Origin of the sequence: Aminobacter sp. BE322 (genome assembly GCF_050433525.1) — a bacterium.
In the GTDB taxonomy this organism is placed as follows: Bacteria; Pseudomonadota; Alphaproteobacteria; order Rhizobiales; family Rhizobiaceae; genus Aminobacter.
On sequence record NZ_JBNPXB010000006.1, the window covers coordinates 1 to 56,201 of the forward strand.

Below are 56,201 nucleotides of genomic sequence, written 5' to 3' on the forward strand. Positions count from 1 at the left end.
TCCCACCCCCTCTGCCCTGCCGGCGTTCGTCGTTCGAAAAGCCAAGCAATTGGCTTTTCGTCGCCTTCGGCGACCACTCCTCACCCCCCACAAGGGGGGAGATCAGGCCGCCATCGACGTCCCGGCCAATCACCGACCTGCAAACCGCTGATCACGGCTAACCCACTCGCCCGGCAATCACTTTTGGCGAGCGGTCGCAGGATAGGCGCCGCCGGCGACGCGACTGATCTCCCCCCTTGTGGGGGAGATGGGCGGCAGCCCAGAAGGGGGTGGGAAGAAACGAGACTTTGAAATGGATGACCCTCAGGCAGGGACAAGGCGAAGGACCGCACAGATGGAAAAATCCCCGGCCCCGTGGAAAAGGTCTGCACACATGAGGACCAGGTCACGGCATGGATCCTAGGGTCTTCGCGACGGCGCTCACGCGCCTGCTTCGCCCTAGGATGACGACCCCGCGTCTGCGCGTTCGGCCAACCTGCGAGGCCGCAAGGATAAGCAGCTTGCGCCGGCGATTTGGCTTTGGCGCAGATGACGGCCGCAAGGCTGCACCCATGTCGAAGGTCGAGCATGATCGCAGAGCCGCCGATTGCATTGGACAGCTTGCGCTGCCGCCCTGGCGGCGTCCCCCAATGAACGGACGACGAGGTCTCGACCGCCAAGACCTAGCTGGCAGCCCCGGCCGCGACAGCTCTAGCTCGGCCTAGACCTAGTGGATCAGGGTGGGCCGCTCGACGAACCTGACATCGGCGCAGCCCCGGCCACAAAAGCCGCCTCCCCGGGGACCCGATGGATCCGGACGGGCCGCCCGCCGAACATCGGCGCAGCCCCAGCGACGACAGCCGCTGCCTCTGTCTAGACCTGATGATGGCTCGGGGCGGGGGTCGCTCGATGAACCTGACATCGGCGCAGCCCCGGCCACGACGGCCAATTCCTCGGCTTGGACCTGATGGCTCACGGCGGGCCGCTCGACGAACATGACGTCGACAGCGTCCTGGTCCGTCAAGAAATCTACGCCGTCGCGATCAGAACGGGATTTCGTCGTCGAGGTCGCGCGAGCCGCCGCCACCGCCCATGCCACCGCGGCCGCCGCCACCACCGCCGCCTCGGCCGTAGCCCTCGGTCGGGCTCGACTGGCCGAAATCGGAACCACGGCCGCCGCCATAGCCACCGCCCTGCCCGCCGCCATAACCGACCTGGCCTCCGCCACCGCTATAGCCGGAGTCGCCGCCCTGGCCGCGCGCGTCGAGCATCTGCAGCTCGCCACGGAATTTCTGCAGCACGATTTCCGTGGTGTAGCGCTCGATGCCGTCCTTCTCCCACTTGCGGGTCTGGAGCTGGCCTTCGATGTAAACCTTCATGCCCTTCTTGAGGTACTGCTCGGCGACCTTGGCGAGGTTGTCATTGAAAATGACGACCTGATGCCACTCGGTCTTCTCCTTGCGCTCGCCGGAATTCTTGTCGCGCCAGCTTTCCGAGGTGGCGATACGCAGGTTGACGACCGGCTCGCCGGAATTGAGCCGGCGGATTTCAGGATCGGCGCCCAGATTACCGACCAGAATGACCTTGTTGACGCTACCTGCCATGACACCGCTCCGCGCTCGTCCGAAACCAGATCCAAATTGTGAGGGCGCACATTAGCCCAATGCGCCATCCGCCCGCGCCCCCTGCGGGTGGAAAAGGACATGCCGTCCACAAATCATTTTCGTTCTTATTTTGTTCTATATCAGATCCATAACCATTGGCAAGAGCCGGCAGCATTGTCCGCATTTGGCCATCACGCCAAGCTGGTGCGCAGATTGACAGCTGCGAATGCCAAGGGCATCGTTGGCGTGCTTCATGGGGCGCATCGGCAGACGGCCGAAAGGGCAATGCCCACCTGGGAAACACCCAACCGCAAGCGCGCCCATGCCGAGCCTCGAAAACCTCAAAAAGCAAGCCAAGCAATATCTCCGCTGGCATCGCCAGGGCTATTATCCGGTGGCCGCCGAACTGAGAGCCGGCCTGCCCCGGTTCGCCGGCCTCGACGACGGCCAGATCATGCAGGCGAACTTCAAGCTCAGCGACGCGCAGGAGCTGGTCGCGCGGCAACAGGGCTTCGACGGCTGGCAGGCGCTCAAATCGGGAGCCGATGACATGAGCCGACAAGACGTGCCGGCGCAGCCGCCCATCCTTGCCGCGATTTCGGCGCAGCTGTTCGTTGCCGACATGGCCGTGTCCTGCGCGTTTTTCACCGAAAGGCTCGGTTTTGCCGTCGATTTCGCTTATGGCGAACCGCCCTTCTACGCCCAGATCGTTCGCGACCATGCGCGCATCGCACTGAGACTGGTCTGCGAACCGGTTTTCGTGGGCGACATCCGTCGGCGCGAGCACCTGCTTTCAGCCTCGATCACCGTCGCAACCGCAAGCGAGATCAAGGAGCTGTTTGCGGAATTCCACGCCGCAGGGGTGGCGTTTCACCAGACGCTGCGAAAAGAGCCCTGGGGCGCCCGAAACTTCATCGTGCTCGACCCCGATGGCAACCTGATCCTGTTTGCCGGACCGGCGGGCTAAGCAAGCGGCGCGCCGTCGGGAAAGCAGCGGTCGCTAGCCTTCCAGCCGACCGGTTCGGTCTTGCGCGAGGGCAAGCTCGACCGCCGCCTCGGCATGAAGCTCGACCATGTCATAGGCTGGCATCGGGTAGTGTTCAATGGCGAGCAGCAGCGGCAACTCGGTGCAGGCGACGACGATGCATTCCGCCCCCCGTTCCGCCAGCCCCTTAGCCAGTCGCAACAGCAGCGCCTTCGAGTCCGGCCTCACCACGCCGAACGTCAGTTCCTCGATGATGACGCGATGCAAGGCGGCCCGCTCGTCCTCCGGCGGCACCAGCGCTTCGATGCCGAACTGCTTCTCCAGCCTTTCGCCGAGAAAGCCGAGCTCCATCGTGTAGCGCGTGCCCAACAGCCCTGCCCGTCTGTGCCCGGCGGCCTCGAGCGCCCTGCCGGTCGGATCGGCGATGTGCAGCAACGGGATATCGATGGCCGCAGCGATCTTGTCGGCGACGAAGTGCGGCGTCACCGCCGTCAGCATGGCGAAGGCCGCGCCGCCGGCCTCGAGATGCCGCCCGGCAATGGAAACCACGGCGGCGACCCGCTCCCAGTCGCCCCTGGCGGCGAGATCGTTCAGTTCGTCGAAGTCGAGCGTGAACATCAGCGAGCGTGCATTGTGATGCCCGCCCAGCCGCCGATGCGCCGCCTGGTTGACGAGACGATAGTAGAGCGCGCTGGATTCCCAGCTCATGCCCCCGATCAAGCCGATGAGCTGCGTCTGGCGTTCGGCCATGGTTCTCCCCTCGCTCGGTCGGGCCTGGCGGATCAGGTCGGAATGCCTTGCCGGGAAGACAAGCGCCGCCGCCCGAGAAATACCGCCGCAAAGAATGCGCCGTGAGACTATCGACGCAAGATATGGGGCGCAAAAATATGGCCCCGCCGCTCCTTGGAGCGCACGGGGCCTTTTGTCGGGTTCTACCCTTGATTGCCGGGAGCGGTTTACCGGCTTTGCTCTCTCGGATGCTCGTGGCTCACGGCCACCGATCCGACTACGGTTTCTGATTGTATGGGGGACAGCAGGTCACGGTCTGCGGGGCTGTTCACTCAGGAACGGCCAGGCACCTGCGCCTGCCGCGGCTCCGTCTCTCTAGCGGAACCTTTCGGGACTGTCCGGTGGAGTCATGCCTAGCTCCTACGTCAGTTGCGCCAAATGTACGCCTTCCGCTCAACTCGCGTGTCTGCGGCGTCTCGCAGACCGTCCGTAGCATGGTGAGGAGCCATTGAACGGGCTCGGCATCGGGCGACAAGGGCAGTCTGCATCCCTGATTCGGCCACGTCAACAGCAACATTGTTAGACGGGAAAGATGTGAACGGCGCCGCCGTTCCGCCGGGTCTCCGCCTCCCCCGCTCCTGCCATAGCGTTGTCAGGATGTCGTTCGGCCTTTGTTCTTTTCGCTTGCCCGCCGGCGCCAAAGGCGCTTAAACGCTTGCCGGTGTGCGCGGCGCCGCTCTCGACCGGGCGTCGAAAATACCTACATAGGGGGATGGCCGGGCTCGCCCGCCACTCCGAGACATCCAGATTTGAGGCGGCGGCGCGGCAATGGCCGATCACAAGTACATTTCCATTCGCGGTGCGCGCGAGCACAATCTCAAGAACGTCGATCTCGACCTGCCGCGCGACAGGCTCATCGTCATGACCGGCCTTTCGGGCTCGGGAAAGTCGTCGCTCGCCTTCGACACCATCTATGCCGAGGGCCAGCGCCGCTACGTCGAGAGCCTGTCGGCCTATGCCCGCCAGTTCCTGGAGATGATGCAGAAGCCGGACGTCGACCAGATCGACGGCCTGTCGCCGGCGATCTCGATCGAGCAGAAGACGACCTCGCGCAACCCGCGCTCGACGGTCGGCACCGTCACCGAGATCTACGACTACATGCGCCTGCTGTTCGCGCGCGTCGGGGTGCCCTATTCGCCGGCCACCGGCCTGCCGATCGAGAGCCAGACCGTGTCGCAGATGGTCGACCGGGTGCTGGCGCTGGACGAAGGCACCCGCCTCTACATCCTCGCGCCCATCGTGCGGGGCCGCAAGGGCGAGTACAAGAAGGAACTGGCCGAGCTGCAGAAGAAGGGTTTCCAGCGCGTCAAGATCGACGGCGCCTTCTACGAGATCGGCGACGCGCCGGCGCTAGACAAGAAGTACAAGCACGACATCGACGTGGTGGTCGACCGCATCGTCGTGCGTCCCGACCTCGCCACGCGCCTGGCGGATTCGATGGAAACGGCGCTGAAGCTCGCCGAGGGCCTGGCCGTCGCCGAATTCGCCGACCGGCCGCTGGACGCCAGCCTGACCGGCGAAGACTCGGTCAACAAGTCTGCGAACGAAACCCACGAACGCATTCTTTTCTCTGAAAAATTCGCATGTCCGGTGTCGGGCTTCACCATCCCCGAGATCGAGCCCCGGCTGTTCTCGTTCAACAACCCCTTCGGCGCCTGCCCGGCCTGCGACGGCCTGGGCTCGCAGCGCGCCATCGACCAGGCGCTGGTGGTGCCCGAGGACCATGTCTCGCTGCGCGAGGGCGCCGTCGCCCCTTGGGCCAAGTCGACCTCTCCCTATTACGCCCAGACGCTGGAGGCACTCGGCAAGGTCTACGGCTTCAAGCTCGGCGACCGCTGGCGCGAGCTGTCGGCGGAGGCGCAAGATGCCATCCTGCACGGCACCGGCACGAAGGAAATCACCTTCAACTATGACGACGGCCTGCGCTCCTACAAGACGACCAAGACTTTCGAGGGCGTGATCCCCAATCTCGAGCGCCGCTGGAAGGAGACCGAATCCGCCTGGATGCGCGAGGAGATCGAGCGCTTCATGTCGGCGACCCCCTGCCCGACCTGCGCCGGCTACCGCCTCAAGCCCGAGTCGCTGGCCGTCAAGATCGGCGGCAGGCACATCGGCGAGGTCACCGAGCAGTCGATCCGCAAGGCCAATGCCTGGTTCGAGGCACTGCCGGCCCAACTCAACGACAAGCAGAACGAGATCGCCGTCCGCATCCTCAAGGAGATCCGCGAGCGGCTGCGCTTCCTCAACGACGTCGGCCTCGACTATCTCACCTTGTCGCGCAACTCCGGCACGCTGTCGGGCGGCGAGAGCCAGCGCATCCGGCTGGCCTCGCAGATCGGCTCGGGGCTGACCGGCGTGCTCTATGTGCTCGACGAGCCGTCGATCGGCCTGCACCAGCGCGACAATTCCCGCCTGCTGGACACGCTGCGCCACCTGCGTGACATCGGCAACACGGTCATCGTCGTCGAGCATGACGAGGACGCGATCCTGACCGCCGACTATGTCGTCGACATCGGCCCGGCCGCCGGCATCCATGGCGGCAGCATCATCGCCGAGGGCACGCCGCAGCAGGTGATGGCCAACCCCAATTCGATCACCGGCAAGTACCTGTCGGGCGAACTGGAGATCGCCACGCCGCCGAGCCGGCGCGAGCTCAAGAAGAACCGCCGCATCAAGGTCGTCGGGGCGCGCGGCAACAACCTCAAGAACGTCACCGCCGAGATCCCGCTCGGCACCTTCACCGCCGTCACCGGCGTGTCGGGCGGCGGCAAGTCGACCTTCCTGATCGAGACGCTGTTCAAGGCGGCCTCGCGCCGCATCATGGGCTCGCGCGAGCACCCGGCCGAGCACGACCGCATCGAGGGACTGGAGTTCCTCGACAAGGTCATCGACATCGACCAGTCGCCCATCGGCCGCACGCCGCGCTCGAATCCTGCCACCTACACCGGCGCCTTCACGCCGATCCGCGACTGGTTCGCCGGCCTGCCGGAGGCCAAGGCGCGCGGCTACCAGCCGGGCCGCTTCTCCTTCAACGTCAAGGGCGGCCGCTGCGAGGCCTGCCAGGGCGACGGGGTCATCAAGATCGAGATGCACTTCCTGCCCGACGTCTACGTCACCTGCGACGTCTGCCACGGCAAGCGCTACAACCGCGAGACGCTGGAGGTGCTGTTCAAGGGCAAGTCGATCGCCGACGTGCTCGACATGACGGTCGAGGAAGGCGTCGAGTTCTTCTCGGCGGTGCCCGCCGTGCGCGACAAGCTCAGGACGCTCGACCAGGTCGGCCTCGGCTACATCCATATCGGCCAGCAGGCCAACACGCTGTCGGGCGGCGAGGCGCAGCGCATCAAGCTCGCCAAGGAGCTGTCGCGCAGGGCCACCGGCAAGACGCTCTACATCCTCGACGAGCCGACCACGGGCCTGCATTTCCACGACGTCGCCAAGCTGCTCGAGGTGCTGCACGAACTCGTCGACCAGGGCAACACGGTCGTCGTCATCGAGCACAACCTCGAGGTCATCAAGACCGCCGACTGGGTGCTCGACCTCGGCCCCGAAGGCGGCGACGGCGGCGGCGAACTGGTGGCGGCCGGCCGCCCGGAGGACATCGTCGCCGAGCCGCGCAGCTACACCGGCCAGTTCCTCAAGGAGTTGCTGGAACGGCGGCCGGGAGCGCGGAAGCGGGAAGCGGCGGAGTAGGTAGCGGCTACCAGATGGTCGTTATGCCGAAGTGGGGGGAATGCCTGTCGTCCGTGGCCAGAGCCAGGCCTTCCAACTCGGCCTGAGCGGCCAGCATCCGGTCGAACGGATCGCGATGCTCGGCAGCGTAAAGCGCGGCGCGCGTCGCGTGCCTGGCGGTGATCGCGAGCAGCGAAAAGCCTTGCCCGACCACTATTTCCTCGAAGGCCGACACGAGCGGTCCGACCTCCGGCCACTTTCCAAGGCGATGCTTCAGGGTCGCTTCATAGGCCGAGACGGCACTTACGAAAACCTGATGATCGGTATCGCCGAGGAGCTCAGCCAGGCGTCGCGAAAGCCTGGGGCTGTCTTCGAGCCACCAAGCCAAGGCATGGGTATCGAGAAGCAGCCTCATTTGTCGCGAGGAGAGACGCGCTTGCCTTCCCAGGCGTCGAGTTCGTCATCCGGCAGCGGATCGAAGAAACTGTCGGGCAGGCTCATCAATCCCCTGAGAGCGCCGGGCACGCGCCGCTTCTTCTCGATGGGCGCAACCTTCGCGACAGGCTTTCCGTCCTGCATGATCGTATATTCCTTGCCGGCCTCCACGGCCTCGCGCAGCCCTTTCAGGTCGAACTCGGCCTGCTTGTCCTCGGCGAAGCCGCCCCGCTGCCGCATGTCGTCCCATTCGCCGGGACGATTCCTGTAGTAGGCGGCGACGTCTTCCGTGGGCGGCTTCTTGTCAGGAGCGCTCACTGGCACAAGCTTCACCGCTGGCTTGTTGCGGCGGGCAATGACAATCTCCTCCCCGGCCTCGGCGCGCGCGACGAGGTCCGACAGTCCGGTCTTCGCCTGATGCATGTTGATGATCGGCATCACCCGAAATATAGCTAACAAGCTAGCTAACTTCAACCGGAGGTCGCAATGACCGCTTCAGGAAAGATCCGCGCCGGCATGGGCGGCTGGACCTTCGAACCCTGGGAGGGCACGTTCTATCCGGACAAGCTGTCCAAGGCGAAGCAGCTGACGTTCGCCAGCGGCCAGGTCCCGGCGATCGAGGTCAACGGCACCTATTATTCCGGGTTCAAGGAGCCGACCTTCCTCAAATGGGCCAGCGAGTCGCCGGACGGCTTCGTGTTCACGCTCAAGGGCAACCGTTTCGTCACCAACCGCCGCGTGCTGGCGGAGGCCGGGGAGTCGGTCACGCGCTTCGTCACGCAAGGGATCACCGCGCTGGGCGACAAGCTCGGGCCGATCCTGTGGCAGATGGCTCCGACCAAGAAGTTCGACCATGACGACTTCGAGGCGTTCCTGAAGCTGTTGCCGGAGAAGCAGGACGGCATCACGCTGCGCCACGCCGTCGAGGTCCGCCATGCGAGCTTCGTCGTGCCCGAATTCGTGGCGCTGGCGCGCAAGCACAACGTGGCAATCGTCTATGCCGACCACGCCACCTACCCGGCGATCGCCGACGTGACCGGCGACTTCGTCTATGCCCGCCTGCAGACCGGCAGCGACGACAACCCCGACTGCTACGCGCCGAAGGCGCTGGACGAATGGGCCGGGCGGGCGAAAGCCTGGGCGCAAGGCGGCGTGCCGGCCGACCTGCCCCGCGCCGACCCGTCGACGGAAGCGCCCGTCAAGCCGCGCGACGTCTTCGTCTTCTTCATCACCGAGGGCAAGGTGCGCGCCCCGCATGGCGCGATCGCGCTGATGAAGCGGGTGAACGGCGGCTGAGCCGGACGCCGTCGTGGAGCCGTCGTCACGGAGCAGAACAGAGGTCTCATGCCTTCCCACCCCCGGAGGCTTGCGGGACAGCACCCCCCTCTGTCCTGCCGTCGTTTGTCGTTCGAAAAGCCAAGCAGTTGGCTTTTCGTCGCCTTCGGCGACCGCTCCTCACCCCCCTTAGGCCGTCATCACCCTCCCCGCCAACCACCAGCGATGCATTTGGGATTTTCCAAGAGCCCTTTCATCACCGAGGGCAAGGTGCGCGCCCCGCATCGCGCGATCGCGCTGATGAAGCGGTGAACGGAGGCTGAGCCGGACGCCGGTGTGGGGCCGTCCTGGGCGGAGCAGGCGCGACAGCGCCTCATGCCTTCCCACCCCCCTCTGTCCTGCCGGACATCTCCCCCGCAAGGGGGGAGATTGGGCCGTCATCAACCTCCCCGCTAACCACCAGCGATGCATTGGGATTTTCCAAGAGCCTATAAGAAAGTGGCGCGGACGTCCGAGCTGCTGATCTCCCCCCTTGTGGGGGAGATGTCCGGCAGGACAGAGGGGGGTGGGAAGGAATGAGACGTTGCGCATTTCCAGCACCCCTCATCCGCCTTCACTTCGTTCAGGCACCTTCTCCCACAAGGGGAGAAGGAAAGACGGCCCGCCCCTCACCCGCTCAACGCCGCGATGACCTCGCGCAGTGCGAGCGGAAGATCCTCGGCGATCAGGCCGGGGCCGAAGCGGCGGGCGGCATCGGCATGCATCCAGACCGCGGCGCAGGCCGCCTCGAAATGCGGCATGCCCTGGGCCACGAGTGCCGCGACGATCCCCGACAGCACGTCGCCGGAGCCGGCGGTGGCAAGCAGCGGCGTGCCGTTGGCGTTGATCGCCGCCCGCCCGTCGGGCGCCGCGATCACCGTGTCGGGCCCCTTGTAGACGATCGTGGCGTCCGCCCTGGCGGCGGCCGCCCGCGCCCGTTCGAGCTTGGACAGCGCGGCATCCGCGGCGAGGTCGGGGAACAGGCGGCCGAACTCGCCGTGATGCGGCGTCAGCACCAGAGCCGGGCGGCCCTGCCGCCGGCGCGCCTCCAGGAAGCCCGCGCGCTTGTGCGACAGCGAGGTGATGCCGTCGGCGTCGAGCACGAGCGTGGCGAAGCGCCCATGTCCTTGCGTCATCAACTCGAGCGCAAAGCGGCCGACCTCCGGCTCCGGGCCCAGCCCCGGGCCGTAGACCAGCGCCGCGGGCCGGCGCGCATCGAGGAAGGCGAGAGTGTCGTCGACCCCGTCGCAGCGCCTGAGGATGATGGAGGTGAGATGCGCGGCATTCGCGGCCAGTGCGGACCCCGGCGACAGCACCGTTACCGCCCCTGCCCCGGCCCGTGCCGCGGCCATCGCCGACAGCCGCGCCGCGCCGGTGGCCGCGACCCCGCCGGAGAAGACGCCGACATGGCCGCGGCTGTATTTGTGGGCATCGTTGGCCGGCGATGGAAACCGGCTGCGCCACCATGCGGGATCGTTTTCCAGGCAGCGCGTGCCAGTGGCGGCGATCGTCGCGTCGGAAATGCCGATGTCGGCAACGACGACCTCGCCGCAATGCTGACGCCCCGGTTCCAGCAGGTGGCCGGGCTTCTTGCGCGCGAAGGTGACGGTCACGGCCGCCTGGAACGCGGCGCCAAGCGCCGCGCCGGTCTGGCCCGACATGCCGGACGGCAGGTCGACGGCGACGACGGTCACGCCCGAGGCGTTCGTCCGCGCGACCGCCGCCAGGACCTCGCCACCCAGCGGCTTCGACAGCCCGGCGCCATAGAGCGCATCGACGACTACACAGCCGGGCTCCGGCAAGAAGCGCGAAAGCGGTTCCGGTGGCACCGGGCACTCCGCCGCAGCCAGTGCCGCGTCGCTGCCCGCCCGCGGCGCGCCGTCGGCGAAAAGCCTGACCGGCAACCCGCTTTGGCGCAGCAGGCGGGCCACCACATAACCGTCGCCGCCATTGTTGCCCGGACCGCACAGAACATGCACGGGGTATGCGCCCGGATAGCGCGCCAGGACCAGATCGGCGATGGCGCCCCCTGCCCGGCGCATCAGGCCGATGCCGTCGATCGGCCCTGCGGCGATGGTCGCCCTGTCGGCTTCCGCCATCTCGTTCGGGGTCAGCAGTTCGAAGGCCATGGCGATGTCCGTGCGCTCGTCGCCATGATGGTTATCACAGTGCAGGCTCGGTTCGAAATACACCGGCCGCAGCCCAAATCATCGGCAATCTGATGCATTTTTAGGCAGACATCGAGCGCATTTCGCGATGAAATTTTGTGCGCCCTCTGGTCATCGGGACGGAATCCACCGCAATATCCGGCTTCTGCGGCCGACGAGCAGGCAAACCGCTCAAATATGTCGCAGGCGGTGCAACTGGCATGTTTCGTGCTTCGATGAGCGCGAGCGGGTGCATCACCCCAAATGAATTCGGCAAGTGGAGGCCAGTATTCGCATGAAAAAGATCGAAGCGATCATCAAGCCGTTCAAGCTCGACGAGGTGAAGGAAGCCCTCCAGGAAGCAGGCCTTCAGGGCATCACCGTCACCGAGGCCAAAGGCTTCGGCCGACAGAAGGGCCACACCGAGCTCTACCGCGGCGCCGAATATGTCGTCGACTTCCTGCCCAAGGTGAAGATCGAGGTCGTGCTCGGCGACGAGGCCGTCGAGGCGGCCATCGAGGCCATCCGCAAGGCCGCCCAGACCGGCCGCATCGGCGACGGCAAGATCTTCGTCTCCAATATCGAGGAAGTGGTGCGCATCCGCACCGGCGAAACCGGCATCGACGCCATCTGACCTCTTCTTCAATCCATCCATCCGATCCAACGTCATCAGACAGGGAAACATCATATGACGACAGCCAGCGACATCATGAAGCAGATCAAGGACAACGACGTGAAGTTCGTTGACCTGCGCTTCACCGACCCGAAGGGCAAGCTCCAGCACGTCACCATGGACATCGCCGAAGTCGAGGAGGAAATGTTCTCCGACGGCGTCATGTTCGACGGCTCGTCGATTGCCGGCTGGAAGGCCATCAACGAGTCCGACATGGTGCTGATGCCGGACACGGATACGGTCCACATGGACCCGTTCTTCGCCCAGTCGACCATGGTGATCCTGTGCGACATCCTCGACCCGGTCTCGGGCGAGGCCTACAACCGCGACCCGCGCGGCACCGCCAAGAAGGCCGAGGCCTACATGAAGGCGGAAGGCATCGGCGACACCATCTTCGTCGGCCCGGAAGCCGAGTTCTTCGTCTTCGACGACGTCAAGTACAAGGCCGACGCCTACAATACCGGCTTCAAGCTCGACTCGACCGAGCTGCCGTCGAACGACGACACCGACTACGAGACCGGCAACCTCGGCCACCGTCCGCGCGTCAAGGGCGGCTATTTCCCGGTGCCGCCGGTCGACAGCTGCCAGGACATGCGTTCCGAGATGCTGACCGTTCTGACCGAAATGGGCGTGCGCGTCGAAAAGCACCACCACGAGGTGGCCGCCGCCCAGCATGAGCTCGGCATCAAGTTCGACACGCTGGTCCGCAACGCCGACAAGATGCTGATCTACAAGTATGTCGTGCACCAGGTCGCCAACGCCTACGGCAAGACGGCCACCTTCATGCCGAAACCGATCTTCGGCGACAACGGCTCGGGCATGCACGTCCACATGTCGATCTGGAAGAACGGCAAGCCGACCTTTGCCGGCAATGAATATGCCGGCCTGTCGGAGAACTGCCTCTACTTCATCGGCGGCGTCATCAAGCACGCCAAGGCGGTCAACGCCTTCACCAACCCGCTGACCAACTCCTACAAGCGCCTGGTGCCGGGTTACGAGGCGCCGGTGCTGCTCGCCTATTCGGCCCGCAACCGTTCGGCCTCGTGCCGCATCCCGTTCGGCTCGTCGCCGAAGTCGAAGCGTGTCGAGGTCCGCTTCCCCGATCCGGGCGCGAACCCCTATCTCGGCTTCGCCGCCCTGCTGATGGCCGGCCTCGACGGCATCAAGAACAAGATCCACCCCGGCCAGCCGATGGACAAGGATCTCTACGACCTGCCGGCCAAGGAGATCAAGAAGATCCCGACCGTCTGCGGCAGCCTGCGCGAGGCGCTGCAGAGCCTCGACAAGGACCGCGGCTTCCTCAAGGCCGGCGGCGTCTTCGACGACGACCAGATCGACAGCTTCATCGAACTGAAGATGGCCGAGGTGATGCGCTTCGAGATGACCCCGCACCCGGTCGAGTATGACATGTACTACTCGATCTAAGATCCGAGAAACAAAACGAAAAAGCCCCGGAGCGATCCGGGGATTTTTTGTTGGGCAACTGCCGGCAGGCCGCCGCATCATCCGCCTGGCGCGTCAGCCCTGTCTCCGCCCCCTGGAAACGAAAAAGCCCCGGGCCGAAACCCGGGGCTTTCCTGTTCGATGCTGCCTAGCTAGTCTAGGCTCTCGCCCGATGCTCAAACGAAAACCCCCGGCATGGCCGGGGGTTCGCTCTGGGCACGGCTGTCGTCGCGAGCGATGCCTTGTCCGCTTACTGCGGCAGCTTGTCGTCCACGCCCTTGACGTAGAAGTTCATGCCGAGCAGCACCGAATCCTGGGCGACCTCGCCGGCCTTGAGCCATTCGCTGCCGTCCTGCTTGGTGATCGGGCCGGTGAACGGGTTGAATTCGCCCGACTTGATCTTGGCGGTGGTTTCCTCGGCCGCCTTCTTCACGTCGTCTGGCATGTTGGTGAAGGGCGCCATCACCACGTGGCCTGCCTTCATGCCGCCCCAGACGTCCTGCTGCTTCCAGGTGCCGTCGATCACCGCCTTGACGCGCTCGATGTAATACGGGCCCCAGTCGTCGACGATCGAGGTCAGCTGCGTCGTCGGGCCGAACTTGATCATGTCGGAGGCCTGGCCGAACGCCTTGATGCCGCGCTCGGTGGCAACCTGCATGGGCGCGGTCGAATCGGTGTGCTGGGTGATGATGTCGACGCCCTGGTCGATCAGTGCCTTGGCGGCGTCGGCTTCCTTGCCCGGGTCGAACCAGGTGTTGGCCCACACGACCTTGACCTTGAAGTCGGGGTTCACCGACTGCGCGCCGAGCACGAAGGCATTGATGCCCATCACGACTTCCGGAATCGGGAAGGACGCGATGTAGCCGGCAACGCCCGCCTTCGACATCTTGGCGGCGATCACGCCCTGCACGTAACGGCCTTCATAGAAGCGCGAATTGTAGGTCGAGACGTTCGGGTGCTCGCGCTTGTAGCCGGTGGCGTGCTCGAACTTCACGTCCGGGAACTTTGCCGCCACCTTGTTGGTGGGGTCCATGTAGCCGAAGGACGTGGTGAAGATGATGTTGCAGCCCGAACGCGCGAAGCGCTCGATGGCGCGCTCGGCGTCGGCGCCTTCCGGCACGCTTTCGAGATAGGCGGTCTCGACCTGGTCGCCCAGGGCCGCCTTCATCTGCTCCAGGCCCTGGTGATGCTGGTAAGACCAGCCGAAGTCGCCGATCGGGCCGACATAGATGAAGCAGGCCTTGGTCGCGGCTTGCGCAGTCATCGTGCCGAAGGCCAGTGCGCCGGCGATAGCGGCAAAAGACAGTAAGCTTCGTTTCATTTGGTTCTTCCTCTTTCAGTGTTGCCCGGGGGCAGATCCCATCTCTTGTCGTTCAGCGATCTGGCACAAACGGCCGCCCCAGAGAAGCCGGTGTGTTGATCATCGTCAGTCGCCTGTTGCGCGAGATTAGAACAAGGACCACGACGGTCGCCAGATAGGGAAGAGAAGAAAGTAGTTGCGAAGGAACGCCTATCCCCAACGCCTGCGCGTGGAGCTGGCCGATGGACACCGCACCGAACAGATAGGCGCCGGCAAGCACGCGCCACGGGCGCCAGGAGGCGAAGACGACGAGCGCCAGCGCAATCCAGCCGCGGCCCGCCGTCATGTTCTCGATCCACTGCGGGGTGTAGACCAGCGACAGGTAGGCGCCGGCGAGGCCCGCACAGGCGCCGCCGAACATCACCGCCAGATAGCGGATGCCGATGACGTTGATGCCGAGCGCGTGCGCCGAGGTGTGGTTGTCGCCGATCGAGCGCAGGGTCAGGCCGGCGCGCGTGCGGAACAGGAAGTAGGCGACCCCGCCGGCCAGCAGCAGCGAGACGTAGAACAGCGGGTCCTGGCCGAAGAAGAGCTTGCCGACCAGCGGCAGGTCGGTCAGCACCGGGATGTAGACATAGCCCATCTTCACGCCGGGCAGGCCGACGAATGCCTCGCCGAGCATGCCCGACAGGCCGAGTCCCAGCAGGGTCAACGCAAGGCCGGTGGCGACCTGGTTGGTCACCAGCGTCAGGGTCAGGAAGCCGAACAGCAGCGAGAACAGCCCCCCGACGATAATGGCGGCGAGCACGCCGAGCCATGGCGAGCCGGTGGTGAGCGCCACGCCGAAGCCGGTCACGGCGCCCATGACCATCATGCCTTCGACGCCGAGATTGAGGACGCCCGAGCGTTCCACCACCAGTTCACCGATGGCCGCGATCAGCAGCGGCGTGGCGGCCGTGGCAATCGTAATCAGAATGCCTTCAAGCATTTTGCGCGGCCTCCCCGGCCTTGGTGGCGGACGTGCGGACGAAGCGCACGCGGTAGAGGATCAGCGTGTCGCAGGCGAGGACGAAGAACAGCAGCATGCCCTGGAAGGCACGCACCACCTTGTCGGACACGCCGATGGAGATCTGCGCGGCCTCGCCGCCGAGGTAGGACAGCGCCAGCACCAGCCCGGCCGCGATGATGCCGAGCGGGTTCAGGCGTCCGAGGAAGGCCACGATGATCGCGGCGAAGCCGTAGCCGGGCGAGATCGTCGGGCGCAGCTGGCCGATGGCGCCGGCGACCTCCGATATGCCGGCCAGACCTGCCAGGCCGCCCGAAAGCAGGAAGGCGAAGAACACCATCCGCGACTGCGAGAAGCCCGCGAACCGGCCCGCCCGGGGGCTCTGCCCCAGAACCATGATCTCGAAGCCCCTCAGCGTACGAGACAGCACGAACCAAAGGGCAAGGGCTGCGACGATGGCAAAGACGAAGCCCCAGTGCGCCCTGCCCGAAGCCGACCAGATCTCGGGCAGCACCGCGCTCGGATTGAAGTTGCGCGTTTCCGGGAAGTTCAGCCCCTCCGGGTTGCGCCATGGTCCGCGCACCATCCAGTCGAGGAAAAGCTGCGCGACATAGACCAGCATCAGGCTGGTCAGGATCTCGTTGGTGTTGAAGCGTACCTTGAGGAAGGCGGGGATCGCGGCATAGGCCGCACCGCCGGCGATGCCCATCAGCAGCATCAGCGGCAGCACGATCCAGGACTGGAAGGTCGGGAACATGACCGGCAGGATCGAACCGGTGATCGCGCCGATGATGAACTGGCCTTCCGCACCGATGTTCCAGTTGTTGGAGAGGTAGCAGATGGACAGGCCGACCGCGATCAGGATCAGCGGAGCGGCCTTGACCGCGAGCTCATGCAGCGACCAGACCTCGCGCAGCGGATCGATGAAGTAGTAGTAGAGCGCCTCGACCGGGCTCTTGCCCAAGAGCGAGAACATGATGGCGCCGGCGACGAGCGTGAGCGCAAGCGCAATGAAGGGCGAGAGCGCGGCAAACAGAGCGGAGCGCTCGGGCCGCTTGACGAGTTCGATCCGCATCACGCGACCTCCTTGGGGTGGTCGAGGTGACCGGGTTCGACGCCGCCCATCAAAAGGCCGATGCGTTCGAGTGTCGCTTCCGCGATCGGGATCGGCTTCGACAGCTCGCCATTGTGCATGACGGCGATCGAGTCCGAGATTTCGAACAGCTCGTCGAGATCCTGGCTGATGACTAGCACCGCCGAACCCTTGCGGGCGAGTTCGATCAGCGCCTGGCGAATGCGCGCGGCGGCACCCGCATCGACGCCCCAGGTCGGCTGGTTGACCACCATGACCGAGGGATTGCGGTCGAGCTCGCGTCCGATGATGAACTTTTGCAGGTTGCCGCCGGAAAGTGCTGCGGCTTCCGGGTCTGGCGCGCTCTTGCGCACGTCCATCACCTCGATGATGCGCTGCGCCGCCTTCTGGATCGCGCCTGACTTGACCATGCCGGCAGCACCCACAAAGGCCTTGCCGTCGGTGCTGTGTCGCGATAGCAGGAGATTGTCCGACAGCCGCATGCGCGGTGCCGCGCCATGGCCCAGCCGCTCTTCGGGCACGAAGGCCGCACCCAGCAAGCGCCGAGCCGAGATGCCCATGCGTCCGGCCGACTTGCCGCGAATGCGGATGGCATCGGGGCTTTCCTGCAGCGCTTCGCCCGAGATCGCCTCGAACAGCTCGCCTTGGCCGTTGCCAGCCACGCCGGCAATGCCGATGACCTCGCCGCCAGCGACGCTCAGCCAGATGTTCTTGAGCGGCATCGAGAAAGGTCCAGTCGGCTTGCGGCTCATACCGCAGGTGCTGAGCAGCTCCTCGCCGCGCACGGCTGCCGTGGTTCGCTCGGCGTTCTTCACGTCAGTGCCCACCATCATGCGGGCGAGCGACGCTGGCGTCTCCTGGCGCGGGTCGCAATGTCCCACCACCTTGCCGTGACGCATGATCGTTGCGCGGTCGCACAACCGGCGGACCTCATCGAGACGGTGCGAGATGTAGAGGATCGACTTGCCCTCGGAGCGCAGGCGCTCCAGCGTCTCGAACAGCTTGTCGGCCTCCTGCGGCGTCAGCACCGAGGTGGGCTCGTCGAGGATGATCAGGTCCGGCGTCTGCAGCAGGCAGCGGATGATCTCGATGCGCTGGCGCTCGCCGACGGAGAGGTCGCCGACCAGCGATTCCGGGTCGAGCGGCAGGCCGTAGCTGTAGGACAGCGCCCGCGACTTGGCGGCGATGGTGCTGATAGGCGTGTCGTCGGCCAGCGACAGCGCAATGTTCTCGGCGGCGGTCAGCGCCTCGAACAGCGAGAAATGCTGGAACACCATGCCGATGCCGAGCTTCTTGGCGACGCCGGGGCTGGTGATCCTGACCGGATGGCCGTTCCAGCGGATTTCGCCGGCATTCGGCTCCAGCGAGCCGAAGAGCATCTTCACCAGCGTCGACTTGCCGGCGCCGTTCTCGCCGAGGAGGGCATGGATTTCACCCTTGGCGACAGTGAGGTCTATCTGATCGCACGCCTTGAGCGTGCCGAATATCTTCGTCAGGCCGCGAACCTCAAGCAGGTTCGGACCGTCGGCAGCAGGGGTGGTGTCCACAACGCCTCCCATTGGTCAGTTCTTTTTTATGTTCCCGGGAGCATGGTAGGCGTGCCCTGCTCCCACCGCAAAGCGTCCAGTAATGAGAAACTTTTTCAAGAAATCATGCGAGAATTCATGGGATGAGTACCGTCGCCCCCGTGGTCTTGCGGCCCTCGAGGTCGGCGTGAGCTTGGGCCGCATCGCGTAAAGCATAACGCTGGTTGATCCTGATCTCGACGGCGCCCTTCAAGACTACGTCGAAGAGCGCTTCGGCAGAACGGACAAGATCCTCGCGACGCGCATTATACGCGAAAATCGTCGGGCGCGTCGCATAGAGCGAACCCTTTTGCGCAAGCAGCGAAATGCTGAAAGGCGGGATGGGTCCGGAGGACTGGCCGAAGCTCACGAACGTACCCATGGGCTTCAGACAATCGAGCGAGGCCGGAAAGGTGTCGTTGCCGACCGAATCGTAGACCACGTCGCATTTCCTGCCCCCGGTGATGGCCGCCACCTCGGCGACGAAGTCCTGGTCGCGGTAGTTGACGACGTGGTCGAACCCGTGTGCCCTGGCGATTTCGGCCTTCTCTGCCGATCCGACCGTTCCGATCACCGTCGCGCCGAGATGCTTCGCCCACTGGCCGAGGATCAGGCCCACGCCCCCGGCGGCGGCGTGATAGAGGATCGTGTCGCCAGGCTTGACCTTGAAGGTCCTGAGCAAGAGGTACTCGGCCGTCATGCCCTTGAGCATCATGGCGGCCGCCTGTTCGTCGCCGATGCCATCCGGCACCTCGACCAGCTTGTCGGCGGCGATCACGCGCCGTTCGCAATAGGCGCCGGTCGGAACGGCGTAGGCGACGCGGTCGCCCGCCCTGAGCCAGTCGACCCCCTCGCCCACTTCGAGCACCACTCCGGCCGCCTCGCCGCCGGGCGTGACGGGCATGCCGGCGGGAGCAGGATAGAGACCCGAGCGGAAATAGACGTCGATGAAGTTGAGGCCGATCGCCGTGTGGCGGACGAGCACCTCGCCACGGCTGGGACGGCCGGGGTCGACGTCTTCGTAGACAAGGGCGTCGGGTCCACCGTGGACATGAACTCTGATCGCCTTGGACATCGGATCAGTCCCTCCGTGCACCGAGTTTCGGAAACAGCTGCATCACGCCGCCGATGAAGAAGAGATAGACGCCGCTGATGGCGATGCCGAGCTTGACCCAGTCGTTGGCCTGCATCTGCTGCAAAAGCGCGACCGCGCTGAAGGCGCACCAGATCAGCGTCATCGGCAAGTTGATGTTCCTGAGCCTGATGACGCGCACCGGATGCAGGAAGTTCATCGGCACGAAGGTCAGGATGCCGGCGACAAGAACGACGGCAAACGACACCCACTGTCCGGGCTGGATGACGAACAGGGTGAACACCACCATGTTCCAGACTACAGGGAACCCCTTGAAGAAGTTCTCCTTCGTCTTCATGCCCGTGTCGGCATAATAGATGGCGCTCGACACGACGATGATCGCGCCCGACAGGAAGGACAGGCCCTCACCCATGAACCCGCCCTGGTAGAGCGCAAAGGCCGGGATGAGCACATAGGTGACGTAGTCGATGATGTTGTCGAGGAGTTCGCCCGACCATGTCGGCAGGATTTCCTTGACCTCGAGCTTGCGCGCGATCGGCCCGTCGATGCCGTCGACGAACAGCGCCAGGCCGAGCCACCAGAACATGGCGGTCCAGCGCTCCTCGCTGGCGGCCACGAGCGACACGAAGGCCAGGAACGACCCCGACGCCGTGAGCAGATGAACCGAAAATGCGCGGGCCTGCGGCCAGGTGACTTTTTTTGGCTTCACGGTCCCCGCCAATCCAGTTTGCAGATTTCAGCCGAGCGGCCGGCAAAGTTCCAGTTGCGGCCGAAGGCGCGCATCCGGCTCTTGTCCGACTCCGCCACGATGATCTCGGGCGCGATCCAGTATTCCGAATTGGTGATCACCGTGTCGCTTTCGCTACTCTTGCCGGGGATCGGCGTAACCGCCCCGTCGATGATCTTGGGAATCTGGAAGAGGCGGGTGCGGTCCTTGGTCTCATAGCTGATCGGCACCTGCTCGACGCCGAGGAACTTGCCAACGAGAATCGAGAGCAGCGACGTGGTGCCACCGGCCTTGCCGGTGAAGATCCTGGTGAATGCCTTGGTCGCGTAGATCGAGGCGCGCTTGTCTATGAACAGCCCAGCGGTCCAGTTGCCGCGGCTCATATAGCCAGGTATCTCCATGATCAAACCGAGATTGAGACCGGAAAGGTCCACGTCGCCGAAATGGCCGCTGTCGACGCGGAAACCGGCCCAGGTCTGGCAATAGCCTTCCGTAGGCGGATGGTTGCCGAGCGACAGCACGCAGGGGCAGAACACGGTGCAATTGCAGGAAAGCACGAGCTCTCCCTTCATTGCCCAGCTCTGGTCAGCCATCGTTGCCTCCCCTTCTCAGACCGCACTTAATAGCAGGGCTCCCGCCCAGACAAGCAGTATCGCGCCTGCGACACGCGACGGTAGGGAACCCGCCATCTGTTTCTCGAACAAGGTAAAAATCCCGATCAGGGCCATCCAGAAGAGGTTCATGAGGCCGACCGCGAACATCACCAGCATCAGCGCCCAGCAGCAGCCGACGCACCAGGCACCCTGCTGCACACCGAGCCGGAATATGCGCGACAGCCGCGTGCTCCAGCGGCCGAAGAGGATCGAAAATGGGTTCCGGCATTTGCGCAGGCAGGCCGCCTTCAACCCGCTGAACTGGTAGAGCCCGGCCATCGCGAGCGCGGCCGCCGCCACGATGCCCTGCACCGGTGCAAGCGGATCGCCGGTGAACGCGACCGCCTGGACCGCGAGCGTCAGCGCGGCGAGACCGGCGGACACCGCGAGCCACACCGCGAGATAGCCGCCGACGAGGACAAGGGGATGGACGACGGCTTCGTTCTTGGCGCGTGCCGTGTCGGCGATCTCGCAATAGGTCCGGATCATCGGGGCGGCCGAAGGCAGCATCATCGCCACCGACATCAACAGCCACATTGCGGAAAGCACGGCCAGCCGCGCCCAGATGCCAAAGCCGAGCGGTTGCGGGGAAAGACAGAGCGCGATCAGAGCGTCGAACCAGCCCGGCCACGGCAGCTCCGGCAAGGCGCGCAGCAGCGCGTCGCCCGGCGCGGACAGGCCGGGTGTCCGGGTGTCGGCGGCGCGGACCGCCATGGCAATCAGCACGGCCCAGGACAAGGCGATGGCCGTGCCCAGCACCGCATACACTGCCGCGCGTGGACGCTGCGCGGCGAAAGCGGCGGCCCGGCCGGCAGCGTCGAGATTGCGGAAATCGTCCAGCTGATCGCCCATCGCAATCGAATGGGCTGAATCGCCGCGTTGATCAATGGCTTAGGCCTGCAATATATGCGGATATCCGGGTCCGTTCGGGACCTCGCAGCATGGACGGCGGCAGATGAGCGTCGACAATCGCACCCGTATCCTCGTCGCCGGCACGGGACCGGTCGGAATGATCTCGGCGCTCGCCTTTGCCAGCGCCGGTTTCGACGTGGTCCTCGCCGGTCCGCCGGCGCGCGCCGACGACGGCCGCACAACGGCGCTGATGGTGCCGGCGCTCAGGTTCCTCGACCGCCTCGGCGTGCTCGCGGAGCTGTCGAAGGACGCGGCGCCGCTCAAGGTCATGCGCATCATCGACGGCACCGCGCGGCTGATCCGCAGCCCGATGGTCACGTTCCGCGCCGGCGAGATCGGAGAGGAGCATTTCGGCTTCAACTTCCAGAATCGCGTGCTCAACGCAGTGCTGGAGAAAGCCGTCGCCGGACATTCCGGGATCGCCTGGCGGCGCAAGCTGGTCGAAAGCTGGAAGCTCGAGGAAAGCGGGGTCGCGGCCACGCTGTCGGACGGCGAAACGATGGAGGCGCGGCTCGCCGTCGCCGCCGACGGCCGCAATTCGCCCGCGCGCCAGGCCGCCGGCATCTCGGCCACCGCGAGAACCCTGCCGCAGGCGGCCCTGGTGCTCAACTTCGCACACAGCCGCGACCACGCCTTCACTTCGACCGAGTTCCACACCGAGACCGGCCCGTTCACCCAGGTACCGCTGCCCGGGCGCCGTTCGAGCCTGGTGTGGGTGGTGAGGCCTGAGACGGCAAGGCAGCTGGCCGAGCTCGACGACGCGGCCCTGTCGTTGCGCGTCGAACAGCAGATGCAATCCATGCTCGGCCGGGTGACGGTCGAAGGAGGCCGGCAGATCTATCCGCTGTCGACATCACTGCCGTTGCGCTTCGCAGGGAAGCGGGTAGCGCTGGTCGGCGAGGCCGCACATGTCTTCCCGCCCATCGGTGCCCAGGGCCTGAACCTTGGCATCAGGGACGTCGAGCAACTCGTTGCAATGGCTTCGAAACACAAGGACGATCCCGGGGCGGCGGCGGCACTGGCAGCCTATGATTCCGCCCGCAGGCCGGACATCCTGGCCCGCACCGGTGCGGTCAACCTGCTCAACATGTCGCTGCTGTCCGACATGCTTCCGGCCCAGCTCGCCCGGGGTCTCGGGCTCAACCTGCTCGGCGGCCTCTCGCCCGTGCGTGCCTTCTTCATGCGCGAGGGGCTGAGGCCCGGCAGCGGCTTCGCCGCGCTCGCCTCCTCGCTCAAGGCTCCGCGGCGCTCCTCGACAACGGCCGAATAGGCCTACGGAAACAGGTCCGGCGGCAGGATGCCGTTCTGGATCATGTAAAGCAGACCCGTCACGGTCAGCACCGAGGCACAGGTGGTGATCAGCACGCTCGCCGACGCCCGCTCGACCCATACGCCGTACTGCTGGGCGATGACGAACACGTTCGTCGCGGTCGGCAGCGCCGCGAGCAGCACCGCCGAAAACAGCCACGCCGGCGAGAAATTGCCGACCCAGCTCAGCACCACGTAGCACAAGAGCGGATGCACGATCAGCTTGAGGATGGCGATCGGGGCGATTTCGTGCGGAACGCGCTTCAGCGGGCGCAGCGCCAGCGTCACCCCCATGGCAAAGAGCGCGCAAGGGGCAGCCGCGCGCGACAGGTATTCGAGGAAGCGTTCGAGCGGCAGCGGCGGGCGGAACTCGGCATAGGCGGCGAGCACGCCCAGGGCGGTTGCGATGATGAAGGGGTGGAACGCGATCTTCTTGAAGACGTCGGCCGCCACGCTCCTGGGCGAGCGGCGCTCGTCGCCGGCCAGCGCCATCATCATCGGCGCGACGGTGAAATGCATGATGTTCTCGAAGCAGAAGATCAGCGCCACCGGCACCGCCGCCTCCTCGCCGAAGGCAAGCAAGGCCAGCCCCGGTCCCATGTAGCCGATGTTGCCGTAGGCCGCGGCCAGCCCCTTGACCGTCGATTCGGCGATCTCGCCGCGTCCGCTGACGAAGGAGGCGGCAAACATCGTGGCGAAGATGGTGAAGGTCGAGAACACCGCACCGAGGATGTAACCCCATTCGGTCAGCCGCTCGAACGGGGTCTTGGCCAGGAGCTGGAAGAACAGCGCCGGCAGCGCCACGTAGACGATGAACGTCGTCATCCATCCCAGCGCCTCCAGCGGCTGGCGCGTGAGGCGGGCGACCGCATAGCCGACGAAGATCAGCCCGAAGAACGGGAGTACCAGCCCGATCACGTCCGACATTCAGAGGCTCCCCGTAATGTCTCGGCGCCCGCGGCAGACAGCATGCCCGCCGACATGGGCAGCCGGTAGCGTGCGGCTCCGCCGCCAGTCAAGCGCCATGCCATTGAAATGGCCGGGCGGGCGGGCCAAATAGGGCAAAGCCCGGCGCACGGCCACAAGCTGCGTTCCAGGCTTCAACCAGCAACCTAAATAGTTGATTTGGCGTATGATCAGGCAGATCATATGCGGGTATGGTAGCGAACATGAAGACGGCGAAGTTCTCGATCGGACAGGTGGTTCGCCACCGCGTGTTTCCCTTTCGCGGCGTGATTTTCGACGTCGATCCGGAATTCTCCAACACCGAAGAGTGGTACGAGGCCATTCCGGCAGGCGTACGCCCGAGCCGCGACCAGCCCTTCTACCACCTGCTCGCGGAGAATTCGGAGACGGAATACGTCGCCTACGTATCGGAGCAGAACCTGCTCGAGGACCACTCCGGAGAACCGGTCCGCCACCCGCAGGTGGGGGAGTATTTCGACAAGGCGCCCGACGGCGGCTACGTGCTCAAGCCGCGCATCAGCCATTGATCGCCAACTGTCGAACGGACACAAAAAAGCGAGGCTCGAAGCCTCGCTTTTTCATTTTCCCGCCAATTTGAGGATCAGTTGGCCGTCTTGGCCTTGTCCTGCTCTTCCTTGAGCTTCTTGGCGAAGTCCTGGTTGTTCTTGGAAACGAACTCCTGGAGCTTCTTCTGGCGATCCTCGAGGTCCGACTGCTTCAGCGGCTCGCCGTCGAAGGCGCCGGAGAAGCCCTGCAGCGAGACCTTGATCGGGTTGGGCTGGTTCTGGAAGTTGACCGAGGTCAGCGTCAGTTCGGTGCCCTTCTTGAAGGAACCGACGAGCTGGTCGGTCAGCGGGATCTCGGCCACGCAACGATCCGGGAAGCAGATCACGTATTCCAGCTTCTGGGTCTTGTTGGCGTCGACCTGCAGACCGACGCCGGGAGGAATCAGACGGCCGCTGGGAACGGTCACCTGGAACACCTTGCGGTTGACCTTGCCCTTGAGCTCGATCATCGAGATGCCGGTGACCAGCTGACCGTTCGAGGCGGTCAGGATGTTCTGCACGTTGCAGATGTCGACGTCGGCCTGCTTGGAGCAAGCCTTGAACCAGCCCTGCGGCACCTGCTGCTGCTGTGCGGCAGCGGGCGAAAGGCTCGATGCCACCGCACCGGCAACGCCAGCCGCCAGGATGGACAGACGGAACCCATCGAATTTCCGGTTCGTGATCTTCATGAAATCCTCTCAAACAATCCCGGGACCGGCCGGGGTCGGTGTGTCGACGCTACCTGTTGGGCAAATGAGGCAACAGCATGACTTCGCCGCGGGTGTTACACCGCCGCGCGGCCCGAATCCAGCCCGCAAAGCGGCATTTCTTGTATTTCCAAGCCGCCATGGACGGCCCGTACAGGGCTGGGTTAGGCTTCGAATCACCAACTTCCCCCGTTCTCATGGAGAAATCGTCGTGAGACGCTGCTTTTCCCTGTCGACCGCCGCCGCCGCCTTCTTCCTGCTGGCTCCGCAGGCGGGATTCGCCGAGCCGGTGAACGGCCTGTCGATGCACGGCCAGCCCGCCCTGCCCACGGATTTCAAGAACTTCCCCTATGCCAATCCGGATGCGCCCAAGGGCGGCCAGATCAACTACTGCGTCATCGGCAGTTTCGACAACCTGAACCCCTTCATCATCAAGAGCCTGCGCACGACCGCGCGCGGCGTGATCGACGTCATCTACGGCAACCTCGTGTTCGAATCGCTGATGGCGCGGAGCGCCGACGAGCCATTCAGCGTCTATGGCCTGATCGCGAAGTCGGTCGACATCGATCCGGAGCGCAAGTGGATCGAGTTCAACATCGACCCCAACGCCAAATGGTCGGACGGCAAGCCGATCACGCCCGATGACGTCATCTTCACCTATGAGGTGTTCACCGAAAAGGGCCGGCCGCCCTACAGCGACCGCATGGCCCGCATCGACAAGATCGAGAAGACCGGCGACCTGTCGGTCCGCTTCACCTTCAACGACAAGGCCGACCGCGAATTCCCGCTGATCATCGCGCTCACGCCCATCGTCCCCAAGCACTTCTTCGACAAGGCGACCTTCGACCAGACGACGCTGAAGCCGGTGATGGGCAGCGGTCCCTACACCATCGCCGAGGTCAAACCGGGCGAGCGCATCGTGTTCAAGCGCAACCCCGACTACTGGGGCCGCGACATCCCGTCGAAGCGCGGTTTCGACAATTACGACCAGATCAGCATCGAATACTTCCTGAACGCGGCTGCGCAGTTCGAGGCCTTCAAGAAGGGGCTGTGCGACACCTATACCGAGGCCGATCCGGTCAAGCGCGAGCGCGGTTTCGACTTTCCCGCCTTCAAGAACGGCGACATCGTCGCCGAGACCTTCAAGAGCGGCCTGCCACCGGTGGTCACCGGCTTCATGTTCAACACGCGGCTGCCGAAGTTCGCGGACCCGGTCGTGCGCCAGGCGCTGGGCATGCTCTACGACTTCGAATGGGCCAACCGGAGCCTGTTCGGCGGCAAGTACGAGCGCACCGTCAGCTTCTGGCAGGGTACGGAGCTCTCGGCCTACGGCGTGCCGGCCAACGACAAGGAAAAGGCGCTGCTCGCGCCCTTCCCCGACGCGGTCCGCGCCGACATCATGGACGGCAGCTGGCGCCCCCCGGTCACCGACGGATCGGGCCAGGACCGCAAGGTGCTGAAGGCCGCCCTCGACCTGTTCAAGAGCGCCGGCTACACGCTGCAGGGCGGCAAGATGATGGACAAGGAGGGAAAGCCGTTCGGCTTCGAAATCCTGACCTCCTCCGAAGCCGAGCAGCGCCTGGCCGCGATCTACCAGCGCACACTGGAGAAGCTCGGCGTCGCCGTCGTCATCCGGGCGCTCGAGGCCGACCAGATCCAGTCGCGCAAGCAGAACTTCGAATTCGACGTGCTGATCGGCGCGACGGGCTTTACCGGCACGCTGTCGCCGGGCATCGAGCAGATCGGCCGCTGGGGCTCTTCCTCGGCCAACAAGCCGGGTACGTTCAACCTTGCGGGCGTGGCAAACCCGGCTGTCGACGCCATGATCGACGCCATGCTGAAGGCGCGCGAGAAGGACGATTTCGTCGCCGCCGTGCGCGCGCTCGACCGCCTGCTGATGTCGGGCAACTACATGGTTCCGATGCAGCACAACGCCGATCAGTGGATCGCGTATGCGAAGAGACTAAAACATCCGGAAAAAACACCCATATCTGGCTATCAATTGCCGGTCTGGTGGAGCCAGGGCGGCTAGCCTCAAGCAAAGCGAGCGCGGATCGGGCATTCTGCCGCCCGATCTGACCGCGCCGCGGAACAAGGATCATCCCTGCCATGGCCCAGGAACTTACCATCGACGTGGTGTCGGATGTCGTCTGTCCATGGTGCTTCGTGGGCATGAAGCGGCTCGAAAGCGCGCTTGCCAGCATACCCGAGGTTTCGGCGGACGTGCGCTGGCGCCCGTTCCAGCTCGACCCGACCATTCCGCCGGAAGGCAAGGAACGCAAGGCCTACATGCTGGCCAAGTTCAGCGACGAGGCGCGGCTGAAGCAGATCCACGCCAATCTGGTGTCGCTCGGCGCCGTCGAGGGCATTTCCTTCGACTTCGACGCGATCACTGTCGCCCCCAACACGCTCGACGCCCACCGGCTCATCCGCTGGGCGGCCGCGTCGGGCGACGGGGTCCAGAGCAGGCTGGTCAGCCTGCTGTTCCGCTCCTATTTCGAGCAGGGCCGGAACATCGGCGACCACGGCGTGCTGGTCGAGGCCGCCCGCGAAGCCGGGATGGATACCGCCGTCGTAGAGGCGTTGCTTCCGACCGACGCCGATCGCGACGAGGTCACCAACGAGATCGTGACCGCTTCGCGCATGGGTATCTCCGGCGTGCCCTGCTTCCTGCTCGAAGGCAAATACGCGGTCATGGGCGCCCAGGAATCGGCCACGCTCGCCGACGCGATCCGCCAGGTGGCGGCAGCCAAGGCGCGCGGCGAGTTGGCGACGAGCTAAGCGCAGTCGTCATCGAGCCTGATTGGCGGTTGGCCCGTCGTGCGTCCTTCGACAAGCTCAGGATGAGGGCCGTCGGCGCTGTCAGTAAACCTTCGTGGGCAAGCATCAATGCGATGGCCCCAATGTTATGTGCGTTGCCGCAAGACCCGCGGCGACGTCCGCAGCGGTGAGGACGTCGAAGCAGCCCTGCAGCCAGCACCGTCAGCGCTGGATTGGCCACAGCACTATAGCGCCGACGGCCCTCATCCTGAGCTTGTCGAAGGGCGCACGCCCCAGCAACCGCCCTCGCCCAGCCTCAGGCAGCGTCTGCCAGTTTCGCCAGTTGCGTCATGATCACGGCGGAACCCGCCAGGCGCTTCTCGGCGTTCGGCCAGTCGCGCTGGAACACGACGCTCTGGTCGGGCCTGATCTTGGCCAGCGAGCCCTGTTCGGCAATGTAGCGCACCAGCCCGGCCGGATTGGCGAATTCCTTCTTGCGGAACTGCACCACCACGCCCTTGGGTCCGGCGTCCAGCTTCTCGACATTGGCCTTGCGGCACAGCGCCTTGATGAAGACGATCTTGAGCAGGTGCTTGACCTCGTCGGGCAGCGGCCCGAAGCGGTCGATGAGCTCGGCGCCGAAGCCGTCGATCTCCTCGGTGTTCTCGAGGTCGCCGAGCCGGCGGTAGAGCGCCAGCCTGAGCTGCAGGTCCGGCACATAGCTTTCCGGGATCATGACGGCGGTGCCGACGGCAATCAGCGGCGACCAGCCCGTGTCGATCTCCTCGCCGCTGCCGCGCAGCTCGGCAACCGCCTCTTCCAGCATCTGCTGGTAGAGCTCGAAGCCGACCTCCTTGATATGACCCGACTGTTCCTCGCCCAGAAGGTTGCCGGCGCCGCGGATATCGAGATCATGACTGGCGAGCTGGAAGCCCGCGCCCAGCGTATCGAGCGACTGCAGCACCTTGAGCCGGCGATCGGCCGTATCGGTCAGCTTGCGGTTGGCCGGCAGGGTGAACAGCGCATAGGCGCGCACCTTGGAGCGGCCGACGCGCCCGCGCAGCTGGTAGAGCTGGGCGAGACCGAACATGTCGGCGCGATGCACGATCAGCGTGTTGGCGGTCGGGATGTCGAGGCCCGACTCGACGATGGTCGTCGACAGCAGCACGTCGTACTGGCCGTCGTAGAAGGCATTCATGATGTCGTCGAGTTCGCCCGCCGGCATCTGGCCGTGCGCCACCGCCACCTTCAGCTCCGGCACCGATTCCTGCAGGAATTGCCGGATCTCGGCGAGATCGGAAATGCGCGGCACGACATAGAAGCTGTGGCCGCCGCGATAGCGCTCGCGCAGCAGCGTCTCGCGGATGACCAGCGGATCGAAGGGCGAGATGAAGCTGCGCACCGCCATGCGGTCGACCGGCGGCGTGGCGATCAGCGACAGTTCGCGCACCCCCGTGAGTGCCAGCTGCAGCGTGCGCGGGATCGGCGTCGCCGACAACGTCAGCACGTGCACGTCGCTCTTCAGCTCCTTCAGCCGCTCCTTGTGCTTGACGCCGAAGTGCTGCTCCTCGTCGATGATCAGCAGGCCGAGGTTCTTGAACTCGATGGACGAGCCGAGCAGCGCGTGGGTGCCGACCACGATGTCGACCGTGCCTTCGGTGACGCCCTTCTTGGTCTCGGCCAGTTCCTTGGCACCGACCATGCGCGAGGCCTGGCGCACCTGAACCGGCAGGCCGGCGAAGCGCTGCGAGAACGTCTTGAAATGCTGGCGCGACAACAGCGTCGTCGGCACCACGACCGCCACCTGGAAACCTTCCATGGCGGCGATGAAGGCCGCGCGCAGGGCCACTTCCGTCTTGCCGAAGCCGACGTCGCCGCAGATCAGCCGGTCCATCGGCTTGCCGTCGGCCAGATCCTCCATGACCTGATCGATGGCGCTCTGCTGATCGTCGGTCTCCTCATAGGGGAAGCGCGCCGCGAACTCGCCATAGACGCCGTCCGGCGGGTTCATCACCGGCGCCTCGCGCATCTGGCGCTCGGCGGCGAGCTTGATCAGCTGGCCGGCCATTTCGAGCAGGCGGCGCTTGAGCTTGGCCTTACGCGACTGCCAGGCGCCGCCGCCGAGCTTGTCCAGCTGGGCCTCGGCCGAATCCGAGCCGTAGCGCGACAGAAGCTCGATGTTCTCGACCGGCAGGAACAGCCGCCCGTCGCTGGCATAGTGGATTTCAAGGCAGTCGTGCGGCGCGCCCACCGCCTCGATGGTCTTCAGCCCGACGAAGCGGCCGATGCCGTGGTCGGCATGCACGACGATGTCGCCCGCCGACAGCGACGAGGCCTCGGCGATGAAGTCGGCGGCGCGCTTGCGCTTCTTGCTGCGGCGGATCAGGCGGTCGCCGAGAATGTCCTGCTCGGCGACAAACACCAGGTCGCCCGCCTCGAAGCCGGCCTCTATCGGCAGCACCGCGAGCCCCGCCTCGCCCGGCTTCAGCGCCTCGACGTCGCCAAGGCTTTCGACCCGCTTGAGATTGCCGAGATCGTGCTCTTCGAGGATCTGCGTCAGGCGGTCGAGGGATCCTTCCGTCCAGCCGGCGACGACGACGCGCCGCTTGGCCGCGCGCTGGTCGGCAATGTGGCGGGCCACCACGTCGAACACGTTGGCGTTGGGGTCGGCACGCTCTTCGGCAAAGCTGCGGCCGGCATGCGATCCGGCGTGCAGCACCTTGCGACCGCTCGTGAAGGGCGTGTCGAAGGGCGTCAGCTCGACATTGGCCTGGTCGGCCAGCGCCGTCGTCACCTCGTCGGGCGACAGGTACATCAGCCCGGGGGCTACCGGCTTGTAGGGCACGGCATCCTTGATGCCGCCGCCCTCGGCCTGTTTGCGCCTGGCATCGTAGTGGTCGAGGATCAGCGCATGGCGTTCGCTCAGTGCCTCGCGGGCCAGATGGTCGAACACCACCGGAGCCTCGGGCAGGTATTCGAACACCGTCTCCATGTGCGGATAGTAGAACGGCAGCCAGTGCTCCATCCCGGCAAAGCGCCGGCCCTCGGAGACGGCAGCATAGAGCGCGTCGTCGCGCGACGGTGCGCCGAAGGCCTCGATGTAGCTGCGGCGGAACTTGCTGATCGTCTCGGGCGTCAGCGCCACTTCGCTCATCGCCTGCAGCACCACCTGGTTGCGGCTGCCCGTGGTGCGCTGGGTCGCCACGTCGAAAGCGCGGATCGTTTCCAGCGTGTCGCCGAAGAAGTCGAGCCGCAGCGCGTCGGGCGCACCCGGCGCGTAGAGGTCGAGGATACCGCCGCGCACGGCGAATTCGCCGACGCTGCGAACAGTGGGCACGCGCTCGAAACCGGCGCGCTCGAGCCGCGCCACCAGCGCGTTCATCTCCACCTGGTTGCCGGGCTTGGCACGAAATTCCTGCGCCTCGATGGCGGCCGAGGGTGGCACGCGCTGCAGCAGCGCGTTGGCCGTCGTCAGCACGATGGCGCGGTGGGGCGATTTTCTCAGCGCGATCATCGCCGCCAGCGCGTCGAGGCGGCGGGCGGCGGCATCCGCGCCCGGCGACACGCGGTCATAGGGCAGGCAGTCCCAGGCCGGAAGCTCCAGCACGGGCACGTCGGGCGCCACGAAGTTGAGCGCCTCGACGATCTGCGGCAGGCGCTGGCCGTCGCGGGCGACGAACAGCAACGGACCGTCGGGCGCCATTTCGGCGGCCGCGGTCGCAATGGCAAAGGCTTCGTAACCGTCGGCGACGCCGTCGACGATGAACTGTCCGGCGCGACCTTTCGGCAGGCCGATGGGTTTCAGCAGGCTCATGATGTCGCTCAGATGGTGAAGGCGTCGCGCGACGCCACGATCTGCCTGTAGACGTCGGTGTCGACCGACGCCGGCACCGGCGCCTCGCCGATAATCCAGGACAGCAGTTCCCTGTCGGTGATGTCGAGCAGCGCCTCGTAGACGTCCAGGTCTTGGTCGCTCAGCTTGTCGATGCTGATGTCGGCGAAATGGCCGAGGATCAGGTCCATCTCGCGCATGCCGCGATGCCACGACCGAAACAGCAGCTTGCGCCTGCGCGTATCCAGGCCTTCGCTCGAGCGTGTCGTTCCGGTCATTTCGGCAATTCCTCTGGTGACGGGGCGCATATAGCGTGGATAGCCGTCCCTGTCAGCCTTGCAACCCCACCTACGGTGTCTAACATCCGGGTGTGACGACGACTCCTGACATCATCCAGTTCCTACCCGCACGCCGGCGCACATTCCCCTTTGTGGGAAGGGTCGGCGCGAAGCGACGGGGTGGGGGTGCGGTTTGGTGGCAAGGAGATACCCCCACCCGGCCCTGCAGGCCACCCTCCCCACAAGGGGGAGGGTAAGACGATGCGGCCTTCCCTGCTCGATCCCCTGTTTTCGCCCATCACAACGCTTGCCGGTGTCGGTCCGAAGGTCGCGACGCTGGTGGAGAAGGTCGTGCCCGCCGATCTCGGCGACCGCGCGGCGCGCGCCGGCGACCTTCTGTTCGTCCTGCCCAACAGCGTCATCGACCGGCGCAACCGTCCCGGCATCGCCTATGGCGCCGAGGGAGCCATCGTCACGCTGGAGGTCCGCATCGACCGCCACCAACCGGCGCCGCGCGGCAACCGCTCGGTGCCCTACCGCGTCTTTGCGCATGACGACACCGGCGAGATCGCGCTGACCTTCTTCCATGCCCACGCCGCCTATCTCGAAAAGGCGATGCCCGAGGGCGAGAAGGTCATCGTTTCCGGCAAGATGGAATGGTTCAACGGCCGTCCGTCGATGGTCCATCCCGACCACATCGCGCTGGCCAGCGAGGCCGACAAGCTGCCGCTGGTCGAGCCGGTCTACCCGCTGACCGCCGGCCTGTCGGCCAAGATCCTGCGCCGCGCCATCGGCCAGGCCATCGAGCGCGTGCCGCAGCTGCCGGAATGGCTGGATGCCGACGTCATGCGCCGGCAGAGCTTTCCGGCCTTCCAGGCGGCCCTGCAGCGTGTCCACAACCCGGCCGATCCGCTGGACGCATCGCCTGATACCGCCGCCTGGCGCCGCCTCGCCTATGACGAGTTCCTCGCCGGCCAGGTGTCGCTGGCACTGGTCCGCGCCCGCGTGCGCAAGCTGCATGGCCGCCCGCTCACCGGCGACGGACGCCTCGTCGAGGCGCTGCGCAAGGCCCTGCCCTATGCGCTGACCGCCTCGCAGGAACAGGCGCTCGTCGAGATCAACGAGGACCTCGCCAAGCCCGAGCGCATGCTGCGCCTGCTCCAGGGCGACGTAGGCTCGGGCAAGACGGTGGTCGCACTGCTCGCCATGGCCCGCGCCGTCGAGGCCGGCGGCCAGGCAGCCCTGATGGCGCCGACCGAAATCCTCGCCCGCCAGCATTTCGCCGGCATCTCGCCCCTGGCCGAACGCGTCGGGCTCAGGGTCGCGGTTCTCACCGGCCGCGAAAAGGGCCGCGAGCGGACCCAGGTCCTCGCCGATCTCGCATCCGGCGAGATCGACATCGTCATCGGCACGCACGCGCTGTTCCAGGAAGCCGTCGTCTTCCACGACCTGGCGTTGGCCGTCATCGACGAGCAGCACCGCTTCGGCGTCCACCAGCGCCTCGCCATGAACGCCAAGGGACAGGCCCCCGACATGCTGGTGATGACGGCGACGCCGATCCCGCGCACGCTGGTGCTGACGGCCTTCGGTGACATGGATGTGTCGCGCCTGACCGAAAAGCCGGCCGGCCGCCAGCCGATCCGCACGGTCACCATGCCGCTCGAACGGATCGACGAGCTCGTCGGCCGCATGCGCGACGCAGTGGCCGAGGGCCAAAAAGTCTACTGGATCTGCCCGCTGGTCGAGGAATCCGAAGAGATCAAGCTGATGTCGGCCGAGGACCGCTTCGCCTCGCTGCAGCCCGTCTTCGGCTCCCGCATCGGCCTCGTCCATGGCCGCATGAAGGGTGCGGAGAAGGACGAGGCGATGCGCGCCTTCAAGGAAGGCGAAACGCGCGTACTGATCGCCACGACCGTCATCGAAGTCGGCGTCGACGTGCCCGACGCCACCATCATCGTCATCGAGCATGCCGAGCGCTTCGGCCTGGCACAGTTGCACCAGCTGCGCGGCCGCGTCGGGCGCGGCTCGAAGCCGTCATCCTGCGTGCTGCTCTACAAGGACCCGCTCGGCGAAACCGCCAAGCGCCGCCTGTCGGTCATGCGCGACACCGAGGACGGCTTCCTCATCGCCGAGGAGGACCTCAAGCTGCGCGGCGAAGGCGAACTCCTGGGCACCCGCCAGTCGGGCACGCCCGGTTTCCAGGTCGCCCGCATCGAGGCGCATGCCGACCTGCTCGAAATCGCCCGCGACGACGCACGCCTGATCCTCGCCCGCGATCCCGAGCTGGTGTCACCCCGCGGCGAAGCGCTGCGCTTGCTGCTCTATTTGTTCGGCCGCGACGAAGCCGTCCGGTTGCTGAGGGCCGGCTGAGGCAGCGTGCCCACCGGCGGGTTGCCGAGCGGCCCGTCGATCGCCTTGCCCTTGGCGGCTGCCTTTTGCTTGGGGTCGGGCGTGACCAGCCCTGCCGAAACGATCAGCTTGGCGCCGTCCTCGATGCTCATGTCGAGGATAACCACCTCGGACTTCGGCACATACATCAAAAAGCCCGTGGTCGGGTTCGGCGTGCACGGCATGAAGACGGCCATCAGCGGGTCGCCCTCGACATCGAGCTTGTCGTTGATCTCGTTCCGCTTGTCACCCGCGACGAAGACGATCGACCAGACGCCTTTGCGCGGATACTCGACCATGCCGACGGTCCGGAACATCTCGTTCTTGTCCGACAGCGCGGTCTCGAAAAGCTGCTTCAGCGCCTTGTAGAGCCCGCGCACCAGCGGCGTCCTGTCGAGCAGCCGCTCGCCGAAGCCGACGATGGCGCGGCCGATGAAATTGGCGGTCAGGAAGCCGATCAGCGTGATGAGCACCAGCGCCACGATCAGCCCGAAGCCGGGAACCCGGATCGAAAGATAGGTGTCGGGATTGTAGGTGGCCGGAATGTAGGGCTTCACCCAGGAATCGACCCAGCCGATGAACGACCAGACGATGTAGACGGTGAGCGCCAGCGGCGCGCAGACGACGAAACCAGTGAGGAAGTAGTTCCTCAACCGTGTCACTGCCGAGGACTTCTGGCTGTCGGACATGGACGGCTCGACGGATTGTGCGCTGCACTCACCTTAGAGCATCAAGTCTGCTGCCCGACAACCAATATTGCTGTGACCGCCTAGCAAGGCGCCGCCAAGGTTCATGCGCAAGTCCCGAGCGGCCTACTCCTACAGCAGGTTCTGAATGACGCAGATGTAGCGACTGGGGTCGCTGGGTGGCTGCTTGATGATGCCCTTCGCGTTGAGCCGCACGACCCTGGCGCCGACGGTATCCGACTCATTGCCCCCGACCGTCCGGACGTAGCGGCCGCCGCCATCGACCCCTTCCTCGACGACGATGGCCGAGTGGGATTCGTATGCCTTGTTGCTCATGGCAAAGCTGTAGTCGAAGGTGTTGCCGTTGCGGTTGTTCTGGATGATGTCGCCAATCTTTGGCGCATAGTCCGCCGTCGGGTGGGCGCGGAACACCCCGACTACCTTCTTGGCGTTGTCGATCGCCACATGGACGAACTCGGAATGCCGCGGAGAGAACTTGAACTGGGAGGCGCTTGCGCCTGCGTTCTTCACGAACGACGACACGAACACCGCCGACCAGGCCGTGCCTACGCCCGGAAATCCCAGGCCCAGGCTACTCCAATACCATTTGATCCGTCCCGCCATCTTCGGCGTGGTTTCGTGGTAGCCGTTGTACTGATCGAATTCCGCCTCCGCCAACGAGGCCAATTTCTTGGCAAAGCCAGTGGCCATATCCACCTCCTCAGGTTGCGGAGGCAGGATAAGGCAATATCAGGGCAAAATCTACTAATGGTTGTACATTCAATAGAGAACAACTACAGATTTTATAGCCTTGTTTCGGCCTACTCCACCGTCACCGACTTCGCCAAATTGCGCGGCTGGTCGACGTCGGTCCCCATGAAGACGGCAGTGAAATAGGCCAGCATCTGGATCGGCAGCGCGTAGATGATCGGTGCGATGAATTCCGGCACGTCGGGCAGCACGATCGTCTCCATGGTCTTGATCGTCGCCTGTGCCGCACCCTTCTGGTCGGTGATCAGGATGATCTTGCCGCCGCGCGCCGCCACCTCCTGCATGTTCGAGACGGTCTTCTCGAATATGCGGTCATGCGGGGCAATCACGATGACCGGCATGTTCTCGTCGATCAGCGCGATCGGCCCGTGCTTGAGCTCGCCCGCGGCATAGCCCTCGGCGTGGATGTAGGAGATTTCCTTGAGCTTGAGCGCGCCTTCCATGGCGAGCGGAAAATTGGTGTCGCGGCCGAGATAGAGCACGTGCTTGTAGGAGGCGAGTTCGCGCGACACCTTCTCGATCTGCTTGTCGAGCTTGAGCACCTGCGCTGCATAGCGCGGCGTCTCCGACAGGCTGCGCACCAGCGCCTTTTCTTCCCCGGCCGAGATCGTGCCGCGCTCGGAGGCGGCACGGATCGCAAGGGCCGCCAGCACCGAAAGCTGGCAGGTGAAGGCCTTGGTCGAGGCAACGCCGATCTCGGGGCCGGCCAGCGTCGGCAGGGTCACGTCGGATTCGCGCGCGATCGTCGATTCACGGACGTTGACGATGGCGCCGATCGGCACGCCTTCCTTGCGGCAGTAGCGCAGCGAGGCCAGAGTGTCGGCGGTTTCGCCCGACTGCGAGACGAAGAAGGCAGCACTCTTCTTCGAGATCGGCATCTCGCGGTAGCGGAACTCGGATGCGACGTCGATGTCGACCGGCAGGCGCGCATGGCGCTCGAACCAGTATTTGCCGACCAGTCCGGCGAGATAGGCCGTGCCGCAGGCCGAAACCGCGATGCGGTCGATATCGGCGAAACTGAACGGCAGGTCGAGCGGCTTCGAGGTGCCCTGAGTAAAGTCGAGATAATGCGCCAGCGTATGCGAGATCACCTCCGGCTGCTCATGGATTTCCTTCTCCATGAAGTGCCGGTGGTTGCCCTTGTCGACCAGGTAGCTGGTGCCGAGCGACTGGCGACGCGGCCGCTCGACGGCATTGCCGTCCATGTCGTAGATCTGGAACTCGGTGCGGCGCACGACGGCCCAGTCGCCATCCTCGAGATAGGTGATGGAGTTGGTGAAGGGTGCCAGCGCAATCGCGTCCGAGCCCAGGAACATCTCGCCCTCGCCATGGCCGACGGCCAGCGGCGGGCCGTTGCGGGCGCCGACTATCAGGTCCTCGTCGCCCTGGAACAGGATGGCCAGCGCGAAGGCACCGTGCAGCCGCTTGAGTGCGGCATAGGCGGCATCCACCGGCTCGGCGCCGCCCGCCAGTTCACGTGCGATCAGATGAGCCACGACCTCGGTGTCGGTCTGCGATGTGAACTCGTAGCCGTCGGCCGTAAGCTCCTGGCGCAGCTCGGCAAAATTCTCGATGATACCGTTGTGGACGATCGCCACCCCGCTGGAGAAATGCGGGTGCGCGTTGGTCTCGTTGGGCACGCCGTGGGTGGCCCAGCGCGTGTGGCCGATGCCGATGGTGCCGTCCAGCGGCTCCGCCTTCAGCCGGCGCTCGAGATTGACGAGCTTGCCTTCGGCACGCCGGCGGGCGAGTTCGCCATGTTCGATGGTGGCGACGCCGGCCGAATCGTAGCCGCGATATTCCAGCCGCTTCAACGCATCGACGATCAGCGGCGCTACCGGCACCTGTCCGACGATTCCGACGATTCCGCACATAGGCGCTCCCCAAATCCTGTCCCGCAAACCCTGCGGCCATTTATGCAGAGCCGCACCCGAGCGGAAGTCACATTCCGTTTCGCTACGTATCACCGGCGAAGTCGCCGAGCGGGTTTGCCCAGTAGCTGTCCGCGCTTACTCCGCAGCGGACTTCTTCTTCGCCGCGGCAGCGTCGGCAAAGCGCTGGCGCAGTTCCTTGCCCTTGCCCGGCATCGTCTTCTGCCGTGCGCGGCCGAAGGCGAGCGCATCCTCTGGCACCTCTTCGGTGATGACACTGCCCGATGCGATGTAGGATCGCGCGCCGATCGCAATCGGGGCGACCAGCGAGGTGTTGGACCCAATGAAGGCGCCCTCGCCGATGTCGGTGAAGAATTTCGAATAGCCGTCATAGTTGCAGGTGATGGTGCCGGCACCGATATTGGCGCCGGCGCCGACGCGTGCGTCGCCGATGTAGGTGAGGTGGTTGACCTTGGCGCCCTTCTCGACCGTTGCCTTTTTCACCTCGCAGAAATTGCCGACCTTGGACTTTTCGTGCAGGTCCGCTCCGGGCCTCAGCCGCGCGAAGGGGCCGATCTCGGCACGCGGACCGACGCTGGCACCTTCGAGATGGCTGTAGGCGTGGATCACGGCACCGTCGGCGATCTTCACGCCGACGCCGAACCAGACATTCGGCTCGACGGTTACGTCCGCGCCGATCTCGGTGTCGTGCGAGAAATAGACGGTTTCCGGCGCGATCAGCGTCGCGCCCTCCAGCATTGCCTGCCGGCGTCGGCGCTTCTGCCAGATGGCCTCGGCTTCTGCCAGTTCGGCGCGGTTGTTGATGCCGAGCACGCTCTCGAACGAGGCTTCGGTCGCCACCACCTTGAGCCCGGCGCGGTCGGCGATCTCGACGATGTCGGTCAGATAGAACTCGCCCTTGGCGTTGGCATTGCCGACCTGGTCGAGCAGTTGGAGCGCGTGCCTGCCGGCAATCGCCATCAGGCCGGCATTGCAGAAGCCGATCCTGCGCTCCTCGTCCGTGCAGTCCTTGTCCTCGCGGATGGCGACCAGCCTGCCATCCTTTTCGATCAGGCGGCCGTAGCCCGTGGGATTTGGCGGACGAAAGCCGATGACAACGACCGCAGCACCCTCGGCCAGCATGCCGCGCGCGGCCGCAAGCGATCCTGCCTCGATCAGCGGCGTGTCGCCGAACATCACCAGCAGGTCGTCATAGCCCGCAGCCAGGGCCTGCCGCGCTGCCAACACCGCATGCGCGGTGCCCAGCCGCTCGGCCTGCACGAAGATTCCTGCTTTCGGTGCAAAGCCTTCCGCGGCTTTCCTCACCTCGTCGCCACCATGCCCGACGACCAAGGCGACATCGCTCGCGCCAGCCGCCTGGGCCGCCTGGGCCACATGCGCGACCATCGGCAGGCCGGCGATGCGATGCAACACCTTGGGCATGGCGCTCTTCATGCGCGTGCCTTCGCCGGCAGCAAGAATGATCGACAGACAGGTTCTCGAGGTCATGGCGTCGTCCGGATTGGAGAAAGGCGGCTGGAATCGGCCACCTTTCTATCATCGCAAGCATTGCGGTCCAATGCAGCGGAATTCCGGCGCCTTGCGCTAGAGCGCTTCCGCTTTCTTCGAATCGCGGAAACGCTCCATCTCTTTGTCTTGACGCAATTCCGGACGGAAAACCGCTGCGCACTTTTCCTGGAATTGCGCTAGCCGAGTTGGCCCAGGATGGGGAAGCGCTCGAGCAGCCAATAGGACGCCGTCTGGATGCCACCGGTGAGGAACAGGATGCCGGCCACGACGAGAAGGGCGCCGATGACCTTCTCGACCTTGCCAAGATGCACCCGGAACTTAGACAGGAAGCGCATGAACGCGCCCGAGAACAGCGCGGCGAAGAGGAAAGGAATGCCGAGCCCAAGCGAATAGATGCCGAGCAGCAGTGCACCCTCGCCCACCGTCCCGCGTCCGCCCGCAAGCGTCAGGATCGGCCCGAGGACCGGACCGATGCAGGGCGTCCAGCCGAAGGCGAAGGCCAGGCCCATGGCGTAGGCGCCGAGATTGCTCGCCGGCTTGCCCTCGGTGTGGAAACGTGCCTCGCGCGACAGCATCGGGATGCGCAGGAGGCCGAGGAAATTGAGGCCCATCAGGATGATGAGCACGCCGGCGGCCATGGCGAGTTCCTGTTGCCAAAGGCGCAACAACTGCCCGATGGTGGAAGCGCCGGCGCCAAGTGCCACGAAGACGGTCGTGAAGCCGAGCACGAAGGAGCCGGAGGCCGTCAGCAGCGCGCCACGCGCCCGGTTGACGGCAACGGCGGCGCCCCCCGCCTTGAAATCGTCGACGGAAACGCCGGCCATGTAACAGAGATAAGGCGGCACCAGCGGAAGCACGCACGGCGAAAGGAACGACAACGCTCCTGCCCCCAGTGCAGTCAGATAGCCAACGTCCAGTAACATTCCATGCCGCTCCGCCGATAGTCAGGGCCGGATATAGCGTTGCCGGCCTGACAGCACCAATCACCATTCCGTGGCATGTCGTCGCCGGTGGGCTACCGGGCTAGTCGCGGACGATGTATTCGCCGAGCTGGCAGAGATCCTGCGTGTCCTCTGTCGTGTCGAGGTCCGAATCCGCGTCGAACTCGAAGCGCATGTCGTAGTCGCAGACGCTGCGGCCGTCGGCGATGGTGATTTCGACACTCTCGCCAGGCGCCAGCATGTCGACGTCGAGAATGTCATCCTCCCAGTTCCCGACACCAACCGGCGACACGTAGAACTCGGTGAGCACTGACGAGGTGCCGTTCGTCAGGGTGAAGACGAGGTCCTCGGTCTGGGCATTGGCCGGCACGACAAGCAGTGACAGCGAGGCCAGGACGAACTGGAGGCGAACAAGCATCTTTCAACATCCCCTTTGACAAAACGGCCGCGGCGCGGCGCGGTCTTACAGCAGGGCATCGCGCCAGCAATGTGACGAACCCTGCGGAAGCTGCATGAAAGGCGGCCTTCAGGCGGCTATCGCGCTGATTTTCCGGTTGACCGGCGGGGGCACTCTCCCTATGTTCCGCCGCAATTTCGGGGTCGCCGCGCGGCCTTCGGGAGCGCGTAGCTCAGCCGGTAGAGCAACTGACTTTTAATCAGTAGGTCCAGGGTTCGAATCCCTGCGCGCTCACCACTTCGGCCTCTTTGCCACGTCATTCCATCGTTGATCGCCCACGCGCACGCGAGGAACATTCTGCCTGTCCAGACCGTTTAAGCTCGAAAGGCCCAGTTCCCTTTCGAGGAGGCGATCATGAAGAAGATCATGTCTGGACTGTTGGCGACAGTTCTTGCGACGTCCTTTGCGGCGGCGTCCGTGGTTCCAGTGGCGGCCGCGCCGGCATTCTATCCCAAGGCGCCGGAAGCCAATTCAGGGATCGAGCAGGTACAGTACGATCCCTATTGGCGACCGCGGCGCGTCATGCGCATGGATCGCGACGACAGGCGCTATCGGATCGTCCGCCGGGGCGATATCTACTATATGAACGGCCATCGCGGCTATCGCGACTATCGGCCCGGATATCGCCGCTACAACGACTGGTGGTTCCCTGCCGGCGCCTTCATCGCCGGAGCCATCATCGGCGGCGCGCTGAGCCAGCCCCGCTACGTCGCGCCGCGCTATGGCGTGCGCGCCTACGGCGACGCGCACGTGCAGTGGTGCTACGACCGCTACCGCTCGTACCGCGCCTGGGACAACACCTACCAGCCCTACAACGGGCCGCGTCGCCAGTGCTATTCGCCCTATAGCTGAGGCGAATTCAGCCGAACCCGTCTGAGACCCGCGTTGGCGCGATGTGCCTACGCGGGCCTTTTCGTCTCGATCAGCTGAACGTCCGATTCGGCGCAGATCCTGCGAATACTGGGCAACTCGCAGCGGTCGGTGATGAAGCTGTCCATCTGCGACAGATGCGCGATCCGCACCGGCGCCGTCCGTTCGAACTTGGTGCTGTCCGAAACCAGGATGACATGCCGGGCATTGGCGATGATCGCCTGCGCGACCTTTACCTCGCGGAAGTCGAAGTCGAGCAGCGCGCCGTCATGGTCGATGGCCGAGGCGCCGATCACGGCATAGTCGACCTTGAACTGCTTGATGAAATCGACCGCCGCCTCGCCGACGATGCCGCCGTCCGAGCCGCGCACCACGCCGCCGGCGATCACCACCTCCATCGAAGGATAGACGCGCATCCTGTTGGCGACATTGATGTTGTTGGTGATGACCATCAACCCTTTGTGGTCGAGCAGCGCCTTGCCCACCGCCTCGGTGGTGGTGCCGATATTGACGAACAGAGACGCGTTGTCGGGGATGATGCGCGCCGCCGCCTGGCCGATGGCGTCCTTCTCGTCGGCCGCGATCTTGCGCCGCGCCTCGTATTCGAGGTTCTCGATGCCGGACGGGAACAGCGCACCGCCGTGGACGCGGCTCAACAGCCGCTGGTCGCAGAGGTCATTGAGGTCCTTGCGGATCGTCTGCGGCGTGACCTGGAAGTGCGCGGCCAGATCGTCGACCAGCACCCGCCCGTTGTCCTTGGCCATCTGGACGATTTCGGACTGACGTGGCGACAGATACATAGGCGGCATTCCCCGAATTTCGTTTCGTGGGACGATAGGTGAAAACGAAAGCCGTGAATAGCCGCTTCGAAGCTGCAGCGAAGCTTTGCGCCTCAGCTCCGCGCCAGTTCGGTGATCACCTCGAACGCCTGGTCGACGTCGGCCGCGGCGGTATCGAACTGGCCGGCCTGGAACCGGATCACCGAACGCCCATCGAGTCGCGTCTGGGTGAGATAGATGCGGCCATCGCGGTTGATCCGCTCGACGAGGTCGAGATTGTGCCCGTCGAGATCGGCGCCGCCTGCCGGCAGATGCCGGAACGAGAACAACGACAGCATCGGCTCGCTGGTGATCTCGAAGTCGGGCTCCCGTGCCAGCCGCTGCGCCAGCCTTTCGCTCCAGGCGACATGGTTGCGGATCATGCCGCGGAGCCCCGACAGGCCGTGGGCCCGGAGCAGAAACCACAGCTTGAGCGCCCGGAAGCGCCGCCCGAGCGGCACGGACCATTCCGAATAGTTGATGATCCCGTCGCGCCCGTGGGTCTTGAGGTAGTCAGGCCTGATCGCCAGCGTCCGAACCAGACTGCCGGGATCGCGGATGAACTGGATCGAGCAATCGAACTGCGCGCCGAGCCATTTGTGCGGGTTGAAAACGATCGAATCGGCACCCTCCACCCCGGTCCAGTAATGACGGAACTCGGGGCAGATCATCGCCGAGCCCGCCCAGGCGGCGTCGACATGCAGATAGAGGTTTTCGCGTGCGGCGATCTTCGCGACAGCGGCGATCTCGTCGGTACCGCCGACGCTCGTGCCGCCGACGCAGGCGATGATGCCGGCAGGCAGGAAGCCCGCGGCGCGGTCGGCGGTGATCGCCCGTTCAAGCGCGTCCGTGTCCATCGCGCGGTTGCGCCCCGCGGTCGGAATGCGCACGAGGTTGTCCTCGCCAATGCCCGCGACCCAAATGGCGCGGTCGATGGATGTGTGCACCTGGTCGGAACAGTAGATACGCAGCCTGGGCTGGCCAGACAGCCCTGCCTTGTTGCCCTGCCAGGCAAGCGCGCGTTCGCGCATCGTCAGCACGGCGGCAAGGGTGGCCTGCGACGCCGAATCCTGGATGACGCCGCTGAAGCCCTCGGGCAGACCGAGGGCCTGGCGCATCCAGTCGACCACGCGGGTCTCGAGTTCAGTCGCCGCCGGCGAGGTCTGCCAGAGCATGCATTGCGCGGCCATCGCGCTGACCAGATATTCGGCGACCACGGAAACCGGCGCTGCGTTGGCCGGGAAATAGGCAAAGAAGCGTGGATGCTGCCAGTGCGTCATGCCCGGCACGATGGTCGCTTCGAAATCGTCGAATATCGCGTCGATCGTCTCTGCCTGCTCCGGCGGCGTCGCGGCGATCGCCTCGAACACCTGGCCGGGCTCCACCTGCGCCCGCACCGGCCGCTCCCGCAGGCCGTCGCGGTAGTCGACGCCCCAGTCGGCAGCCCTGCGCGACCACTCGCGAAACTCGTCCGCGTTCATGCTCCCCCCATGTTGCCGGCCGATGGCTCTGGTTTGGCCGCTATTCCGGAAAGTCCGGCAGGCTCTGGAACGCCACCTTGAGCGCGTTGGACCAGCCGTCCGAGATCGTCCGATAATAGGGATCGTCGGCGCCGATGCGCTTCTTGAGCCCCACCTTCAGCGCGTCCTTCTCGTAGAACAAGAGATCGAGCGGCAGGCCGACGGAGAGGTTCGACTTCAGCGTCGAATCGAACGACACCATCAGGAGCTTCACGGTTTCGGCGAAACTCATCGCCCGGTCATAGGCGCGCACGATGATCGGCTTGCCGTATTTGGTCTCGCCGATCTGGAAGAAGGGCGTGTCGTCGGTCGATTCGATGAAATTGCCCTCGGGATAGATCATGAACAGCCTGGGCTCGCTGCCCTTGATCTGGCCGCCGAGGATGAAGGAGGCGTTGAAGCTCGAATCGGCCTTCTGGCCCACGGGCGCCGCCTGGGCGATCACTTCCTTGACCGCCTCCCCGACCAGGCAGGCAGTCCGGTACATGGAAGGCATGTCGAAGATCGTCGGGGCACGCTCGGCGACGGCCTTGGTGCGCTCGTCGAGCAGGCTCGCCACCGACTGCGTGGTGGCAAGGTTGCCGGCCGACATCAGCACGATTACGCGGTCGCCCGGCTTTTCCCAGACCTTCATCTTCCGAAACGTCGAGATGCTGTCGATGCCGGCATTGGTGCGGGTGTCCGACATGAACACCAGTCCGCGATCAATCTTGAGGCCGACGCAATAGGTCATGCGATTCCAGTCCGGGCGAGCTTTCCTGCCGGATTACTGCTCCACACTGATATGGACTGCAAGCCGTTCCTGCGCCTGCCCGATCAGTATGCCCGAAATCGGCATCGCCTCGCGATAGTCCCGCCCCACCGCCACGCGCACGTAGCGCTGGTCGGGCGAAACGCCGTTGGCGGCGTCGAACCCCACCCAGCCGAGCCCCGGGACATTGGCTTCGGCCCAGGCATGCGTCGCCACCTGCTCGACGCGATCGTTCATCATCAGGTAGCCGCTGACATAGCGCGCCGGGAAGCCAAGCAGGCGGGCGCAGGCGGCAAACACATGGGCATGGTCCTGGCAGACGCCCGTTCCCTTGGTCAGCGCCTGTTCGGCAGTGGTCCCCGTATCGGTGGTGCCGGGCACATAGGCGACGCGCTCGCGGATCAATCCCATCAGGCGGTGCAGCCGCTCGACCTCGCCGCCTTCGCCCACGCTCGCCGCCAGCCCGCGGATCGCTTCGCCCGGCGCCGTCAGCGGCGTCTCGTGCTGGAACAGCCAGAGCGGCGCAAAGCCGCGGTGCGGGCCGGATACGCCGGCGACCTCGTTGGTCTCGACCTCGCCCTCGGCCAGGATGCTGATCGTGTGGGGCTCGCCGTCGATCGACAACAGCCTGGTGTCGTTGCCGAACTGGTCGAGGAAGCGCACCTCCTCGCGCGCACCCTCGATCTGCAGCGTCCATGTCAGCATGGTCTGCGCCGGGCCGCTCTGGGGCCACAGCCGGACGCGCTGCAGCCCATAGCGGATCGGCTGGTCATAATTGTACTCGGTGCGATGCGAAACCTTGAGCCGCATGGCCTTGCCCGATCAGTAGAAACCGAAGTCCTGGGCCACACGGTCGCCCAGCTTGTTGTTGTCGCGGATGAAGTCGGCCAGGAATTCGTGCAGGCCTCCCTCGAAAATATCCTTGATCTGGGTTCCGCGCAGCCGGGCATAGGTGCGGTCGGCCAAGTCGTTGCTCTCGTGCCTGGCGCCGTAGTCCTCCGACAGGAACTTCAGGTGCTCGGCGATGAAGCGGTAGCTGAAGGTCAGCGAACGCGGCATGCGCACGTTGAGGATCAGGTATTCGGCGATGTTGGTCGGCTTGTATTCGGCCTCGTAGACCCAGCGGTAGGAGCGGTGTGCCGCGACCGAGCGTAGGATCGATTCCCACTGGTAGTTGTCGAGCGACGAACCCACCCACGAGACCGAAGGCAAGAGGACGTAATATTTGACGTCGAGAATGCGGGCGGTGTTGTCGGCGCGCTCGACATAGGTGCCGAGCTGGGCGAAGTCGAAGATCTCGTTGCGCAGCATCGTGCCGTAGAACGATCCGCGGATCAGCGCCGTCTCGCGCTTGATGGCGTCGAGCACGCTCGGCAGTTCGCGCTGGTCGATGGGCGTGGCCAGCATGCGCTTCAGCGACATCCAGGCCTCGTTGATGCTCTCCCAGGTTTCGCGCGTCAGCGCCGTGCGCACCATGCGGGCGTTGTTGCGCGCGGTTTCCATTGCTGCCGCCGCGCTCGACGGGTTCGACATGTCCCGGAGCAGAAAATCGGCAACGTTTTCAGATGTATAATCGCTGTGCTTCACGGCAAAGGCGTTTGCCGCGCCCGCCGAAAGCAGCACCGAGTTCCATTCATCCGACGCGTTCTGGCTGCGGGTGAGCGCCATGCGCAGGCCGGCATCGATCAGCCGCGCCATGTTCTCGGTCCGCTCGATGTAGCGGTTCATCCAGTAGAGGCCGTTGGCGGTGCGACCGAGGAGCATGTCAGGCTCCGGCGAGTGAGTAGCGAATAGTGAATGGCGAATAGAGACTGGTCGTCATGGCTTCTGCTGCATCCCCGTTCGCTCGCTCAATCATCCAGCACCCACGTGTCCTTCGTCCCGCCACCTTGCGACGAGTTGACGACAAGCGACCCCTCTTTCAGCGCCACACGCGTCAACCCTCCGGGCACGATGCGGATGCGATCGGAAACCAGGACGAACGGCCTCAAGTCGACATGGCGCGGCGCGAGCCCCTTCTGGGTCAGGATCGGGCAGGTCGACAGCGAAAGCGTCGGCTGGGCGATGTAGTTGGAGGGGCGCGCCGCGAGCTTCCGGGCGAAGGCCTCGCGCTCCTTCCTGCTCGCCGCCGGCCCTACCAGCATGCCGTAGCCGCCCGAACCGTGCACCTCCTTCACCACCAGTTCGGCGAGGTGCTCCTGGACGTATTTCAGGCTGTCGGGCTCGGAGCAGCGCCAGGTCGGGATGTTGCCGAGGATCGGCTTGCGGCCGGTGTAGAACTCGATGATCTCCGGCATGTAGGAGTAGATCGCCTTGTCGTCGGCGATGCCTGTTCCGGGCGCGTTGGCGATGGTGATGTTGCCGGCGCGGTAGACGTCCATGATGCCGGGCACGCCGAGTGCCGAGTCCGGCTTGAAGGTCAGCGGATCGAGATAGGCGTCGTCGACGCGGCGGTAGAGCACGTCGATCTGCTTGTAGCCCTCGGTGGTGCGCATCGCGACATGCCCGTCGACCACACGCAGGTCCTGCCCCTCGACCAGTTCGACGCCCATCTGGTCGGCCAGGAAGGCGTGCTCGAAATAGGCCGAGTTGTAGCTGCCCGGCGTCAGCACCGCGATGGTCGGCGCGCCATTGACACCGCTCGGCTTCACGGCCGCAAGCGACTGGCGCAGCAGCTGCGGATAGTTCTCCACCGGCTGCACCTTGATGCGCTGGAACAGCTCCGGGAAGAGCTGCAGCATCGTTTCGCGGTTTTCGAGCATGTAGGACACGCCCGACGGCGTGCGCGCATTGTCCTCGAGCACGTAGAACTCGTTTTCGGAGATGCGCACGATGTCGACGCCGATGATGTGGGTGTAGACGCCGGCAGGCGGCCTAACCCCGATCATCTCGGGCAGGAACGCCTCGTTGGTGGCGACCAGTTCCCTCGGGATCCTGCCGGCGCGCAGGATTTCCTGGCGGTGGTAGATGTCGTCGAGGAATGCGTTCAGCGCCTGCACGCGCTGTTCGATGCCCTGCGTCAGCCTGCGCCATTCGTTGCCGGCGATGATCCGCGGCACGATATCGAACGGGATCAGCCGTTCGGACGCCTCCTGCTCGCCATAGACGGCAAAGGTGATGCCGGTCTTGCGGAACACGCGCTCGGCATCGCGCATCTTTTCGGTAAGTCGAGCTGGATCCTGGTTTTTCAGCCAGCTGTCGTAGGCTTCGTAGGGTCTTCTAAGTCCGGCTTCCGCCGGGAGCATTTCGTCGAAGGCGACCACAGATGAACTCCCCTCTGAGGTCAATCAAATGACCTCGGCGGAGAAAATCAAGCGCAATCGCCCATTTCTGGCGCAGCCGGCGAAACAATCGCAAAAATGCCCATGGTTTCGGCATGCGGCACGGGATTTGGGCGCAACCTTGCCCCTTTTGCGCTCAGAAGGCGCGGAAGGTCACCGTCGTGAAGGTGTCCTTGATGTTGCCGATCGGGTGGACTCGCTCGTTGACGAAATGGCCGATATCAACGTCGTCGTCGACGTAGAACTTGGCGAGCAGGTCGAAATTGCCGGCGGTCGAATAGATCTCGGAAGCGATCTCGGCGTCGGCGAGCGCGCTCGCCACCTCGTAGGCCTTGCCGAGTTCGCATTTGATCTGCACGAAAAAGGTCTTCATCGCACCGTCCGTTCCGGGCCTGTCGTCGTTTCGCGGTCTTGTCGCAGAACGCGCCCGAGCTTTCAAGCCGGCGTCTACACGCCATCGGCCGCGCCATGCTGAAACCGCGGCGACGCCTGCCGCGTATGTTACAATGCCAAGGCGTCGCGGACCACCGCGCGTGCAGGAAACGGAGGCAGGAATGCGCAGCATCGCGTTGGTCTTCGCCATGTCACTCCTGGGCTTCCCGGCACTGGCCGGCGAAGCCGAGGTCAAGGCCGCGCAAGGCAGCATATCGGCCCAGATCGAAGCTTTCAGGACGGGCGAGGATGCGGCCGCCTACAGCTTTGCCGCGCCCAACGTGAAGCGCATCTTTCCGACGCTCGAAACCTTCATGGGCATGGTTTCGGGCGGCTACAAGCCGGTGCACCATGCGCAGAGCTTCGACTTCGGCAAGTTCCGGGAAATGAGCCCGACCTCGATCATCCAGCAGGTGATGATCGTCGGCCCCGACGGCAAAGACTACGAAGCCGTCTACACGCTCGAGCTCCAGCCCGACGGCGTCTGGCGCATCACCGGCGTCAGCCTGCGCGCCTCGAACTCGCTCAGCACCTAGCCGCCGTCCACTGGCGCCGAGACCCTACCCAGCTCGATCCGCCTGATAATGCCAATGGCCTCCAGAAATGCCTGGTCGTGGCTCACCACCAGCAAGGCCCCGTCATAGGCGCGCAGCCCGGCTTCCACGGCCTCGATGGCGTCGATGTCGAGATGGTTGGTCGGCTCGTCGAGGATCAGCAGCGGCGGCGGCGACTTGCCGCCGAGCACGCAGGCGAGCCCGGCGCGCAGCAGCTGCCCGCCGCTGAGGCTGCCCACGATCTGCAGTGCCGCATCGGCACGGAACATGAACCGCGCCAGCGCGGCGCGGCAGGCATTCTCGTCGGCCTCGGGGTTGATGCGGCGGAAATTGTCCCGGATCGAACTGGATGGATCGAGCAGGCCGACCTGCTGGTCGAGCATGGCGAAGCCGGTCATGATGGCGACGCTGCCCACCCAGGGCTCAAGCTTGCCGGAAATCGCCTTGAGCAGCGTGGTCTTGCCCGTGCCGTTGCCGCCACTCACCGCGACCCGCTCCGGGCCCATGATCGTCAGCGAAAAGTCCGAGATCACCGGCTGGCCCGGCTCGTAGCCCGCCGTCAGGCCGTCGATCCGCAGCACCGCCTTGCTGGAAGGCAATCCGGTCGACGGCAGCACCACCGACAGCGGCTGCAGCACCTCGATGCGTTCGCGCGCCGCGGCGGCGTCGGCTTCGGCCTGCACGCGCCGGCGTTCGGCCAGCCGGGCATTCTCGCCCGACGAGTTCTCGGCACGGTTCTTGAGCCCGTTCATGAGAATGCGCGGCATGTCGCCCTTGGCGGCCTTGCGCTTGCCCGCTCCGTCCCTGCGCGCCTTGCGTTCGGCCGTCGTCTGGGCGGCTCGGGCGACTTCCGAAACGCGCCGTTCGGCGTCGAGCAGGTCGTGCCGGGCAGATGCCAGCTCGATCGCCTTGCGCTCGCGATAGTGGCTCCAGTTGCCGCCATAGCGCGTAGCGCCCAGCGAGGTCAGCTCGACGATGGCATCCATGGTGTCGAGCAGTTCGCGGTCGTGGCTGACGACGATGGCCCCTGCCCGCCAGCCGGCGAGAAGATCGATAACCGCGTCCCGCCCCTCGCGGTCGAGGTTGTTGGTCGGTTCGTCCAGAAGGATGAAGTCGGGTGCGCCGAAGATCAGCGCCGCAAGCCCGGCGCGCGTGCGCTGGCCGCCCGAGAGCGCAGAAAGCTCGGTGCCCGGTTCGGCGCTCAGCCCGACTCGGGCGAGTGCCGCCTCGATCCGCGTCTCCAGCGTCCAGTCGACGTCGGCATATTCATCGACCTCGGCCTGGCCCAACTCGGCACGGCGCAACAGGTCGAGCCCATCGGATGCGCCGAACAGGTCGGCAACGGTCTCGCCAGGCGACACCTGCGCCGACTGGCGCAACAGGCCGATCGTGCCGCTGACGGACAGCTTGCCCGCCTGCGGTTCGAGCGACCCGGCAACGAGATGCAGCAGCGTCGACTTGCCGACGCCGTTGCGTCCGACAAGCCCGGCGCGGCCGGTATCGAAATTGAGCGATAGATCGGAAAAGAGCGTCCGGCCGTCAGGCGTGGACCAGGCAATATTCGACAGAGAGATGGATACAGGCATGGAATTCCCCAATGGCAAAGCGGTTCAGCGTTGCTGTCGGGTAAAAATCCATTGCTGCACACATCCTGTTGGTATTGCTGATGGCGACTAGATAGTCGGCCTGCCGGCGAGATTCAAGCCGCCGAGATCAATGTGGCCGGCGAGCGTCGAATTCGCACCGACGCATCGGCCCCGCCATCAGGCTAGGCAAAAAAGCCGCTCAGTGTTCCGAGGTCGACATTCCCGCCGCTGAGCACGATGCCGACGCGTTTTCCGGCGCAGTCGACGACACCGTTGAGCACGGCTGCCGCACCCAGGCAGCCCGTCGGCTCGACGATCACCTTCATGCGTTCGGCAAAGAATCGCATCGTCTGCACCAGTTGCGCATCGCTGACGGTGACGATGTCGTCGACCTCGGCCTGCAGGATCGGGAAATTGCGGTCGCCGACGAAAGTCGTCAGCGCCCCGTCGGCGATCGACTTGGGCGGCGCGATGCGCACCACCTCGCCCTTCCGCAGCGACTGCTGGCCGTCGTTTCCGGCCTCGGGTTCGACGCCGACCACCCGACAGCCCGGCGACAACGCCTTGGCGCTAAGGGCACAGCCGGCCAGCAGCCCACCACCGCCGAGCGGCGTAATCAGCATGTCGAGTCGGCCGACCTCCTCGATCAGCTCCAGCGCCGCCGTGCCCTGCCCGGCGATGATGTCGGCGTGGTCGAAAGGCGGGATCATCGTCATGCCGCGTTCTTCCGAAATGCCGCGCGCGATCGCCTCGCGGTCGTCCTTGTAGCGGTCGAAGAACACCACCTCCGCGCCGTAGCCTCTCGTCGCCGCGACCTTTATCGCGGGCGCGTCCTCGGGCATCACGATGACCGACGGCGCGCCGAGCAGGGTCGCCGCATAGGCCAGCGCCTGGGCATGATTGCCCGAGGAATAGGCGACGACGCCCTTTCTCCGCGCCTCGGGCGACAAGGCGGAAACGGCATTGTAGGCGCCGCGAAACTTGAAGGCCCCGGCCCGCTGCAGGTTTTCCGCCTTGAAGAAGAGTTTGCCGCCGGCCTTCGCATCGGCGGTGCGCGAAGTCAGCACCGGTGTGCGATGCGCGACGCCGGATATGCGCGACACCGCCACCTTGACGTCTTCGAATGTCGGAATGAGCGGCGAAACGGTCATGGAATCCTCCTTGGGCGGACGCACTCTAATCGAGGCTGCTCGCCGCAAGAAGCCCGCACGGAAGCCCAGCGCTTGCACCAGCCCTTGATTTTCCGCCCCTCGTGTTCCCCTTATGTTCAATTTCTCTACCGATAGAATACGATGACGGAAAGCGCAGCCACCATCCTGCATGCCGACGCACGGTAACAACGAGGGTCCGCTTCGCCGACCTGCGTTCGGTGACGCGGTCGATCACGCTCGACGCGCCGGTTTCCGCCACAGCTATGATTGCGGAAATCGCCGAGGAGCTGGTGCGCGGCGTACTTGCCCAATACCTGAACGAGCGCGCCATCTCGCTGCTGGCGATCTCGGTCTCGCATCTCGAGGAACATCCGGGCCTGCAGCTCGAACTGCCGCTTGATCTCGCCGACGAGCGCCGCCGGCCGGGCACGAAAAAGGGCCAGGCACGCTGGGGCGCCGACCGCACCATGGATGCGATCCGCGAGCGTTTCGGATGGGAAGCCGTCGGCTATGCCTCCGTCGCACTGGGACGGACAGGTTCCGTGCCCGACGCCTTCCGCGAGTTGGCGGAGAAGGAGCTGTGAGCCTCAGCCCTGGTGGAGCGGAATGTCGCCCTGCGCCCAGCCTTCGCTGATCTCGGCCGTGCGGTCGGCAAAGCGTCCCGCCTCGATCGCGGCGCGGATTTCGCCCATCAGATGCTGGTAATACGACAGGTTGTTCCAGGTCAGAAGCATGGCGCCCAGCGCCTCGCCCGAACGCACCAGATGGTGCAGGTAGGCGCGGCTGTAGTCGCGCGCAGCCGGGCAATCGCTTTCCTCGTCCAGCGGCCGCGGGTCGTCGGCATGGCGGGCATTGCGCAAATTCACCTTGCCGCGCCTAGTATAGGCCAAGCCGTGGCGGCCGGCGCGCGTCGGCATCACGCAGTCGAACATGTCGATGCCGCGCGCCACCGACTTGACGATGTCGTCGGGCGTGCCGACCCCCATCAGGTAGCGCGGCCTGTCGGCGGGCAGCTCCGGACAGGTGATGTCGAGCATGTCGAGCATCACCTCCTGCGGCTCGCCGACGGCGAGGCCACCCACGGCATAACCCTTGAGGTCGAGCGCCTTCAGCGCCTGCGCCGAACGCACGCGCATGTCGGCGATGTCGCCGCCCTGCACTATGCCAAACATCGCCTTACCCGGCTGGTCGCCAAAGGCCGTCTTGCAGCGCTCGGCCCAGCGCAGCGACAGCTCCATGGCCCTTTGAATTTCCTTCGGCGTCGACGGCAGCGCGGTGCACTCGTCGAGCTGCATCTGGATATCGGAATCGAGCAGGCCCTGGATCTCGATCGAGCGCTCCGGCGACATCTCGTAGGGCGCGCCGTCGATATGCGAGCGGAAGGTCACGCCCTTCTCGCTGATCTTGCGCAGCTTCGACAGCGACATCACCTGGAAGCCGCCGGAATCGGTCAGGATCGGGTGCGGCCAGCGGGCGAACTCATGCAGGCCGCCGAGCTTCGCCACCCGCTCCGCGCCGGGCCGCAGCATCAGGTGATAGGTGTTGCCCAGGATGATGTCGGCACCGACGCCGCGCACCTGGTCCATGTACATCGCCTTCACCGTGCCGCCGGTGCCGACCGGCATGAAGGCCGGGGTGCGGATGGTGCCACGCGGCATGGTGATCTCGCCGCGCCGCGCCTTGCCGTCGGTCGCGAGCAGCTTGAAGGTGAACTCTGAACTCATCGGTCGTCCCTGAACAGCAGGCTGGCGTCGCCATAGGAATAGAAGCGGTAGCCGCTCGCAATGGCGTGCGCATAGACCTCGCGCATGCGCTCGAGCCCCGAAAAGGCGGAGACCAGCATGAACAGCGTCGAGCGCGGCAGGTGGAAATTGGTCATCAGCGCGTCGACGAACTTGAAGCGGTAGCCGGGCGTGATGAAGATATCGGTCGGGCCGGACCACGCGGCGATGGTGCCGTCGGGGCGCGCGGCACTTTCCATCAGGCGCAGCGAGGTGGTGCCGACGGCGACGATGCGGTTGCCGCGCGCCCTGGCGGCATTCAGCACTGCCGCGGTCTCGACCGACACATGGCCGATCTCGGCATGCATCTTGTGGTCGGCGGTGTCGTCCGCCTTGACCGGCAGGAAGGTTCCCGCGCCGACATGAAGCGTCACGAACTGTCTTTCCACGCCGCGCGCCTCGAGCGCCGCAAACAGCTCCGGCGTGAAGTGCAGGCCGGCGGTAGGGGCAGCGACCGCGCCCTCCTCCCGCGCATAGACGGTCTGGTAGTCGCGCCGGTCGCGCTCGTCGTCGTCGCGCTTGGAGGCGATGTAGGGCGGCAGCGGAATGTGGCCGACGGCATGCAGCGCCTCGTCCAGCGCCGGACCGGACAGGTCGAAGGCAAGCAACGCCTCGCCGGCCTCGCCTTTTTCCACCACGGTCGCATCGAGTTGGCCCAGCATGCAGGCCTCGGCGCTATGGCCGAACCGGATGCGGTCGCCGACCGCTACCCGCTTGCCCGGCCGCATGAAGGCGAGCCAGCGGTCGGGTGCGGTGCGCATGTGCAGCGTCGCGTCGACATGGGCGACGGCCTCGCCGCGCACGCGGCGGCCCTTGAGCTGCGCCGGGATGACGCGTGTGTCGTTGAGCACCAGCACGTCGCCGGGCTCGAGCAGCAACGGCAGGTCGCGCACCGAAAGGTCGGAAAGGGCCCCGCCCGGCCGCACGCACAAGAGCCGCGCCGTGTCGCGCGGTTCGGCGGGCCTGAGCGCGATGCGCTCCTCGGGAAGCTCGAAATCGAAAAGGTCTACACGCATCAGTAGATACGGATCATCAGCGCGCCGGCGAGCAGCAGCATGGCGCCGACGATGCGGCCCGTGGAGAGCTCGCGCACGGCGACGCCGAAAACTCCGGCCTTGTCCACCAGCATGCCGGCGAGAAGCTGGCCCGCGACCAGGAAGGCCATCAGGGCGGCAGCACCAATGCGCGGGGTCAGAAGCACGGTGGAGGTGACATAGACGGCGCCCAGCGCACCGCCGGCCACGAACAGCCAGGGTGCGGGTGCCTTCCAGTCGATGACCAGGCCCTGCGACCGCGTGGTGAAATAGGTAACCAGCCCGAGCACGATCGCACCCGAGAGGAAGGAAATCGCAGCTGCCGCGACGGGCACACCGAGCCCGCGCGCCAGCTGCGCATTGATGGGAGCCTGAATGGCGACGAAGGCGCCCGCCAGAACGCCGAGAAGCGACCAGAGAGCGCCTGCCACCTGTTACTCCTTGACGTCTGCGGCAACCTTCATCGACACGATCTTGTCGGGGTCGACCACCGGCTCGCCGCGCTTGATCTTGTCGACGTTGTCCATGCCCTCGATGACCTGGCCCCACACCGAATACTGGCGGTTGAGGAAGCCGGCGTCCTCGAAGCAGATGAAGAACTGCGAGTTGGCGGAGTTCGGGTTCTGGGCGCGGGCCATCGAGCAGGTGCCGCGGGCGTGGTTCATGTTGGAGAACTCGGCCTTCAGGTCCGGCTTGTCGGAACCGCCCATGCCGGCACGGCTGGGGTTGAAGTCCTTTCCGCCCGACTTGCCGAACTTGACGTCGCCGGTCTGGGCCATGAAGCCGTCGATGACGCGGTGGAAGACGACGCCGTCATAGGCGCCTTCGCGAGCCAGTTCCTTGATGCGGGCGACGTGGCCGGGGGCCAGGTCGGGGAGCAATTCGATGACCACCTTGCCCTTGGTGGTTTCCATGATCAGCGCGTTCTCGCGATCCTTGATCTCGGCCATGACTGAATTCCTTCTCTGTTACAGATTACTTGCCGTCCGCAGCGATGCGGACCTTTACTTACCGTCCGCAGCGATGCGGACCTTGATCATGCGGTCGGGATCGGCGACGACGCCGTTCTCGGCTGCATCGCCCTTCTTGATCTTGTCGACCAGTTCCATGCCGCTCTCGACGTCGCCGACGATGGTGTACTGGCCGTCGAGCGAGGAAGCGGTGTCGAACATGATGAAGAACTGCGAATTGGCCGAATTCGGATCCTGGGCACGCGCCATGCCGACGACCCCGCGCTTGAAGTTCTCCTTGGAGAACTCGGCCGGCAGATCGGGCAGCTTCGAGCCGCCGGTGCCGGCGCGCGCGGCGCTGTAGCCGTCCTTCATGTCGCCGAACTCGACGTCGCCGGTCTGAGCCATGAAGCCTTCGATGACGCGATGGAAGGCGACATTGTCATACTCGCCGGCGCGCACCAGCTTCTTGATCTGTTCGACGTGCTTGGGCGCGAGGTCGGGACGGAGTTCCACCGTCACGTCGCCGTCCTTGAGCGTGATGACCATGGTGTTCTCGGGGTCGGCGGCGAAGGCCGAAACCGAACCGGCGACGAGGCCGGCGAAGACGACGAAAGACGAGGCAAGCTTCCTGAGCTGCATTGATCGGTACTCCGGGATTATTTCGCGAATTTGGCGTTGAGCGCCTTGGCAACCGCCGCGGGCACAAACGGGCGGATGTCGCCGCCCATCGAGGCAATCTGGCGGACGAGTGTGGCGGTAATGGTGCGGACCGAGGGGCTTGCCGGCAGGAAAACCGTCTGCAAGTCCGGCGCCATGGTCTCGTTCATGCCGGCCATCTGCATCTCGTAGTCGAGGTCGGTGCCGTCGCGCAGGCCGCGGATCATGATCGAGGCGCCCTCACGGCGCGCGGCGTCGATGACGAGACCGTCGAAGGCGACGACCCTGATGCGGCCGCCATCCTTGCCGAATTCCGACTTGGCCGCCTGCTCGATCAGCGCCACGCGCTCCTCGAAGGAGAACAGCGGCTTCTTGCCCGGATG

At 65.2% G+C, this 56,201-nt stretch carries 50 protein-coding genes, 1 tRNA gene and 1 pseudogene (1 of these 52 running past the window's edge); 14 read left to right on the forward strand and 38 right to left on the reverse strand.

The window, feature by feature from the left end:
* Positions 1-1,022: 1,022 nt before the first annotated feature.
* Complete coding sequence (ssb, locus tag J2X50_RS11090; protein ID WP_429094787.1) at positions 1,023-1,583, reverse strand: single-stranded DNA-binding protein; 561 nt, start codon at positions 1,581-1,583, stop codon at positions 1,023-1,025.
* 322 nt (positions 1,584-1,905) lie between these two features.
* Between ssb and J2X50_RS11095 the strand changes: the two genes are divergently transcribed.
* A complete protein-coding gene (locus J2X50_RS11095) occupies positions 1,906-2,550 on the forward strand; it encodes a VOC family protein (RefSeq protein ID WP_429095117.1) in 645 nt (214 codons plus the stop codon).
* A 33-nt stretch (positions 2,551-2,583) separates the two neighbouring features.
* On the opposite strand, the gene J2X50_RS11100 is transcribed toward J2X50_RS11095, so the two are convergent.
* Positions 2,584-3,318, reverse strand: a complete 735-nt coding sequence (locus tag J2X50_RS11100; RefSeq protein ID WP_429094789.1) for an aspartate/glutamate racemase family protein — start codon at positions 3,316-3,318, stop codon at positions 2,584-2,586.
* A gap of 807 nt (positions 3,319-4,125) precedes the next feature.
* On the opposite strand from J2X50_RS11100, the gene uvrA reads away from it, so the two are divergent.
* Positions 4,126-7,050, forward strand: a complete 2,925-nt coding sequence (gene uvrA / locus J2X50_RS11105) for an excinuclease ABC subunit UvrA (RefSeq protein ID WP_429094791.1) — start codon at positions 4,126-4,128, stop codon at positions 7,048-7,050.
* A 7-nt stretch (positions 7,051-7,057) separates the two neighbouring features.
* Here uvrA and J2X50_RS11110 read toward each other — a convergent pair whose 3' ends face one another.
* Positions 7,058-7,444 carry a type II toxin-antitoxin system VapC family toxin gene (locus J2X50_RS11110; RefSeq protein WP_429094793.1) on the reverse strand — a complete coding sequence of 129 codons (387 nt, stop codon included), beginning with the start codon at positions 7,442-7,444 and terminating at the stop codon, positions 7,058-7,060.
* Positions 7,441-7,902: a type II toxin-antitoxin system Phd/YefM family antitoxin gene (locus J2X50_RS11115; RefSeq protein WP_429094795.1), complete on the reverse strand. Its 462-nt coding sequence runs from the start codon at positions 7,900-7,902 to the stop codon at positions 7,441-7,443. Before J2X50_RS11115 ends, J2X50_RS11110 begins: the two co-directional genes overlap by 4 nt.
* A gap of 48 nt (positions 7,903-7,950) precedes the next feature.
* Between J2X50_RS11115 and J2X50_RS11120 the strand changes: the two genes are divergently transcribed.
* The gene (locus J2X50_RS11120) at positions 7,951-8,760 is read left to right on the forward strand and encodes a DUF72 domain-containing protein (RefSeq protein ID WP_429094797.1); all 810 of its coding nucleotides are present in this window, start codon (positions 7,951-7,953) and stop codon (positions 8,758-8,760) included.
* Between the two features lie 647 nt (positions 8,761-9,407).
* Here the strand turns inward: J2X50_RS11120 and J2X50_RS11125 are convergent.
* Positions 9,408-10,907, reverse strand: coding sequence for an NAD(P)H-hydrate dehydratase (locus J2X50_RS11125; RefSeq protein WP_429095120.1), 1,500 nt, complete (start codon positions 10,905-10,907; stop codon positions 9,408-9,410).
* Between the two features lie 313 nt (positions 10,908-11,220).
* Here J2X50_RS11125 and J2X50_RS11130 point away from each other — a divergent pair, with 313 nt between their 5' ends.
* The gene (locus J2X50_RS11130; RefSeq protein ID WP_340041484.1) at positions 11,221-11,559 is read left to right on the forward strand and encodes a P-II family nitrogen regulator; all 339 of its coding nucleotides are present in this window, start codon (positions 11,221-11,223) and stop codon (positions 11,557-11,559) included.
* A gap of 54 nt (positions 11,560-11,613) precedes the next feature.
* A complete protein-coding gene (gene glnA / locus J2X50_RS11135; protein WP_429094799.1) occupies positions 11,614-13,023 on the forward strand; it encodes a type I glutamate--ammonia ligase in 1,410 nt (469 codons plus the stop codon).
* Positions 13,024-13,291: 268 nt separating this feature from the next.
* Here glnA and J2X50_RS11140 read toward each other — a convergent pair whose 3' ends face one another.
* The 8 genes from J2X50_RS11140 to J2X50_RS11175 form a co-directional block, all read right to left on the reverse strand.
* Positions 13,292-14,362, reverse strand: coding sequence for a BMP family ABC transporter substrate-binding protein (locus tag J2X50_RS11140; RefSeq protein ID WP_429094801.1), 1,071 nt, complete (start codon positions 14,360-14,362; stop codon positions 13,292-13,294).
* Positions 14,363-14,414: 52 nt separating this feature from the next.
* Entirely contained in the window at positions 14,415-15,329 is a 915-nt protein-coding gene (locus J2X50_RS11145) for an ABC transporter permease (protein WP_429094803.1), read from the reverse strand.
* Positions 15,322-16,422 (reverse strand): ABC transporter permease, encoded by a 1,101-nt coding sequence (locus J2X50_RS11150; protein ID WP_429094805.1) that lies wholly within the window; start codon positions 16,420-16,422, stop codon positions 15,322-15,324. Before J2X50_RS11150 ends, J2X50_RS11145 begins: the two co-directional genes overlap by 8 nt.
* The gene (locus tag J2X50_RS11155) at positions 16,422-17,999 is read right to left on the reverse strand and encodes an ABC transporter ATP-binding protein (RefSeq protein WP_429094807.1); all 1,578 of its coding nucleotides are present in this window, start codon (positions 17,997-17,999) and stop codon (positions 16,422-16,424) included. Before J2X50_RS11155 ends, J2X50_RS11150 begins: the two co-directional genes overlap by 1 nt.
* A gap of 103 nt (positions 18,000-18,102) precedes the next feature.
* The gene (locus J2X50_RS11160; RefSeq protein WP_429094808.1) at positions 18,103-19,080 is read right to left on the reverse strand and encodes a quinone oxidoreductase family protein; all 978 of its coding nucleotides are present in this window, start codon (positions 19,078-19,080) and stop codon (positions 18,103-18,105) included.
* A 4-nt stretch (positions 19,081-19,084) separates the two neighbouring features.
* The gene (gene pcsA, locus J2X50_RS11165; RefSeq protein ID WP_429094810.1) at positions 19,085-19,807 is read right to left on the reverse strand and encodes a phosphatidylcholine synthase; all 723 of its coding nucleotides are present in this window, start codon (positions 19,805-19,807) and stop codon (positions 19,085-19,087) included.
* Positions 19,804-20,418 carry a DUF1326 domain-containing protein gene (locus J2X50_RS11170; RefSeq protein ID WP_429094812.1) on the reverse strand — a complete coding sequence of 205 codons (615 nt, stop codon included), beginning with the start codon at positions 20,416-20,418 and terminating at the stop codon, positions 19,804-19,806. The genes pcsA and J2X50_RS11170 overlap by 4 nt, the downstream gene beginning before the upstream one ends.
* Before the next feature lie 15 nt (positions 20,419-20,433).
* Positions 20,434-21,330, reverse strand: a complete 897-nt coding sequence (locus J2X50_RS11175) for a DUF2182 domain-containing protein (RefSeq protein ID WP_429094813.1) — start codon at positions 21,328-21,330, stop codon at positions 20,434-20,436.
* A 103-nt stretch (positions 21,331-21,433) separates the two neighbouring features.
* Between J2X50_RS11175 and J2X50_RS11180 the strand changes: the two genes are divergently transcribed.
* Positions 21,434-22,660: a UbiH/UbiF family hydroxylase gene (locus tag J2X50_RS11180; RefSeq protein WP_429094815.1), complete on the forward strand. Its 1,227-nt coding sequence runs from the start codon at positions 21,434-21,436 to the stop codon at positions 22,658-22,660.
* 2 nt (positions 22,661-22,662) lie between these two features.
* Here J2X50_RS11180 and J2X50_RS11185 read toward each other — a convergent pair whose 3' ends face one another.
* A complete protein-coding gene (locus tag J2X50_RS11185) occupies positions 22,663-23,625 on the reverse strand; it encodes an AEC family transporter (RefSeq protein ID WP_429094817.1) in 963 nt (320 codons plus the stop codon).
* A gap of 242 nt (positions 23,626-23,867) precedes the next feature.
* Between J2X50_RS11185 and hspQ the strand changes: the two genes are divergently transcribed.
* Entirely contained in the window at positions 23,868-24,191 is a 324-nt protein-coding gene (hspQ, locus tag J2X50_RS11190; protein WP_429094818.1) for a heat shock protein HspQ, read from the forward strand.
* 74 nt (positions 24,192-24,265) lie between these two features.
* Here hspQ and J2X50_RS11195 read toward each other — a convergent pair whose 3' ends face one another.
* Positions 24,266-24,898, reverse strand: coding sequence for an invasion associated locus B family protein (locus tag J2X50_RS11195; protein WP_429094820.1), 633 nt, complete (start codon positions 24,896-24,898; stop codon positions 24,266-24,268).
* A 229-nt stretch (positions 24,899-25,127) separates the two neighbouring features.
* Between J2X50_RS11195 and J2X50_RS11200 the strand changes: the two genes are divergently transcribed.
* Positions 25,128-26,948 (forward strand): extracellular solute-binding protein, encoded by a 1,821-nt coding sequence (locus J2X50_RS11200; protein WP_429094821.1) that lies wholly within the window; start codon positions 25,128-25,130, stop codon positions 26,946-26,948.
* Positions 26,949-27,025: 77 nt separating this feature from the next.
* Positions 27,026-27,697 carry a DsbA family oxidoreductase gene (locus tag J2X50_RS11205; RefSeq protein ID WP_429094823.1) on the forward strand — a complete coding sequence of 224 codons (672 nt, stop codon included), beginning with the start codon at positions 27,026-27,028 and terminating at the stop codon, positions 27,695-27,697.
* 295 nt (positions 27,698-27,992) lie between these two features.
* Here the strand turns inward: J2X50_RS11205 and mfd are convergent, their stop codons facing one another.
* Together mfd and J2X50_RS11215 are read right to left on the reverse strand one after the other, a co-directional pair.
* On the reverse strand, positions 27,993-31,490 hold the full coding sequence (gene mfd / locus J2X50_RS11210; RefSeq protein ID WP_429094825.1) for a transcription-repair coupling factor: 3,498 nt from the start codon (positions 31,488-31,490) through the stop codon (positions 27,993-27,995).
* An 8-nt stretch (positions 31,491-31,498) separates the two neighbouring features.
* The gene (locus J2X50_RS11215; RefSeq protein ID WP_429094827.1) at positions 31,499-31,786 is read right to left on the reverse strand and encodes a succinate dehydrogenase assembly factor 2; all 288 of its coding nucleotides are present in this window, start codon (positions 31,784-31,786) and stop codon (positions 31,499-31,501) included.
* Positions 31,787-32,047: 261 nt separating this feature from the next.
* Between J2X50_RS11215 and recG the strand changes: the two genes are divergently transcribed.
* Positions 32,048-34,156 (forward strand): ATP-dependent DNA helicase RecG, encoded by a 2,109-nt coding sequence (gene recG / locus J2X50_RS11220; RefSeq protein ID WP_429094829.1) that lies wholly within the window; start codon positions 32,048-32,050, stop codon positions 34,154-34,156.
* Here the strand turns inward: recG and J2X50_RS11225 are convergent.
* The 6 genes from J2X50_RS11225 to J2X50_RS11250 form a co-directional block, all read right to left on the reverse strand.
* Positions 34,108-34,863, reverse strand: coding sequence for a DUF502 domain-containing protein (locus tag J2X50_RS11225; RefSeq protein ID WP_429094831.1), 756 nt, complete (start codon positions 34,861-34,863; stop codon positions 34,108-34,110). The two genes, recG and J2X50_RS11225, sit on opposite strands and share 49 nt — an antisense overlap.
* Before the next feature lie 129 nt (positions 34,864-34,992).
* On the reverse strand, positions 34,993-35,571 hold the full coding sequence (locus tag J2X50_RS11230; protein ID WP_347966200.1) for a DUF2272 domain-containing protein: 579 nt from the start codon (positions 35,569-35,571) through the stop codon (positions 34,993-34,995).
* Between the two features lie 110 nt (positions 35,572-35,681).
* The gene (gene glmS, locus J2X50_RS11235; RefSeq protein ID WP_429094833.1) at positions 35,682-37,505 is read right to left on the reverse strand and encodes a glutamine--fructose-6-phosphate transaminase (isomerizing); all 1,824 of its coding nucleotides are present in this window, start codon (positions 37,503-37,505) and stop codon (positions 35,682-35,684) included.
* 135 nt (positions 37,506-37,640) lie between these two features.
* On the reverse strand, positions 37,641-39,011 hold the full coding sequence (glmU, locus tag J2X50_RS11240; protein ID WP_429094835.1) for a bifunctional UDP-N-acetylglucosamine diphosphorylase/glucosamine-1-phosphate N-acetyltransferase GlmU: 1,371 nt from the start codon (positions 39,009-39,011) through the stop codon (positions 37,641-37,643).
* A gap of 197 nt (positions 39,012-39,208) precedes the next feature.
* Entirely contained in the window at positions 39,209-39,955 is a 747-nt protein-coding gene (locus J2X50_RS11245; protein WP_429094837.1) for a cytochrome c biogenesis CcdA family protein, read from the reverse strand.
* A 100-nt stretch (positions 39,956-40,055) separates the two neighbouring features.
* A complete protein-coding gene (locus tag J2X50_RS11250) occupies positions 40,056-40,391 on the reverse strand; it encodes a hypothetical protein (protein WP_429094839.1) in 336 nt (111 codons plus the stop codon).
* Positions 40,392-40,591: 200 nt separating this feature from the next.
* Between J2X50_RS11250 and J2X50_RS11255 the strand changes: the two genes are divergently transcribed.
* Positions 40,592-40,667 (forward strand) — tRNA-Lys (locus tag J2X50_RS11255).
* Between the two features lie 117 nt (positions 40,668-40,784).
* Complete coding sequence (locus J2X50_RS11260; protein WP_429094841.1) at positions 40,785-41,282, forward strand: BA14K family protein; 498 nt, start codon at positions 40,785-40,787, stop codon at positions 41,280-41,282.
* A 47-nt stretch (positions 41,283-41,329) separates the two neighbouring features.
* Here J2X50_RS11260 and J2X50_RS11265 read toward each other — a convergent pair whose 3' ends face one another.
* The 7 genes from J2X50_RS11265 to J2X50_RS11295 form a co-directional block, all read right to left on the reverse strand.
* Positions 41,330-42,100, reverse strand: a complete 771-nt coding sequence (locus J2X50_RS11265; RefSeq protein ID WP_429094843.1) for a DeoR/GlpR family DNA-binding transcription regulator — start codon at positions 42,098-42,100, stop codon at positions 41,330-41,332.
* Positions 42,101-42,192: 92 nt separating this feature from the next.
* Positions 42,193-43,599 (reverse strand): pyridoxal phosphate-dependent decarboxylase family protein, encoded by a 1,407-nt coding sequence (locus J2X50_RS11270; RefSeq protein WP_429094845.1) that lies wholly within the window; start codon positions 43,597-43,599, stop codon positions 42,193-42,195.
* Between the two features lie 40 nt (positions 43,600-43,639).
* Positions 43,640-44,371 carry a peptidase gene (locus J2X50_RS11275; protein WP_429094847.1) on the reverse strand — a complete coding sequence of 244 codons (732 nt, stop codon included), beginning with the start codon at positions 44,369-44,371 and terminating at the stop codon, positions 43,640-43,642.
* Between the two features lie 33 nt (positions 44,372-44,404).
* Entirely contained in the window at positions 44,405-45,199 is a 795-nt protein-coding gene (locus J2X50_RS11280) for a transglutaminase family protein (RefSeq protein WP_429094849.1), read from the reverse strand.
* A 12-nt stretch (positions 45,200-45,211) separates the two neighbouring features.
* Positions 45,212-46,153 (reverse strand): alpha-E domain-containing protein, encoded by a 942-nt coding sequence (locus J2X50_RS11285; protein WP_429094851.1) that lies wholly within the window; start codon positions 46,151-46,153, stop codon positions 45,212-45,214.
* Between the two features lie 86 nt (positions 46,154-46,239).
* Positions 46,240-47,652: a circularly permuted type 2 ATP-grasp protein gene (locus tag J2X50_RS11290; protein ID WP_429094853.1), complete on the reverse strand. Its 1,413-nt coding sequence runs from the start codon at positions 47,650-47,652 to the stop codon at positions 46,240-46,242.
* Between the two features lie 154 nt (positions 47,653-47,806).
* The gene (locus J2X50_RS11295) at positions 47,807-48,043 is read right to left on the reverse strand and encodes an Lrp/AsnC ligand binding domain-containing protein (RefSeq protein WP_429094854.1); all 237 of its coding nucleotides are present in this window, start codon (positions 48,041-48,043) and stop codon (positions 47,807-47,809) included.
* Positions 48,044-48,224: 181 nt separating this feature from the next.
* Between J2X50_RS11295 and J2X50_RS11300 the strand changes: the two genes are divergently transcribed.
* Positions 48,225-48,638, forward strand: a complete 414-nt coding sequence (locus tag J2X50_RS11300) for a DUF4864 domain-containing protein (protein ID WP_429094856.1) — start codon at positions 48,225-48,227, stop codon at positions 48,636-48,638.
* Here J2X50_RS11300 and J2X50_RS11305 read toward each other — a convergent pair.
* Together J2X50_RS11305 and J2X50_RS11310 are read right to left on the reverse strand one after the other, a co-directional pair.
* On the reverse strand, positions 48,635-50,242 hold the full coding sequence (locus J2X50_RS11305; RefSeq protein ID WP_429094857.1) for an ABC-F family ATP-binding cassette domain-containing protein: 1,608 nt from the start codon (positions 50,240-50,242) through the stop codon (positions 48,635-48,637). The genes J2X50_RS11300 and J2X50_RS11305 overlap by 4 nt on opposite strands.
* 182 nt (positions 50,243-50,424) lie before the next feature.
* The gene (locus J2X50_RS11310; protein WP_429094859.1) at positions 50,425-51,393 is read right to left on the reverse strand and encodes a threo-3-hydroxy-L-aspartate ammonia-lyase; all 969 of its coding nucleotides are present in this window, start codon (positions 51,391-51,393) and stop codon (positions 50,425-50,427) included.
* Positions 51,394-51,569: 176 nt separating this feature from the next.
* Between J2X50_RS11310 and J2X50_RS11315 the strand changes: the two are divergent.
* Positions 51,570-51,977: pseudogene (locus J2X50_RS11315) on the forward strand (DNA polymerase IV); the annotation flags it as partial.
* Between the two features lie 3 nt (positions 51,978-51,980).
* Here J2X50_RS11315 and tgt read toward each other — a convergent pair.
* The 6 genes in view from tgt to coaD are tightly spaced (at most 54 nt apart) and all read right to left on the reverse strand, a layout consistent with a single transcriptional unit that may run on beyond the window.
* Entirely contained in the window at positions 51,981-53,117 is a 1,137-nt protein-coding gene (gene tgt / locus J2X50_RS11320; RefSeq protein ID WP_429094860.1) for a tRNA guanosine(34) transglycosylase Tgt, read from the reverse strand.
* Positions 53,114-54,190: a tRNA preQ1(34) S-adenosylmethionine ribosyltransferase-isomerase QueA gene (gene queA, locus J2X50_RS11325; RefSeq protein ID WP_429094862.1), complete on the reverse strand. Its 1,077-nt coding sequence runs from the start codon at positions 54,188-54,190 to the stop codon at positions 53,114-53,116. The genes tgt and queA overlap by 4 nt, the downstream gene beginning before the upstream one ends.
* Entirely contained in the window at positions 54,190-54,639 is a 450-nt protein-coding gene (locus J2X50_RS11330; RefSeq protein ID WP_340039932.1) for a DMT family transporter, read from the reverse strand. The genes queA and J2X50_RS11330 overlap by 1 nt, the downstream gene beginning before the upstream one ends.
* A gap of 3 nt (positions 54,640-54,642) precedes the next feature.
* Entirely contained in the window at positions 54,643-55,158 is a 516-nt protein-coding gene (locus J2X50_RS11335) for a peptidylprolyl isomerase (protein ID WP_429094864.1), read from the reverse strand.
* Between the two features lie 54 nt (positions 55,159-55,212).
* On the reverse strand, positions 55,213-55,800 hold the full coding sequence (locus J2X50_RS11340; protein WP_429094866.1) for a peptidylprolyl isomerase: 588 nt from the start codon (positions 55,798-55,800) through the stop codon (positions 55,213-55,215).
* A gap of 17 nt (positions 55,801-55,817) precedes the next feature.
* Positions 55,818-56,201, reverse strand: the 3' portion of a protein-coding gene (gene coaD / locus J2X50_RS11345; protein WP_429094867.1) for a pantetheine-phosphate adenylyltransferase. The gene runs 117 nt beyond the window's last position; 384 of the gene's 501 nt are visible here — the last part of the coding sequence; its start codon lies off the right edge, out of view — the gene reads right to left on this strand; it ends in the stop codon at positions 55,818-55,820.

Excerpts from the sequence above, each read along its gene's own strand:
- ssb (WP_429094787.1), bottom strand. The coding sequence starts at position 1,583 with ATGGCAGGTAGCGTCAACAAGGTCATTCTGGTCGGTAATCTGGGCGCC.
- J2X50_RS11095 (WP_429095117.1), top strand. The coding sequence starts at position 1,906 with ATGCCGAGCCTCGAAAACCTCAAAAAGCAAGCCAAGCAATATCTCCGC.
- J2X50_RS11100 (WP_429094789.1), bottom strand. The coding sequence starts at position 3,318 with ATGGCCGAACGCCAGACGCAGCTCATCGGCTTGATCGGGGGCATGAGC.
- uvrA (WP_429094791.1), top strand. The coding sequence starts at position 4,126 with ATGGCCGATCACAAGTACATTTCCATTCGCGGTGCGCGCGAGCACAAT.
- J2X50_RS11110 (WP_429094793.1), bottom strand. The coding sequence starts at position 7,444 with ATGAGGCTGCTTCTCGATACCCATGCCTTGGCTTGGTGGCTCGAAGAC.
- J2X50_RS11115 (WP_429094795.1), bottom strand. The coding sequence starts at position 7,902 with ATGCCGATCATCAACATGCATCAGGCGAAGACCGGACTGTCGGACCTC.
- J2X50_RS11120 (WP_429094797.1), top strand. The coding sequence starts at position 7,951 with ATGACCGCTTCAGGAAAGATCCGCGCCGGCATGGGCGGCTGGACCTTC.
- J2X50_RS11125 (WP_429095120.1), bottom strand. The coding sequence starts at position 10,907 with ATGGCCTTCGAACTGCTGACCCCGAACGAGATGGCGGAAGCCGACAGG.
- J2X50_RS11130 (WP_340041484.1), top strand. The coding sequence starts at position 11,221 with ATGAAAAAGATCGAAGCGATCATCAAGCCGTTCAAGCTCGACGAGGTG.
- glnA (WP_429094799.1), top strand. The coding sequence starts at position 11,614 with ATGACGACAGCCAGCGACATCATGAAGCAGATCAAGGACAACGACGTG.
- J2X50_RS11140 (WP_429094801.1), bottom strand. The coding sequence starts at position 14,362 with ATGAAACGAAGCTTACTGTCTTTTGCCGCTATCGCCGGCGCACTGGCC.
- J2X50_RS11145 (WP_429094803.1), bottom strand. The coding sequence starts at position 15,329 with ATGCTTGAAGGCATTCTGATTACGATTGCCACGGCCGCCACGCCGCTG.
- J2X50_RS11150 (WP_429094805.1), bottom strand. The coding sequence starts at position 16,422 with ATGCGGATCGAACTCGTCAAGCGGCCCGAGCGCTCCGCTCTGTTTGCC.
- J2X50_RS11155 (WP_429094807.1), bottom strand. The coding sequence starts at position 17,999 with ATGGGAGGCGTTGTGGACACCACCCCTGCTGCCGACGGTCCGAACCTG.
- J2X50_RS11160 (WP_429094808.1), bottom strand. The coding sequence starts at position 19,080 with ATGTCCAAGGCGATCAGAGTTCATGTCCACGGTGGACCCGACGCCCTT.
- J2X50_RS11170 (WP_429094812.1), bottom strand. The coding sequence starts at position 20,418 with ATGGCTGACCAGAGCTGGGCAATGAAGGGAGAGCTCGTGCTTTCCTGC.
- J2X50_RS11175 (WP_429094813.1), bottom strand. The coding sequence starts at position 21,330 with ATGGGCGATCAGCTGGACGATTTCCGCAATCTCGACGCTGCCGGCCGG.
- J2X50_RS11180 (WP_429094815.1), top strand. The coding sequence starts at position 21,434 with ATGAGCGTCGACAATCGCACCCGTATCCTCGTCGCCGGCACGGGACCG.
- J2X50_RS11185 (WP_429094817.1), bottom strand. The coding sequence starts at position 23,625 with ATGTCGGACGTGATCGGGCTGGTACTCCCGTTCTTCGGGCTGATCTTC.
- hspQ (WP_429094818.1), top strand. The coding sequence starts at position 23,868 with ATGAAGACGGCGAAGTTCTCGATCGGACAGGTGGTTCGCCACCGCGTG.
- J2X50_RS11195 (WP_429094820.1), bottom strand. The coding sequence starts at position 24,898 with ATGAAGATCACGAACCGGAAATTCGATGGGTTCCGTCTGTCCATCCTG.
- J2X50_RS11205 (WP_429094823.1), top strand. The coding sequence starts at position 27,026 with ATGGCCCAGGAACTTACCATCGACGTGGTGTCGGATGTCGTCTGTCCA.
- mfd (WP_429094825.1), bottom strand. The coding sequence starts at position 31,490 with ATGAGCCTGCTGAAACCCATCGGCCTGCCGAAAGGTCGCGCCGGACAG.
- J2X50_RS11215 (WP_429094827.1), bottom strand. The coding sequence starts at position 31,786 with ATGACCGGAACGACACGCTCGAGCGAAGGCCTGGATACGCGCAGGCGC.
- recG (WP_429094829.1), top strand. The coding sequence starts at position 32,048 with ATGCGGCCTTCCCTGCTCGATCCCCTGTTTTCGCCCATCACAACGCTT.
- J2X50_RS11225 (WP_429094831.1), bottom strand. The coding sequence starts at position 34,863 with ATGTCCGACAGCCAGAAGTCCTCGGCAGTGACACGGTTGAGGAACTAC.
- J2X50_RS11230 (WP_347966200.1), bottom strand. The coding sequence starts at position 35,571 with ATGGCCACTGGCTTTGCCAAGAAATTGGCCTCGTTGGCGGAGGCGGAA.
- glmS (WP_429094833.1), bottom strand. The coding sequence starts at position 37,505 with ATGTGCGGAATCGTCGGAATCGTCGGACAGGTGCCGGTAGCGCCGCTG.
- glmU (WP_429094835.1), bottom strand. The coding sequence starts at position 39,011 with ATGACCTCGAGAACCTGTCTGTCGATCATTCTTGCTGCCGGCGAAGGC.
- J2X50_RS11245 (WP_429094837.1), bottom strand. The coding sequence starts at position 39,955 with ATGTTACTGGACGTTGGCTATCTGACTGCACTGGGGGCAGGAGCGTTG.
- J2X50_RS11250 (WP_429094839.1), bottom strand. The coding sequence starts at position 40,391 with ATGCTTGTTCGCCTCCAGTTCGTCCTGGCCTCGCTGTCACTGCTTGTC.
- J2X50_RS11260 (WP_429094841.1), top strand. The coding sequence starts at position 40,785 with ATGAAGAAGATCATGTCTGGACTGTTGGCGACAGTTCTTGCGACGTCC.
- J2X50_RS11265 (WP_429094843.1), bottom strand. The coding sequence starts at position 42,100 with ATGTATCTGTCGCCACGTCAGTCCGAAATCGTCCAGATGGCCAAGGAC.
- J2X50_RS11270 (WP_429094845.1), bottom strand. The coding sequence starts at position 43,599 with ATGAACGCGGACGAGTTTCGCGAGTGGTCGCGCAGGGCTGCCGACTGG.
- J2X50_RS11275 (WP_429094847.1), bottom strand. The coding sequence starts at position 44,371 with ATGACCTATTGCGTCGGCCTCAAGATTGATCGCGGACTGGTGTTCATG.
- J2X50_RS11280 (WP_429094849.1), bottom strand. The coding sequence starts at position 45,199 with ATGCGGCTCAAGGTTTCGCATCGCACCGAGTACAATTATGACCAGCCG.
- J2X50_RS11285 (WP_429094851.1), bottom strand. The coding sequence starts at position 46,153 with ATGCTCCTCGGTCGCACCGCCAACGGCCTCTACTGGATGAACCGCTAC.
- J2X50_RS11295 (WP_429094854.1), bottom strand. The coding sequence starts at position 48,043 with ATGAAGACCTTTTTCGTGCAGATCAAATGCGAACTCGGCAAGGCCTAC.
- J2X50_RS11300 (WP_429094856.1), top strand. The coding sequence starts at position 48,225 with ATGCGCAGCATCGCGTTGGTCTTCGCCATGTCACTCCTGGGCTTCCCG.
- J2X50_RS11305 (WP_429094857.1), bottom strand. The coding sequence starts at position 50,242 with ATGCCTGTATCCATCTCTCTGTCGAATATTGCCTGGTCCACGCCTGAC.
- J2X50_RS11310 (WP_429094859.1), bottom strand. The coding sequence starts at position 51,393 with ATGACCGTTTCGCCGCTCATTCCGACATTCGAAGACGTCAAGGTGGCG.
- tgt (WP_429094860.1), bottom strand. The coding sequence starts at position 53,117 with ATGAGTTCAGAGTTCACCTTCAAGCTGCTCGCGACCGACGGCAAGGCG.
- queA (WP_429094862.1), bottom strand. The coding sequence starts at position 54,190 with ATGCGTGTAGACCTTTTCGATTTCGAGCTTCCCGAGGAGCGCATCGCG.
- J2X50_RS11335 (WP_429094864.1), bottom strand. The coding sequence starts at position 55,158 with ATGGCCGAGATCAAGGATCGCGAGAACGCGCTGATCATGGAAACCACC.
- J2X50_RS11340 (WP_429094866.1), bottom strand. The coding sequence starts at position 55,800 with ATGCAGCTCAGGAAGCTTGCCTCGTCTTTCGTCGTCTTCGCCGGCCTC.